At 35.6% G+C, this 55,421-nt stretch carries 55 protein-coding genes and 1 pseudogene (1 of these 56 only partly in view); 23 read left to right on the top strand and 33 right to left on the bottom strand.

Features of this window, described 5'->3' with window-relative positions; genetic code table 11:
• On the bottom strand, window positions 1–301 hold the 5' portion of the coding sequence (locus DNJ73_RS01180; RefSeq protein ID WP_158465894.1) for a response regulator transcription factor. Its footprint begins 428 nt before the window's first position; 301 of the gene's 729 nt are visible here — the first part of the coding sequence; the start codon lies at window positions 299–301; the stop codon falls past the left edge of the window.
• A 75-nt stretch (window positions 302–376) separates the two neighbouring features.
• Between DNJ73_RS01180 and DNJ73_RS01185 the strand changes: the two genes are divergently transcribed.
• Entirely contained in the window at window positions 377–1,525 is a 1,149-nt protein-coding gene (locus DNJ73_RS01185; RefSeq protein ID WP_158465895.1) for a cysteine desulfurase family protein, read from the top strand.
• A gap of 7 nt (window positions 1,526–1,532) precedes the next feature.
• Here the strand turns inward: DNJ73_RS01185 and rsmH are convergent, their stop codons facing one another.
• Complete coding sequence (rsmH, locus tag DNJ73_RS01190; protein ID WP_158465896.1) at window positions 1,533–2,447, bottom strand: 16S rRNA (cytosine(1402)-N(4))-methyltransferase RsmH; 915 nt, start codon at window positions 2,445–2,447, stop codon at window positions 1,533–1,535.
• A gap of 41 nt (window positions 2,448–2,488) precedes the next feature.
• Between rsmH and DNJ73_RS01195 the strand changes: the two genes are divergently transcribed.
• Window positions 2,489–3,673 carry an NAD(P)H-quinone oxidoreductase subunit H gene (locus tag DNJ73_RS01195; protein WP_011294173.1) on the top strand — a complete coding sequence of 395 codons (1,185 nt, stop codon included), beginning with the start codon at window positions 2,489–2,491 and terminating at the stop codon, window positions 3,671–3,673.
• Between the two features lie 4 nt (window positions 3,674–3,677).
• Window positions 3,678–4,130 (top strand): acyl-CoA thioesterase, encoded by a 453-nt coding sequence (locus DNJ73_RS01200; RefSeq protein WP_257473273.1) that lies wholly within the window; start codon window positions 3,678–3,680, stop codon window positions 4,128–4,130.
• Here the strand turns inward: DNJ73_RS01200 and DNJ73_RS01205 are convergent.
• The 3 genes from DNJ73_RS01205 to menA are packed head-to-tail and all read right to left on the bottom strand — an operon-like array spanning window position 4,127 to window position 7,339.
• Window positions 4,127–5,362 (bottom strand): AMP-binding protein, encoded by a 1,236-nt coding sequence (locus DNJ73_RS01205; RefSeq protein WP_158465898.1) that lies wholly within the window; start codon window positions 5,360–5,362, stop codon window positions 4,127–4,129. The genes DNJ73_RS01200 and DNJ73_RS01205 overlap by 4 nt on opposite strands.
• Complete coding sequence (gene menC / locus DNJ73_RS01210) at window positions 5,359–6,330, bottom strand: o-succinylbenzoate synthase (protein ID WP_158465899.1); 972 nt, start codon at window positions 6,328–6,330, stop codon at window positions 5,359–5,361. The genes DNJ73_RS01205 and menC overlap by 4 nt, the downstream gene beginning before the upstream one ends.
• 19 nt (window positions 6,331–6,349) lie before the next feature.
• Window positions 6,350–7,339, bottom strand: a complete 990-nt coding sequence (menA, locus tag DNJ73_RS01215; protein WP_158465900.1) for a 2-carboxy-1,4-naphthoquinone phytyltransferase — start codon at window positions 7,337–7,339, stop codon at window positions 6,350–6,352.
• A 33-nt stretch (window positions 7,340–7,372) separates the two neighbouring features.
• On the opposite strand from menA, the gene DNJ73_RS01220 reads away from it, so the two are divergent.
• On the top strand, window positions 7,373–8,773 hold the full coding sequence (locus tag DNJ73_RS01220; RefSeq protein ID WP_158465901.1) for an isochorismate synthase MenF: 1,401 nt from the start codon (window positions 7,373–7,375) through the stop codon (window positions 8,771–8,773).
• Here the strand turns inward: DNJ73_RS01220 and gshB are convergent.
• Together gshB and grxC are read right to left on the bottom strand one after the other, a co-directional pair.
• Window positions 8,751–9,680 carry a glutathione synthase gene (gene gshB / locus DNJ73_RS01225; protein ID WP_158465902.1) on the bottom strand — a complete coding sequence of 310 codons (930 nt, stop codon included), beginning with the start codon at window positions 9,678–9,680 and terminating at the stop codon, window positions 8,751–8,753. The genes DNJ73_RS01220 and gshB overlap by 23 nt on opposite strands.
• Before the next feature lie 3 nt (window positions 9,681–9,683).
• A complete protein-coding gene (grxC, locus tag DNJ73_RS01230; RefSeq protein ID WP_011294180.1) occupies window positions 9,684–9,974 on the bottom strand; it encodes a glutaredoxin 3 in 291 nt (96 codons plus the stop codon).
• Window positions 9,975–10,032: 58 nt separating this feature from the next.
• Here grxC and prfB point away from each other — a divergent pair.
• The 5 genes from prfB to DNJ73_RS01255 all read left to right on the top strand — a co-directional run bounded on the left by prfB (window position 10,033) and on the right by DNJ73_RS01255 (window position 12,999).
• Window positions 10,033–11,143 (top strand): peptide chain release factor 2 gene (gene prfB / locus DNJ73_RS01235; RefSeq protein ID WP_219045831.1). Its coding sequence is split into 2 segments (ribosomal slippage): window positions 10,033–10,107 and window positions 10,109–11,143, totalling 1,110 coding nucleotides; the frame shifts between segments, so codons are not numbered across the junction.
• A 13-nt stretch (window positions 11,144–11,156) separates the two neighbouring features.
• On the top strand, window positions 11,157–11,348 hold the full coding sequence (locus tag DNJ73_RS01240; RefSeq protein WP_158465903.1) for a DUF3285 domain-containing protein: 192 nt from the start codon (window positions 11,157–11,159) through the stop codon (window positions 11,346–11,348).
• A gap of 16 nt (window positions 11,349–11,364) precedes the next feature.
• Window positions 11,365–11,919, top strand: a complete 555-nt coding sequence (gene ybeY / locus DNJ73_RS01245) for an rRNA maturation RNase YbeY (protein ID WP_257473274.1) — start codon at window positions 11,365–11,367, stop codon at window positions 11,917–11,919.
• A gap of 12 nt (window positions 11,920–11,931) precedes the next feature.
• Window positions 11,932–12,390: a diacylglycerol kinase family protein gene (locus tag DNJ73_RS01250; protein ID WP_158465905.1), complete on the top strand. Its 459-nt coding sequence runs from the start codon at window positions 11,932–11,934 to the stop codon at window positions 12,388–12,390.
• A gap of 12 nt (window positions 12,391–12,402) precedes the next feature.
• Window positions 12,403–12,999 carry an anthranilate synthase component II gene (locus tag DNJ73_RS01255; RefSeq protein ID WP_158465906.1) on the top strand — a complete coding sequence of 199 codons (597 nt, stop codon included), beginning with the start codon at window positions 12,403–12,405 and terminating at the stop codon, window positions 12,997–12,999.
• A gap of 33 nt (window positions 13,000–13,032) precedes the next feature.
• On the opposite strand, the gene DNJ73_RS01260 is transcribed toward DNJ73_RS01255, so the two are convergent.
• The 4 genes from DNJ73_RS01260 to mnmE all read right to left on the bottom strand — a co-directional run bounded on the left by DNJ73_RS01260 (window position 13,033) and on the right by mnmE (window position 18,614).
• Entirely contained in the window at window positions 13,033–14,148 is a 1,116-nt protein-coding gene (locus DNJ73_RS01260; protein ID WP_158465907.1) for a pyridoxal phosphate-dependent aminotransferase, read from the bottom strand.
• Window positions 14,148–15,971: an arginine--tRNA ligase gene (argS, locus tag DNJ73_RS01265; protein WP_158465908.1), complete on the bottom strand. Its 1,824-nt coding sequence runs from the start codon at window positions 15,969–15,971 to the stop codon at window positions 14,148–14,150. The genes DNJ73_RS01260 and argS overlap by 1 nt, the downstream gene beginning before the upstream one ends.
• Window positions 15,972–16,048: 77 nt before the next feature.
• Window positions 16,049–16,912 carry a carboxylating nicotinate-nucleotide diphosphorylase gene (gene nadC, locus DNJ73_RS01270; RefSeq protein WP_158465909.1) on the bottom strand — a complete coding sequence of 288 codons (864 nt, stop codon included), beginning with the start codon at window positions 16,910–16,912 and terminating at the stop codon, window positions 16,049–16,051.
• A gap of 307 nt (window positions 16,913–17,219) precedes the next feature.
• Window positions 17,220–18,614 carry a tRNA uridine-5-carboxymethylaminomethyl(34) synthesis GTPase MnmE gene (gene mnmE / locus DNJ73_RS01275; protein ID WP_158465910.1) on the bottom strand — a complete coding sequence of 465 codons (1,395 nt, stop codon included), beginning with the start codon at window positions 18,612–18,614 and terminating at the stop codon, window positions 17,220–17,222.
• A 72-nt stretch (window positions 18,615–18,686) separates the two neighbouring features.
• Here mnmE and DNJ73_RS01280 point away from each other — a divergent pair, with 72 nt between their 5' ends.
• Window positions 18,687–19,142, top strand: coding sequence for a DUF2062 domain-containing protein (locus DNJ73_RS01280; protein ID WP_158465911.1), 456 nt, complete (start codon window positions 18,687–18,689; stop codon window positions 19,140–19,142).
• Window positions 19,143–19,235: 93 nt separating this feature from the next.
• Here DNJ73_RS01280 and DNJ73_RS01285 read toward each other — a convergent pair whose 3' ends face one another.
• Entirely contained in the window at window positions 19,236–21,572 is a 2,337-nt protein-coding gene (locus DNJ73_RS01285; protein WP_158465912.1) for a RelA/SpoT family protein, read from the bottom strand.
• A gap of 54 nt (window positions 21,573–21,626) precedes the next feature.
• On the opposite strand from DNJ73_RS01285, the gene DNJ73_RS01290 reads away from it, so the two are divergent.
• Window positions 21,627–23,231 carry an ABC transporter ATP-binding protein gene (locus DNJ73_RS01290; protein WP_158465913.1) on the top strand — a complete coding sequence of 535 codons (1,605 nt, stop codon included), beginning with the start codon at window positions 21,627–21,629 and terminating at the stop codon, window positions 23,229–23,231.
• 2 nt (window positions 23,232–23,233) lie between these two features.
• On the opposite strand, the gene DNJ73_RS01295 is transcribed toward DNJ73_RS01290, so the two are convergent.
• Together DNJ73_RS01295 and ylqF are read right to left on the bottom strand one after the other, a co-directional pair.
• A complete protein-coding gene (locus tag DNJ73_RS01295) occupies window positions 23,234–24,196 on the bottom strand; it encodes an RluA family pseudouridine synthase (protein ID WP_158465914.1) in 963 nt (320 codons plus the stop codon).
• Window positions 24,196–25,059, bottom strand: a complete 864-nt coding sequence (ylqF, locus tag DNJ73_RS01300) for a ribosome biogenesis GTPase YlqF (protein ID WP_158465915.1) — start codon at window positions 25,057–25,059, stop codon at window positions 24,196–24,198. Before ylqF ends, DNJ73_RS01295 begins: the two co-directional genes overlap by 1 nt.
• A 479-nt stretch (window positions 25,060–25,538) precedes the next feature.
• Between ylqF and DNJ73_RS01305 the strand changes: the two genes are divergently transcribed.
• On the top strand, window positions 25,539–26,744 hold the full coding sequence (locus DNJ73_RS01305; protein WP_158465916.1) for a phosphoglycerate kinase: 1,206 nt from the start codon (window positions 25,539–25,541) through the stop codon (window positions 26,742–26,744).
• A gap of 38 nt (window positions 26,745–26,782) precedes the next feature.
• On the opposite strand, the gene DNJ73_RS01310 is transcribed toward DNJ73_RS01305, so the two are convergent.
• Window positions 26,783–27,421, bottom strand: coding sequence for a hypothetical protein (locus DNJ73_RS01310; protein WP_257473275.1), 639 nt, complete (start codon window positions 27,419–27,421; stop codon window positions 26,783–26,785).
• A gap of 136 nt (window positions 27,422–27,557) precedes the next feature.
• Here DNJ73_RS01310 and murG point away from each other — a divergent pair, with 136 nt between their 5' ends.
• Window positions 27,558–28,616, top strand: a complete 1,059-nt coding sequence (murG, locus tag DNJ73_RS01315) for an undecaprenyldiphospho-muramoylpentapeptide beta-N-acetylglucosaminyltransferase (protein ID WP_158465918.1) — start codon at window positions 27,558–27,560, stop codon at window positions 28,614–28,616.
• On the opposite strand, the gene DNJ73_RS01320 is transcribed toward murG, so the two are convergent.
• The 10 genes from DNJ73_RS01320 to DNJ73_RS01365 form a co-directional block, all read right to left on the bottom strand.
• Window positions 28,609–29,691, bottom strand: a complete 1,083-nt coding sequence (locus DNJ73_RS01320) for a pyridoxal phosphate-dependent aminotransferase (RefSeq protein WP_158465919.1) — start codon at window positions 29,689–29,691, stop codon at window positions 28,609–28,611. The two genes, murG and DNJ73_RS01320, sit on opposite strands and share 8 nt — an antisense overlap.
• 61 nt (window positions 29,692–29,752) lie before the next feature.
• The gene (locus DNJ73_RS01325) at window positions 29,753–30,910 is read right to left on the bottom strand and encodes a quinone-dependent dihydroorotate dehydrogenase (RefSeq protein ID WP_158465920.1); all 1,158 of its coding nucleotides are present in this window, start codon (window positions 30,908–30,910) and stop codon (window positions 29,753–29,755) included.
• A complete protein-coding gene (locus DNJ73_RS01330; protein ID WP_158465921.1) occupies window positions 30,897–31,382 on the bottom strand; it encodes a ribonuclease H in 486 nt (161 codons plus the stop codon). The genes DNJ73_RS01325 and DNJ73_RS01330 overlap by 14 nt, the downstream gene beginning before the upstream one ends.
• A 72-nt stretch (window positions 31,383–31,454) precedes the next feature.
• Entirely contained in the window at window positions 31,455–31,850 is a 396-nt protein-coding gene (rplL, locus tag DNJ73_RS01335) for a 50S ribosomal protein L7/L12 (protein WP_110859799.1), read from the bottom strand.
• A 52-nt stretch (window positions 31,851–31,902) separates the two neighbouring features.
• The gene (rplJ, locus tag DNJ73_RS01340) at window positions 31,903–32,430 is read right to left on the bottom strand and encodes a 50S ribosomal protein L10 (RefSeq protein ID WP_158465960.1); all 528 of its coding nucleotides are present in this window, start codon (window positions 32,428–32,430) and stop codon (window positions 31,903–31,905) included.
• 218 nt (window positions 32,431–32,648) lie between these two features.
• Window positions 32,649–33,356, bottom strand: a complete 708-nt coding sequence (gene rplA, locus DNJ73_RS01345; protein ID WP_158465922.1) for a 50S ribosomal protein L1 — start codon at window positions 33,354–33,356, stop codon at window positions 32,649–32,651.
• Window positions 33,357–33,425: 69 nt separating this feature from the next.
• Window positions 33,426–33,851 (bottom strand): 50S ribosomal protein L11, encoded by a 426-nt coding sequence (gene rplK / locus DNJ73_RS01350; protein ID WP_158465923.1) that lies wholly within the window; start codon window positions 33,849–33,851, stop codon window positions 33,426–33,428.
• Window positions 33,852–33,955: 104 nt separating this feature from the next.
• Complete coding sequence (gene nusG, locus DNJ73_RS01355; protein WP_374027150.1) at window positions 33,956–34,582, bottom strand: transcription termination/antitermination protein NusG; 627 nt, start codon at window positions 34,580–34,582, stop codon at window positions 33,956–33,958.
• An 84-nt stretch (window positions 34,583–34,666) separates the two neighbouring features.
• The gene (gene secE, locus DNJ73_RS01360) at window positions 34,667–34,909 is read right to left on the bottom strand and encodes a preprotein translocase subunit SecE (RefSeq protein ID WP_158465925.1); all 243 of its coding nucleotides are present in this window, start codon (window positions 34,907–34,909) and stop codon (window positions 34,667–34,669) included.
• Window positions 34,910–34,981: 72 nt separating this feature from the next.
• The gene (locus tag DNJ73_RS01365; protein ID WP_158465926.1) at window positions 34,982–37,777 is read right to left on the bottom strand and encodes an ATP-dependent Clp protease ATP-binding subunit; all 2,796 of its coding nucleotides are present in this window, start codon (window positions 37,775–37,777) and stop codon (window positions 34,982–34,984) included.
• A 155-nt stretch (window positions 37,778–37,932) separates the two neighbouring features.
• Here DNJ73_RS01365 and eno point away from each other — a divergent pair, with 155 nt between their 5' ends.
• Window positions 37,933–39,228: a phosphopyruvate hydratase gene (gene eno, locus DNJ73_RS01370; RefSeq protein ID WP_158465927.1), complete on the top strand. Its 1,296-nt coding sequence runs from the start codon at window positions 37,933–37,935 to the stop codon at window positions 39,226–39,228.
• Between the two features lie 22 nt (window positions 39,229–39,250).
• Here the strand turns inward: eno and DNJ73_RS01375 are convergent, their stop codons facing one another.
• Together DNJ73_RS01375 and DNJ73_RS01380 are read right to left on the bottom strand one after the other, a co-directional pair.
• Entirely contained in the window at window positions 39,251–40,927 is a 1,677-nt protein-coding gene (locus tag DNJ73_RS01375) for an ABC1 kinase family protein (RefSeq protein WP_158465928.1), read from the bottom strand.
• Window positions 40,924–41,235 (bottom strand): hypothetical protein, encoded by a 312-nt coding sequence (locus DNJ73_RS01380; protein WP_158465929.1) that lies wholly within the window; start codon window positions 41,233–41,235, stop codon window positions 40,924–40,926. Before DNJ73_RS01380 ends, DNJ73_RS01375 begins: the two co-directional genes overlap by 4 nt.
• A gap of 330 nt (window positions 41,236–41,565) precedes the next feature.
• Between DNJ73_RS01380 and DNJ73_RS01385 the strand changes: the two genes are divergently transcribed.
• On the top strand, window positions 41,566–42,522 hold the full coding sequence (locus DNJ73_RS01385) for an NAD(P)/FAD-dependent oxidoreductase (protein ID WP_158465930.1): 957 nt from the start codon (window positions 41,566–41,568) through the stop codon (window positions 42,520–42,522).
• Between the two features lie 22 nt (window positions 42,523–42,544).
• Here DNJ73_RS01385 and DNJ73_RS01390 read toward each other — a convergent pair whose 3' ends face one another.
• The 3 genes from DNJ73_RS01390 to DNJ73_RS01400 are packed head-to-tail and all read right to left on the bottom strand — an operon-like array spanning window position 42,545 to window position 45,547.
• Window positions 42,545–42,826 carry a P-II family nitrogen regulator gene (locus tag DNJ73_RS01390; protein WP_158465931.1) on the bottom strand — a complete coding sequence of 94 codons (282 nt, stop codon included), beginning with the start codon at window positions 42,824–42,826 and terminating at the stop codon, window positions 42,545–42,547.
• 9 nt (window positions 42,827–42,835) lie between these two features.
• Window positions 42,836–43,831, bottom strand: coding sequence for a sodium-dependent bicarbonate transport family permease (locus DNJ73_RS01395; RefSeq protein ID WP_158465932.1), 996 nt, complete (start codon window positions 43,829–43,831; stop codon window positions 42,836–42,838).
• A 48-nt stretch (window positions 43,832–43,879) separates the two neighbouring features.
• Window positions 43,880–45,547: a SulP family inorganic anion transporter gene (locus DNJ73_RS01400; RefSeq protein ID WP_158465933.1), complete on the bottom strand. Its 1,668-nt coding sequence runs from the start codon at window positions 45,545–45,547 to the stop codon at window positions 43,880–43,882.
• 141 nt (window positions 45,548–45,688) lie between these two features.
• Between DNJ73_RS01400 and DNJ73_RS01405 the strand changes: the two genes are divergently transcribed.
• The 6 genes from DNJ73_RS01405 (at window position 45,689) to DNJ73_RS01430 (ending at window position 51,891) form a co-directional block, all read left to right on the top strand.
• Complete coding sequence (locus tag DNJ73_RS01405; protein WP_158465934.1) at window positions 45,689–46,624, top strand: DnaJ C-terminal domain-containing protein; 936 nt, start codon at window positions 45,689–45,691, stop codon at window positions 46,622–46,624.
• 34 nt (window positions 46,625–46,658) lie between these two features.
• Entirely contained in the window at window positions 46,659–47,657 is a 999-nt protein-coding gene (gene hemB / locus DNJ73_RS01410) for a porphobilinogen synthase (RefSeq protein ID WP_158465935.1), read from the top strand.
• 49 nt (window positions 47,658–47,706) lie between these two features.
• Entirely contained in the window at window positions 47,707–48,111 is a 405-nt protein-coding gene (locus tag DNJ73_RS01415) for a VOC family protein (RefSeq protein ID WP_158465936.1), read from the top strand.
• Window positions 48,112–48,126: 15 nt separating this feature from the next.
• Window positions 48,127–50,541, top strand: coding sequence for an endonuclease MutS2 (locus tag DNJ73_RS01420; protein ID WP_158465937.1), 2,415 nt, complete (start codon window positions 48,127–48,129; stop codon window positions 50,539–50,541).
• Window positions 50,542–50,641: 100 nt separating this feature from the next.
• Window positions 50,642–51,631, top strand: coding sequence for an Obg family GTPase CgtA (cgtA, locus tag DNJ73_RS01425; RefSeq protein WP_158465938.1), 990 nt, complete (start codon window positions 50,642–50,644; stop codon window positions 51,629–51,631).
• Between the two features lie 77 nt (window positions 51,632–51,708).
• Entirely contained in the window at window positions 51,709–51,891 is a 183-nt protein-coding gene (locus DNJ73_RS01430) for a hypothetical protein (RefSeq protein ID WP_158465939.1), read from the top strand.
• A gap of 68 nt (window positions 51,892–51,959) precedes the next feature.
• Here the strand turns inward: DNJ73_RS01430 and DNJ73_RS01435 are convergent, their stop codons facing one another.
• The 3 genes from DNJ73_RS01435 to DNJ73_RS01445 form a co-directional block, all read right to left on the bottom strand.
• Window positions 51,960–52,178, bottom strand: a complete 219-nt coding sequence (locus DNJ73_RS01435; RefSeq protein WP_158465940.1) for a CP12 domain-containing protein — start codon at window positions 52,176–52,178, stop codon at window positions 51,960–51,962.
• 161 nt (window positions 52,179–52,339) lie between these two features.
• Window positions 52,340–53,011, bottom strand: a complete 672-nt coding sequence (locus DNJ73_RS01440) for a DUF2301 domain-containing membrane protein (RefSeq protein ID WP_158465941.1) — start codon at window positions 53,009–53,011, stop codon at window positions 52,340–52,342.
• 9 nt (window positions 53,012–53,020) lie between these two features.
• Window positions 53,021–53,995: a glutathione S-transferase family protein gene (locus DNJ73_RS01445; RefSeq protein WP_158465942.1), complete on the bottom strand. Its 975-nt coding sequence runs from the start codon at window positions 53,993–53,995 to the stop codon at window positions 53,021–53,023.
• A gap of 43 nt (window positions 53,996–54,038) precedes the next feature.
• On the opposite strand from DNJ73_RS01445, the gene DNJ73_RS01450 reads away from it, so the two are divergent.
• Together DNJ73_RS01450 and DNJ73_RS01455 are read left to right on the top strand one after the other, a co-directional pair.
• A complete protein-coding gene (locus DNJ73_RS01450; RefSeq protein WP_158465943.1) occupies window positions 54,039–54,956 on the top strand; it encodes an aspartoacylase in 918 nt (305 codons plus the stop codon).
• A 323-nt stretch (window positions 54,957–55,279) separates the two neighbouring features.
• Window positions 55,280–55,421 (top strand): annotated as a pseudogene (locus tag DNJ73_RS01455) (photosystem II q(b) protein); the annotation flags it as partial.

Consider the following 55,421-nt stretch of genomic DNA (forward strand, 5'->3'; position numbering starts at 1 on the left):
CAGTCATACCTTTAGCAGTAAGGAAAATGACAGGTGTACCTCCAAGTCTTTCATCTTCTCTAATTTTTTTTAAAAGCCCATAACCATCACATCTAGGCATCATGACGTCACTGATAATTACATCAGGGATCATTTTTTGAGCTTTTTCCCATCCCTCTTCTCCATCGACAGCGGTTGTAACTTGAAATCCTTCATCTTCAAGATAGGCCTGAACAGCAGTTCTTAAACCGGGCTCGTCATCGACAAGTAATATCCTTGGAGTTTGAGAAACTTCTTGTGTTGATGGATTGGGGTCACTCATAAAATTGGACTTCTAGAGCTTTCAGGGATATTAACCTTTATTCCTCTCTTATTATTTAGATTAACGAATGAATCAATGGATAATAATCACCTAATTTTTGATTTTCAGTCTTCAACACCATGTTGTACGAAGGTTGTTGAGGAGATGGCTCCTTATTGGAATGAGTTGTGGGGTAATCCCTCTAATACTAATAATCGATCCGGTGTTTTTGCTTCAGCTGCAGTTGAAGTATCTCGTGAAAAAATAGCTTCATATTTGAATATCAATCCGAAAAGAATAATTTTCACGAGTGGGGCAACAGAAGCGAATAATTTGGGTTTAGTTGGACATGCAAGAGCTAAAGCACAACTGATTGGAAAACCTGGACATATAATTACCGTTTCAACTGAACATCATGCAGTCCTTGATCCGCTTAGGCAGCTTCAAAAAGAAGGGTTTCGCTTGACAGAATTGCAACCGAATAAAGAGGGTTTAATCAATATTGAACAACTTTCTGAAGCTTTTGAAAAAGATACTTTTCTGGTTAGCGTCATGGCTGCAAATAATGAGATAGGGGTTTTGCAACCTATTGGTGACATTGGGTCTTTTTGTAAGAGAAAGGGAATCGCTTTTCATTCTGATGCCGCTCAAGCCTTTGGATACTTAGATTTAGACCCCGATAAATTTCGCATTGATTTGATGAGTTTGAGTGCTCACAAAATCTATGGACCTAAAGGTATTGGGGCTTTGGTGATTAGGGAAGGATTTCCTCTTGAACCCTCTCAATATGGAGGAGGTCAGGAGCTTGGATTAAGATCTGGCACGCTCCCTGTCCCGTTAATTGTTGGCTTTGCAAAGGCAGTCGAAATAACAAAAAATGATCAGGATGAGAGGAACAAGAGACTTTTGTTTTTTAGAAACTTATTGTTGAGTGGATTAAAAAAGAATATTTCTGGATTGATAGTTAATGGATCTATTGATCAAAGATTGCCTCATAATCTCAATATCACTTTCCCTGGCGTGAAGGGAAGTCAATTGCATGGTCAATTAAGAAGGTTTATTTTTTGTACTAGTGGTTCAGCTTGTAGTAATGGTGAAGCTTCTCATGTTCTGCAGGAGATAGGGCTCAGCAAAAAAGATGCTGAGGCGTCAATAAGGATGAGTATTGGGAGAAATACTACGGAGAAAGATATCAATAAGGCTATTAATATTATTACGAATATAGTGATTAATCTTAGACAATAATTTAAGCCTAAGTTAAGAATTTCTTTGCAGAAATTCTTAACTTTGCACTTTTACTTCTTGGATTTAATTCTATCTCTTCTGGGCTTGCTCTGATAGGCTTTTTAGATAGTACTTTCAATCTATTGTCTGTCTTAAAGCTCGATTTTACTCTTCTATCTTCTAGTGAATGAAAACTCATTACCATAAATAATCCATTCTCTAACAACCAGTTTGGAGCTTTTAAAAGTAAACTTTCGAGAGAGCCTAATTCATTATTCACAGCTATTCTTAAAGCCTGAAAAGTTCTTGTTGAGGGATGAATTCGACCATATCTTTGCTTGGGGGGGAAGCAGCCTGCAATTGCATAAGAAAGGTCTTGAGTTCCAGAGTATGGTCCATTTTCAGCTAGATCATTTTTTATTTTTCTTGCAATACGCCTAGATCGTTTTTCTTCGCCTAATTCATATATTAAATCAGCTAGATTTTGCTCAGAGAGAGTTTCAATAAGTTCGGCTGCACTTGAACCCTCTTTGGGATTCATACGCATATCTATTGGACCATTTAAACGAAAGCTAAAACCTCGTGAAGGCTCATCAAGTTGATGACTACTAACGCCAAGATCCGCTAGGACACAAATGGCTTGTTCGTGATGTGAAAAGTCTGCGAAGTTTGTAGAGATTATTTCTATTCTTGTTCCGAATTTAATTAATTTTTTTGATGCTGCTTTTATAGCCATTGGGTCTTGATCCAGCCCAATAATTTTGATTCCAGGGAAATTTTCGAGTATTTGAGCGGAATGTCCCCCGCCTCCAATGGTTGCATCAATAATTAATCCTTTTTTTGTTAATTCACTTGGTAATTCCTTTAATGATCGAATTATTTCTTTCCCCATTACAGGGATATGATTAAAGTTAGAACTTGAACTAATTGGCACTTCTTTCATAAGTTTTTACTAGTATCTAGACATTGCTTTGGTTGGGCCCAATGACGCAGCTTGAAACGCGTACTGAGCCAATGGTGGTCAACTTTGGGCCACATCATCCATCAATGCATGGGGTATTGCGATTAGTAGTAACCCTTGATGGAGAGGATGTTGTTGATTGTGAACCAGTTATTGGTTACTTGCATCGAGGGATGGAGAAAATTGCTGAGAATAGAACAAACGTTATGTTTGTTCCTTACGTGAGTCGCATGGATTATGCGGCTGGTATGTTTTATGAAGCCATTGTTGTTAATGCCCCTGAGCGTTTAGCAAATATAAAGGTACCCAAGAGAGCAAGTTATATCAGAGCGATAATGCTTGAGTTGAATAGGATCGCTAACCATTTGCTTTGGTTAGGTCCATTTTTGGCTGATGTCGGAGCTCAAACTCCTTTCTTTTATATTTTTAGAGAAAGAGAGATGATTTACGATTTATGGGAGGCTGCAACTGGTCAGAGATTGATTAATAATAATTATTTCCGTATTGGTGGCGTTGCATGTGATTTGCCTTGGGGTTGGTTAGAAAAATGCAAAGATTTTTGTGACTGGTTTGGTCCAAAAATTGATGAGTATGAAAAATTGATTACTAATAATCCTATTTTTCGTAGACGTATAGAAGGTTTAGGAGTTATAGGAAAAGAGCAAGCGATTAACTGGAGTCTTTCTGGCCCAATGCTTAGGGCGGCAGGTGTCCCGTGGGATTTGAGAAAGGTAGATCATTATGAATGCTATGACGATTTTGAATGGGATATTGCATGGGAGAAAGAGGGTGATTGTTATGCAAGATATAGAGTTCGTATTGAAGAAATGAGACAGTCATTAAAAATATTACGACAAGCTTGTGAGATGATTCCTGGGGGGCCAACAGAAAATCTTGAGGCACAAAGAACAGTTGAGGGAAAAAAAGGTGATTTATCGGGCTTTGATTATCAATATGTAGCCAAGAAAGTTGCACCGACTTTTAAGATTCCTAATGGTGAATTATATACACGCCTTGAGTCTGGAAAAGGAGAGATAGGAGTATTTATTCAAGGTAATAATGATGTAACCCCTTGGCGGTTTAAAATTAGAGCAGCTGACTCAAATAATTTGCAGATACTTCCTCACATACTGAAGGGAGCCAAGGTCGCTGATATAATGGCAATCTTAGGTTCGATTGATGTGATTATGGGTTCTGTTGATAGATAGGTTTTTGGACAAGCGTAATCCTAGAGAATGGTTATGTTTGAAACGAACAGTTCGTTTTGGTGAAACAGATGCTGCAGGTGTGGTTCACTTTCTTGAATTATTTAGATGGTGTCATGAAACTTGGGAAGAAAGTTTAGAAAAATATGGAATAGCTTTGAAAGATATTTTTCCTACAAACGAAATCAATACAAGCCAACTAGATGTAGCTTTACCAGTTGTTCATTGTGAAGCAAATTATTTTCAACCACTTTATGTTGGAGATACTATAAATATTGAACTTGAAACAGAGAAGATAAATGAGTCTTCATTCGTACTTCGATTTAAATTTAAAAAGAATGGAGAGCAAATCGGTTCGACAAATATAAAACATGTATCGATAAATCCAATTACTAGAAAAAAATGTGCATTATCTAAACAAATAAATTTGTGGCTTCATGAATCTAGTTCGAATTTTTAGTTAATAGGTTTATTAAAGGCTATCCAATCTTGCCATTTTTTTATTTCCCATTTTTTATTGATATTTCTTGAAAGTTTTGGACAATCGTACCAGTTCAGTGGTTTTTTGGATGGTTGCCAGTCTTCAATGAGATCATTCAGAAGTGAAATGATTGGATATCTGTTTAGTTCTTTCTCTTTGAATTTTGTTAAGGCAACTAAACGTTGTCCCCATTTCTTGTCACTAACTCCTAGTACAAAAATATCTTTAATTGGGATTTGATTTTTTGAGATTATTTTCATTAATTCCATTTCGATATCTTCTGGAAAAATCGTTTCACCGCCCGAATTTATAGCTGAATCTCTTCTACCTAGGATTTGTATTGCTTTTCTATTGTCGAGAGTGATGTATTGCGCTAGATCGCCTGCTTCCCACCATCCATATGAGTCTTTAATTGATTCGAATTTATTATTCTTCCATTTTGAAGTTGCAATTCTACTGGTTTTAATCTTAAGTGAATTTCTTTTGTTGATTTCTATCTCAACATCTTCGAGAGGGAACCCAACACTATTACTTCCATTTAAAAAGTCTTTAGGACTAAGGCAAGTCACCATTGCTACTGTTTCGGTGGCCCCATAACAAGGAGCTAGATTAATAGACTTTCTGCGTGCTTTTTCAGCAAGGTCTATAGGAATGGAAGCTCCTCCAACCCATATCACAGCAAGGGATTGAAGCCATTTCAAACCATCAGTATTATCTATCAAAGATAATAATTGAGTTGGAACTAGGGATGTAATTAATGGACGTCTATGTTTATTAGTTAATGCTTCACTAAATTGCTTAAGTTGAAGTGGTTTATGCATTATAGAATTTGAAATCCAGTAATACCCAGATCCCCAAGTCTGATGTCTCCACCAAGGCATGAAACCACTTATATGATGCAAAGGTAGTGAATTGAGAATGATGCATTCATTTGGCTTAAGGCCATGATTCTTTAACCACTTTCCGGTTGATAAAGCCGAATTAGTGAGATTTTTAAGTGATTGGAAACAAAGATTTGGCCCTCCAAGGCTGCCCCCGCTTGAAATGATTATTCCTTCTCCTTCAGGTAAGGTTGACGATGTGGGGATTTTCGTTTGATCTTTTGGAGGCGCTAGATACACCCAGTTATGCTTTTCAAAATTCTTTAAAATTTCTTTTGAACAGTCCAGGTTTTTTTCAGGAATACATTCTACAACTGCAATTTTGGTCATACGGCTTCCCAGACTAATTTCGGATTGTTGTTGAAGAGTGGGCCTTTTGGGCACCATCCAGGTGCAAGTCCAGGTGCACAAGGATTTCCCCCTTTGACTTGTCTGGCAGCGAGGTGATTAACCCACCTTCTCCCAATACCAGTTTCAAAAGCTGTGCTTATGACTGTTTGACTATCTTCTTGTTCTATTTCTTTTAACAGTAATCTCGGATCACCATCTAATGCAGGGCGACGTATTTGCCAACTTTTCCATGTTTTTCGTAAATATGGAAATTCAACCAAAGATTCATCTAGTGCGATTGGAATTTGAGTGGCCAATGAAAATAAACCTTCAATATCTTTTGATGGGAGTGGCTGTTCAATCCATTCCAAACGAGGTTCGTTTTTGAGTTCGTTAATCCATTCTTGTGCTTTTTGGCGACTCCAACCTCCATTTGGATCAATTCTAAGTTTAAAATTATTTGGTAAAATGTCTAAGATTTTTTGTAATATTTTTTCTTCCTTAAAGTTATTTTCTAGGTGAGATACCTTCCATTTTATTGTACAAGAACTTTTCTTCTCATTTGATTCATCTACATATTTACGTATTGACTCTAATGGATCAATATCTGTAGGTAAAAGATAAGCTGATTTTGCGACGTCAAAACCTTCAAGATTTATTTTCCTTTGAGTGAGACTTTCTAAATCGGCTAAGCAGGACCCTAATCCGAAAGCAAGTGCGCCTGGCAATTCAAATAAATAATTTTCTATTGAATCTTTTGTAGTTTGTTTCCCAATAAAATCAAGACTTTCGATACTTTTTTCTAATTCCTTTTTCTCAATAGGTGAAACTTCCCCCCATCCGCAATTTCCATTTGAGTCTTTTATTTGCAACAATAAACCTACCTTGTTATGAATAATTCCTTGCGAGGTTATTAATTTTCTTGTTAGTTGAAATGAAAATGGCTTGATATTAATTATTAATTTCATGATTCAATAAAATCAAAAATTAATTATAAAAAAATGAGGATATAGCAAAACCTATACTCAAGCATAAACCATTAATTGTCTGAAAGCGTAAAGCTAAAAACTTACTGTTTTTAATACGCTCAGGTTGGTTGTGATGTCTTTTAATTAATTTAATAAGATCTAATCCTGAAGGAAGGCTAATTAAACATATAAGAGTCGTTATTGGCCATATTCCAAGTAGTACAGGTAGTAATTCTAATAAAAATATTAGACCAACGAACCACGGTAAAAATTCTGCCGCTCGATGAGTGCCTAAAATAACTAAGGGTGATTTTTTACCGACAGCAGCATCTTGATTGATTTGATGAAAATGCGAACAGAATAGAACTAAAGTGGTCGCCATGGCGGGACCTGCTCCAACAATTAGTGCAGTTCCCCAGGGGATGATATCAAAATTAGATTTTGGAGAAATAACAATTAGTGCTGCAGCTGTCGCAAGTGGTCCAAATGCAATCCAGCAAAGGGGTTCTCCCAGCCCCTTATACCCCAGTCTAAATGGTGGCCCTTGATATAAATATCCAAGGAAACAACAAATTATGACTAAAAAAAGTACTGTTATTTTACTTTTTAGAGCGAGGATAAATATTATAAATAAACCTAATAAAAGAGAAAAATATGCAACTCGACTTACAGTGCTTTTACTACCAGTTAAAGCTACTACCGAGTGGAATTTGTATTTGTCAACACCAGTTTCATCGTCAAAAAGATCATTGGTAAGGTTTTCCCAAAGCAAGATCAAGATTGAGGCAATTAGAAAACCGATGAATTGTCCCACCCGAATATTGCCGCTATTTCCTAGCTCCCATCCTGCAGATACAATTACGGGCATTATTGCGACTGAATACAGTGGCCACTTAATTGCAGCTTGCCAAAGATGTTTTCTTTCAGTTGTAGAAGACTTCACTGATAAACTAATCCTTCCTGTTTGTTTCTTGGTGTATCCCTTAAGACTAGGCAGCAGTTCAAGCATTGGTTTATTTATTTATAAAGGGTCTAATTGGTTATGAATTTAGAACCCGTCTTTAGTGAGCTTTTAGTTAGTTCTCTTCAGAAATGGAGTAAAAGAAAAGTTGATGAATGTATCTTGAGCATTTCTGTTCCTGTAAGTCAAACAGATCCTTTAACGACATTACCTTTAATTGCTGAAAAACATCAGTTTAGGTTTCTTTGGGATCTCTCTCCCAGATTGTGCCTTTCTGCCGGAGGTCATTGTCAATCTTTGGATTTATCTGGACCAAAGAGGTTTGAAAATGCACAAAGATTTAGTGATGAGATTTTTACTCGATTGATAGATATTTCTCCAAGTCCAGTATTTTCAGCATCAAGGATTTTATTTTCATTTTCTTTCTTTGATCAAATTAAAAGTAATGAAAAATCAATAGATGATAAATTTTCCCTTCAGGCTGTTTTGCCTAAGTGGCAATTAACCGCAAAAGATGGATTAACATGGCTACGTTTAAATTCAGTTGCCCAAAATCCTTCAGATGTTCGTGAAGCCATAGAAAGATTATGGTCAATTCGAGACAAGATAAATAAATCACCAGTCCGAATTGTTAATGATGAAAAAGAAAATTTCTTAGTCGATAATTTTTCTGATGATTGGCAATCTCAATATCGAGATGCGTTGACTAAAGGGATCGAATTAATAAATGCAGGTGATTTGGATAAACTTGTATTGGCAACGAGACAACGTCTCCTCCTAAGAAAACCATTAGATCCACTGCACTTACTTGCTCGTTTAAGAGTTCAGCAAACTAATAGTTGTCGATTCCTATGGCAAAAAAATCATGATGAGTCATTTTTTGGTGCATCGCCTGAGAGATTAATAAGTCTCAATCAAAATCAGTTGTTAATCGATGCTTTAGCTGGGACTGCAAAAAAAGGTGATGATGGGAGAGAATTGCTTGCTTCCTCTAAAGATTTAAGAGAACACCATTTTGTAGTTAATTCTATTGTCGAACAACTTTTTAGAAGAGGTATTAAAGCAAGTTATTCATCTCAACCAAAATTAATCACCCAAGACCATTTAATTCATTTGCATACTCTTATTCAAGCTTCTGTTAAAGAGAAATCTCCTCTTGATTTAGTTGAAGCACTTCATCCAACCCCTGCTGTTGCGGGATTACCTCTGAGTAAATCTTTGAGTTGGTTGAGAGCTTTAGAACCATTTGACCGTAAAACATATGCTTCTCCAATTGGGTGGATAGATAAAAATCAAAATTCAGAATTTAGAGTTGCCATACGTTATGGACAGGTTAGAGCTAATGAACTTAAATTATTTGCTGGCGCTGGTTTAGTAAAAGGTTCAACTGTTGAGGGGGAAATGCAAGAAGTAGCTTTGAAATTTGAAGTTTTAAGAAATCAATTAAACTTAGATAGAGTTAATTGTTCAAATGATCTATAAGGTAATCAATTACTTGATCTGCTAATGGAACATTCATTAGATTTTCTACTTCTCTAATACCAGTTGGACTCGTCACATTAATCTCACTTAGCATTCCTCCGATCACATCTATTCCAACAAAAAATAGGCCTTCCTCTTGTAAAGCAGGCTTTATTTGATTACATATCTCTATTTCTTTAGGAGTTAATTTAGTTGTCTCAGCTTTTCCACCTAAAGCCAAGTTGCTTCTGAAGTCTCCTTCCTTTGGACGTCTATTAATTGCACCTAATGGCTCTCCATTAACCAAAAGGATTCTTTTATCGCCATTGATTACTTCTGGTAGGAATTGTTGCATCATCACTGGCAAATGTTCTTGTGAAGTAACCAGTTCGAGTAATGCTTCTAAGCCTGGAGCATCCTTTGCAATTCGTATGACTCCTTGCCCACCTTTTCCTCCAAGTGGCTTTAACACAACTTCTCCATACTCTTTTGCAAATGTAATTAATTGTTCCACCCTACTTGCGACAAGAGTAGGCGCCATTAAATCACTAAATCTTAAAGCTCCTAACTTTTCATTCCAAGCTCTTAGTGATGCAGGCTTGTTAATTACATTTACACCATCTCTTTCTGCAACTTCTAATAAATGAGTGGCGTATAAAAAAGCCTCGTCAACAGGTGGATCTTTGCGCATCCAAATGCATGAGAAATCTCTTAAAGGAAGGCTTCGAGATGACTGGACATTGATCCATGGTTCACAATTGACCTTGTTAGAAACGACCCATGCATCGTCTCCTCGGGCTTGCAGGTCCGAGGGAGTACAGATCCAAACATCTATGTCGGCTCTTGATGCGGCTTGCATAAGTGCTGCTGATGAATCCTTCTTAGGATTGATATTTTCAATTGGATCTAAAACAAATAGTTGCTTCATGAATCAATTTCTAATTCCAATCAGTTCATTTAATTCGTTATTTCTCTCAAGTTCGTAGAGCTCGTCGCAACCTCCAATACTTTTTCCATTGATAAAAATTTGTGGAACAGTTCTGCGGCCTCCGGCTCTTTCAGACATTTTTGTTCTTGCACCATCGTCTCCATCAATAGAATATTCTGTGAATTGGACTCCTTTTTCATTAAGTAGTGCTTTGGCACGTAAGCAAAACGGGCAAAATCTCCAGGTGTATATTTCCACTGTAGTAATGCCTGAATCGGGAATTGATCTGTTCATTTATAGTATTTGGGTGGATATGCTGATAGCTTTTAATGTATTGATTCTATTACCTCGCTTGCAAGACCTGACTGATTTTAAAAGAGACCTTTCTTTATTGACTTCTCGCCTGGGTACAGCCCAGGATTGTCTTTGACGAACCTGCATTACTTGCTAGGCAAAGGGATTTAGAGCAAGTTGCATCGCAACCTGAGTTTTGGAATGATCCTCAAAATGCGCAAAAACAGATGCGTCAACTTGATGAGGTTAAAGCAGAGTTAGAAAAATTAATTACATGGAGGGGGGCTATTGAGGACGCAAGTCTTTCGTTAGAGCTTTATGAGTTGGATCCGGATGAAGACATCCTGTCTCAGGCTCACAATGGGCTCGAGAAATTAAAACAAGAACTTGATCGTTGGGAGACGGAGCGCCTCTTAAGTGGCATCTATGATAAGGAGGGTGCAGTTCTATCCATTAATGCTGGTGCTGGCGGAACTGATGCCCAAGATTGGGCTCAAATGCTACTAAGGATGTATACCCGTTGGGCTGAAAATAATGGTATGAAAGTGATCATTAATGAACTTTCTGAGGGAGAGGAAGCGGGAATAAAAAGTGTCACTATCGAAATTGAAGGTGTTTACGCATATGGTTTTTTACAAAATGAAAAAGGAACGCATCGTTTAGTCAGGATTTCCCCTTTCAATGCAAATGGAAAGCGACAAACTAGTTTTGCTGGAGTTGAAGTTATGCCTAAACTTGAAGAAGAGGTTGAACTTGAGATCCCTGAAAAGGATTTAGAAATTACAACAAGTCGCTCAGGTGGAGCAGGTGGACAAAATGTAAATAAAGTTGAGACTGCGGTTCGAATTCTTCATGTGCCTACGGGTATTGCCGTTAGATGCACACAAGAAAGATCTCAGCTTCAAAATAAAGATAAAGCAATGGCTCTATTAAAATCAAAATTGATGGTGATAGCTGTAGAACAAAGAGCTGCAGAGATTGCTGATATTCGTGGTGATATTGTTGAAGCTGCTTGGGGAAATCAAATTAGAAATTATGTTTTTCATCCATATCAAATGGTAAAAGACTTACGTACTGAGCAAGAAACAACAGATGTAGATTCGGTCATGAATGGGGAAATAGATATTTTTATTCAGTCTCTTTTAAGGCAAAATATTGAAGAATCTTAAATTTTAAATGGATATGAATAATAAAATTGTTTCTGATGAGATTGGTAAGAAAGCAACACCACCTCCAAGTTTTGTAAAACTTGCAATGAAAAATATGGTTCGTAAAGGTAGTCAAAGTCTTTATCATTTTGGTTTAACAGCTTTAGGTTTTCTTGGATTTATTCTTTTAGTTGCTGTGCTGGGAAAACCTCATATTCCTCAGTAATTTTATGGAGAATTATTTGTCAAATTCTTATGAATTGGATATAGATCTTTCTTTTACTCCCTTTCCAGTTCAAGACTTAGACGTCGTTGTTAATGGTGAGACTTTAGAGCTGATGAAAAATTCAAGTCAATGGAATAAGGAGATAACTCGCTGGATTAGATTTATAAAAGTAAATAAAGAATTTAAATGTCCGAAAATAGTACGAAATGCTTCTCAACTTAGCTTGGGGTTGGAATTAACAAATGATAAGAAAATCCTTGATTTGAATCAAAGCTGGCTTGGAAAAGCAAAGAGTACAGATGTGCTTTCATTTCCCATAATTGATGAGACATCCTTTGGTGTAAGTGATGAATGTATTGAATTGGGTGACATTGTTATCTCAGTTCCGACTGCGATCAGACAAGCAAAAGAAAATAATGTTGATTTATATAGAGAACTTAGATGGCTTGCAGTTCATGGCCTTTTACATCTTTTGGGTTGGGATCATAGTAACGAAGAAAGTCTTAATACAATGCTTTTAAATCAAGAGCAACTTCTTGATTTAGGAGCTATTCTTGAAAATGAAGAATGAAGATTAACAAATATGGCTCCGGAGATATCTAATGACTCTGAAAGAGCAGTTTGGGACATGTCTAATACTCTGAAAAGATCAAATAAAAGGTCATCATGGAAGATAGCTAAAGATCTTCCAACAAGCTTTTTATATGCAGCTAAAGGCTTAAGATATGCTTTTTCTACTCAAAGAAATTTTAGAATTCATGTTGCTTTTGCATTGGGTGCATTGGTATTAGGCTTTTTATTAGGTCTTGATAATAATAATTTAGCAATAATGGCACTTACAGCTACTAGTGTACTAGTAGTTGAATTGCTAAATACAGCAATTGAATCAGTTGTAGATTTAGCAATTGGGAAACGATTTCATCCTCTCGCACAAATCGCTAAAGATTGTTCAGCTGGGGCTGTTTTAGTAGCTTCAATCAGTTCAGTACTTATTGCTGTCTTATTATTATTTCCTCTATTACTTCAAAAGTTAGAATTTTAATCTCTTAAAATTATGTTATTGGTTATCGACAATTATGACAGCTTCACTTTTAACCTCGTTCAATATTTGGGCGAATTAGCATCGCAGCATCCTATTGCCTCAGAAGTAAGAGTTGAACGTAATGATGCTCTTACAATCAATGAGATTAAAGATTTAAACCCTGATGTGATTTTGCTATCTCCAGGTCCTGGGGATCCTGATCAATCTGGAGTTTGTCTAGATATTTTATCTAAGTTGTCCGTTAAAATACCTACCCTTGGTGTTTGCCTTGGTCATCAAGCTATTACTCAGGCTTTTGGAGGGAAAATAATCAGAGCTAAAGAACTAATGCATGGCAAAACATCTAATGTTTTGCATCGAGGTACTGGAATATTTAAAGATTTGCCTAATCCCTTAGTCGCTACTAGGTACCATAGCTTAATTGCGCAGAGAGAAAGTTTACCAGAATGCTTAGATGTTATAGCCTGGCTAGAGGATGAAACAATTATGGGAATTACGCATAAAGATTATCCCCACATATACGGTGTACAATTTCATCCTGAGAGTGTATTAACCGAAGCTGGGCATAAATTACTTTCTAATTTTTTGCGATTAGCAGAATCATGTTAAATTATCTCTATAATAGAGACGTTTCAAATTAATTTATACTTTATCGATAACCTTAAAAACTGACCAGAACCTTTTCATTTGATCAATAGTTCCAATACTTACTCTGATAGAACCTTTTAGATCTTTCTTTTTATCCATATTCCTAATTAGAATCCCAGATAACTTTAATTTTTGCTCAACATATTCTGGTTCTGATTTTGGCCAAAGTAGAAAATAGTTTCCTCCATCTATATGATATTTGACGCGAAATTTCTCAAATGTTTTTTTCAACCAATTACGTGCATTAAGTACTTTATTCACATAAGAATCAATATACGATGGGTCGTTAAGTGCTGCAAAAGCAGCTATTACAGCAAAGCTATTGACGTCATAAGGACCAGTGACACTTTTAACTATATTAATTACTGTAGAATTACCTATAGCAAAACCAATTCTTAATCCTGCTAAACCAGCAGTTTTAGATAGAGATCTAAGTACCAAAAGATTAGGTATTTCTTGAAAATTTACAAATGGTAAAACACTATCACCTGTAAAAGCTTCGTATAGCTCATCGACAACAATAAGTGTTTGAGATGACAGTTTTGTGATCTCTATAATTTTTTCTGGACTTAATCTTGTACCAGTTGGATTATTTGGATTACATATTAATAAAATTTTAGGACTCTTCTGAATGATTAATTTGCAAATCTGATTAAAGGGGTACTGAAAATCTTGATCCTCATAGGGTACTGAGATGATTTTCATTCCTCGCATTTGTGCACAAGGCGTGTAATATCCAAAAGTTGGCGATGTTGTTAACATTAAATCATTAATGTTGCCATATGCATGAAACACAGCATTTATTGCTGCATCAACTCCATTAAAAATACCTACCTCAGATGAGTTTAAATTTACGCTTGGGTTTTGTTTGATTAGATTGTCTATTAATTTTTCTTTTAAACCCGAATACTCTGGATAAATAGAGATTTCATCTCTTGTTATTTTTCTAAGGGATTCAATTACAAGTGGGCTAGGTCCAATTGTGTTTTCATTAAAGTCTAATCTTAGTAGATTTCGTCGTCCTTCTAGTGGTGCTGAATAAGGGTTTAAAGCCTTTATCTCTTCCCTAGGATTAGGCATATCCAAAAAAGAACTGTTTGTATTGTTCATTACATTCTCTCTAGGGTGGGGATACCTAACAAACTCATCCCGAGTTTAATTGTGTCTGCAGTGATTGAACATAAAGCAAGTCTACTAGTCCTTGATGGTTCACTTGCTTTTAAAATTGGAATTTGATCATAGAATCTATTAAATGTTTGACTTAATTCAAATAAATATCCACATAAACGATTAGGAAGCAGTTCTTTTTCGACTTCTGCAATTACACAATCAAGTTCCAATAGCTTACGAACTAAGACCCATTCTTGGGGTTCATTAAATTGAATATTCTTACTTGATACGTTTAAATCCCCTCCTTTGCGTGAAATCCCAGCTATTCGAACTAATGCATAAAGTAAATATGGAGCTGTATTACCTTGTAAAGAAAGCATTTTGTCAAAACTAAATTGGTAATTAGAAACTCTATTTTGGCTTAGGTCTGCATACTTTATAGCTGCAATACCAACAGTAGTAGAAACTTGATTTATAAAACTTTCATTCTCGGATCTATTTTCAGTTTTGAGACGATCTGTAAGATCCTCTTTTGCTCGTTGAATTGCTTCATCGAGAAGGTCTACTAATCTAATTGTTTCTCCTGAACGAGTTTTTAATTTTTTACCATCTTCTCCTTGAACAAGACCAAAAGGTACGTGCTCTACTTGACAATCTTTAGGAATCCAATTTGCAAGGTTTGCAATTTGAAAGACTCCAAAGAAATGTGATGCTTGGCCGGCATCTGTGACATAAATCAATCGGAATGCTCCATCTCCATCTGGGGATTTAGTTAATCTATATTTAATTGCGGCAAGATCAGTTGTTGCATAATTAAAACCTCCGTCACTTTTCTGAATAATTATTGGTTGTGGCTTGCCGTCTTTTCCAACTAAGCCATCAAGAAAAATACATTTAGCTCCTTGATCATTTATGAGTAAATTCTTGCTTTTCAACTCATTTATAACATCTACTAAAAATTTGTTATAAAAAGATTCGCCTCTTTCAGTCAACTTGATATCAAGTCGATCATAGATCTTTTGAAATTCTTTTCTGGATTGATTACATAGTAACTGCCATGCAGTTAAACTTTCTTGATCACCTGCTTGTAAGTTAACAACTTCATTTCTAGATTGATTTTGAAAGATTTGATCCTCATCAAATCTTTTTTTTGCTTGACGATAAAAATTTACGAGATCGCTAATTTCTACTACATCTTTTGTATGGAGCGCTTCTGGGACAACCTCTTTCAGGTGAGTAATAAGCATGCCAAATTGTGTACCCCAATCTCCTACATGATTGATTCGTAAGACTTCGTAACCGCAGAATTCAAGAACTCGTGCGAGAGAATCTCCAATAATTGTTGATCGTAAATGCCCAACATGCATCTCTTTAGCAATATTTGGACTAGAAAAATCAACAATCACGCGATTGTTTTTTTGTTCTTCTTTTTCTTTTGCAGTTTGGAAGTCTTTTAGAGGTACGCCCAATCTTTTATCATTTAAACGAATATAAATTTCCGATATAAGTGTTTTTGTATTTATAGACAAGTTTATAAAACCTGGTCCAGCAATCATTGGTGTATTACATATTTTCAAGAAATCATTATCCTTTTGTAGTTGACTAACTATTTGTTGTGCAATCTGACGAGGGGGTTGTTTAATTTCTTTCGCTAGTGCTAAAGCACAATTTATTTGAAAATCTCCAAACTCTGGCTTGGATGCAGGAACTAGTAAGGCACTTGTAAGTATTGAAGTAGCTTTGGGACTTCGATCTTCTTTTGGAAAAACTTGAACTAAAGCCCTATTTAGTGCTTCTTCTAATTTGGTGGATATTTCAAGCATAACGTTTATGATTAGGAAGGTTCATTTAAAGTTTTTTGATCTTTTTGAAGTGGAATTAAAACTATTTATTCATTGTTTTAATTAAAGCGCATACTGAAATCTATCCATTTACTTTTAGTGATTGGTGCACTTGTTGAGATTAGATCAATACCTGTAGAAATATAGTCTGATAAATTGTTTGGATTAATCCCAGAAACTTCAATCACAATATTTTGTGAGACGTATTTGGAGTTATTATTTTTTGAAAGTTGACGTAATTCTGGAACTAGTTTTGCAATAGTTTGAATAGACATCTCATCAAGTAAAACCCCATCAGCTCCTGCTTCTACAGCTTCTCTAGCTTGGCTAGGGGTTTCTGCCTCAACTATGATTTTTTTTGTCCATGGAATAGTTTTTTTTAAGACTTTGATACTCTCAGCAATCCCCTTAGACCATTCAATATGATTTTCTTTCAACATGGCTGCATCATATAATCCAAGTCTATGATTAATTCCACCACCACAAAGAAAAGCATATTTTTCGAATATCCTGATTCCTGGAGTCGTTTTGCGGGTATCTGCTAATTTTATATTAGAGCCAGAGAGTTTATTTACTAGTAAGGCAGTAGATGTAGCAATACCAGAAAGATGCATCGCTAAGTTAAGTGTTACTCGCTCACCAGCTACTAAGGATGATGAAGGCCCTTTTAATTCTAAGAGTCTTTGATTCTTTTCAAATTTTTGACCATCCTCTATTAATAGTTGAATATCAACTTTGGGATCAATTTTTTGGAATATAAGTTTGATAATATCTCCTCCACAAAATGTTCCACATTCTTTCGCAATCCAATGGGCTGATGAACTTCTAGTGTTAAGGATAAATCTAGTTAGATCTCCATCACCAAGATCTTCCTCAATCCAGGCATCTAATATTCTTAGTAGATTTGGTGAGCGAAGGTCCACAATTCATCTATTACATTTATTACTATACCAACGTCAAAACCATTTTATATAAAACATCTTCCAATACATTTGTATTTTCTCTATTTATCTTTTCTTGAATCACTATTTAAGCTAATAGAAGTTTTTAATCTTTTTTCTTTGTTATGTATTAATTATATGCTTTAATTGAGTATATTCTCGATTATTCGGATCTAGTGGACGTTGTTCATAGTGTGAATATTATGGTTGCGATATTAATAGTAGGCGTTTGCTATTATTTATACTATATTTTTACAATTGACAATAACCAGTAAGTAAAAAATATTTTTTACTTACCAATACAGAATTTTGAAAAGATATTATCAAGTAAGCTTTCTGTTAAATCGTCCCCTGTTAGTTCTCCTAGATGATTGATAGCTTGTCGTAAATCGATTGTCCAAAAATCCCAAGGTAGTTTTTCATCAAAAACTTTATCAATATTTTCTAGGGATTTTATTGTTGACTTTGCAAGATCTAGCTGTCTTTCATTTAGTGCTATATCCAATCCATGAGTTTGAGAAGAACCACATAATTTTAGTAGACAATTAATTAGATCCTCCTCTCCGTCACCTGTTTTTGCACTTATTATTACTAGATTTTCTTTTTTTATAGTATTTATTGTATCCTTTTTGGAGGAAGAAAGATTATTTAAATCTGATTTATTTCCAACAATTAATAGTGGAATACTTGTTGGGATTTGTTTTAGTATTGACTCATCCTCGTTAGTCCATCCGGTTGAACAATCAAAGATTAATACAATGAGATCAGTTTGTTTTAAAGCTTCTTGAGTCCTAGAAATACCTATATTTTCGATGATATCTTTTGTTTCTCTTATACCCGCAGTATCAATAAAAGTTACTGGTATACCCTCTAATACAATCTCACTTTCCAAAAGATCTCTGGTGGTTCCAGGTAAGTCTGTAACAATAGCTTTTTCTTTTTTTGTAAGCCTATTCATTAAGGAGCTTTTCCCTACATTAGGCTTTCCTATTAGAGCAACTTTGAGGCCAGAGCGAATCAATGTTCCTCTCTTAGCATTATCTATGAGTTTGTTTAGATCTTTTTTAATTGCGAAAATTTCATTTTTTATATTTTCTTCTTCTAACTTTGGAAGATCTTCCTCAAAATCAATCCTTGCTTCAATTTCAGTTAGTTGATCCAGCAGACGATGCCTTATCGATTGAACCGTAGTTTGAATATTTCCTTCAATTCCATTCATGGCAAGTTCTGCTGCTTTTTTACTCCTCGCGGAAACTAGTTCACTAATTGATTCTGCTTGAGTAAGGCTTAAACGACCATTGATCACGGCTCTTTGACTAAACTCACCTGGCTCAGCTCTTCGAACATTTGGATTATCTAATATTCTTTCAAGGATCTTTTGGACTGCAATGATTCCACCATGGCAATGAATTTCCACTATATCTTCGCCCGTAAAGCTTCTCGGTCCTTTCATAATTAGGATTAAAACTTCATCTATATATTTTTTTTGATTTGCTTCCGTTACATGTCCGTAAAGTACTTTGTGACTACTCCAATGGTGCATTCCGGGTACATGAACAACACTTTTACTAATCTCGATTGCGGAGGAGCCAGAGATCCGAATAGCAGCAATACTTCCTTGGCCGGGAGAGACGGCGGTTGCAATTGCCGCAATGGTATCTTCTGTAGGGGAAAACGAATTCATTAATCAATAGTTACGCAATCTTCACTAAGATCTAATGTAGTTTTCCTTTTTATAAACAAGATTTTTGAAAATATGAGAAAAATCTTCCTCAATTTAATAAAAAGAATCCGTAAATTTATCTCTTGGCTTTGGAATCAGGAAGGTTCTCCCTCTCAGCGAGCATTAGGTTTTGGTGTGGGAATTTTTAGCGGTTGCTTTCCATTCTTTGGTTTGCAAACTTTGATGGGTGTATTTTTAGCAAAAATTCTTAAGGGCAATACTATCTTGGCTGCTGTGGGAACTTGGATTAGCAACCCATTTACCTATTTACCTCTTTACTATTTTAATTTTAGAATAGGTTCATTACTATTTAATAGTGATAAAGAAGTAGTTGATTATAGCCTTATAACTAATAATAACTTATGGTCTCAAAGTTGGTATTTAAGTTCGCGACTCATAATTGGTTCGATTTGTGTGGGTCTTGTGACTGGAATTATTGGTGGGCTTTGCTTGTATCTTCCACTTAAGAAACTTTCAAATACAATTTAAAATTATTAATTTTTTAGAAAGAGTTTAATGAGTAATTTGTGTCTTCGATTCATTATTTGTTTTTTGTTTATGATAGTAGGATTAGCTAGAAAATTAACTTATACCTGTTCTTGCAATATCTAAAACATCAACCATTGAACGTATTTGATTCATAGTAATTTCTAGTTGGTTAACGCTTTCTAACTCAATTCTTAGATCTATACATGCTGGTTTGCCATATGAAGTTTTAACTCTTGCATCGATTACATTGATACCTCTATCAGAGAGCCTCATTAGTATGTCTTTAAGAACTCCTACTCTATCAATAACCTCAATTCTTAATTGAATAGGAAATTTTTCTTCTTTCATGCGTACATTATTATTCCAATGCACTGATAATTTTCTATTACTTGGTATTGACTCTACATTGACACAATTAGTTCGATGTATAGTTATACCATGATTACCAAGTGCAACAGTTCCAATAATTGGTTCTCCTGGTAAAGGGCTGCAACACCCTCCAAGTCGATAGTCAAGCCCTTCTAAGCCAATAATTGGTGAATATTTGGTTTGTGATGTTTTGGATTTATTTGAGGCAAGATTTGATTGTATTCCAATTTGGTTTGCTAGCTCAAGATTACTTACTTCTGGCTCAGGTAGCTGACTTTGTATTTTAATTTCTTCTCTAAATCTATTAATGACTTGATTTAAGGTTAAGGCTCCAAATCCTAGTGCAGCCAATAAATCTTCAGTAGTCTTAAGATTACATCTTTCAGCAACTTTAGATATTGCTTCACCTTTAAGTAAATTATCAATTCCTTTACGACCAAATTCCTGTTCTAGGAGTTCTTTCCCTCTCAATATTGTTTCCTGACGATGACTTTTTTTATACCATTGTCTAATGCGATTTCTAGCCGTGGGTGTGGCCACATAGTTTAACCAATCTAGGCTGGGATGAGAGCTTTTATGAGTAAGGATTTCAACAAAATCTCCATTTTCAAGCGGTGTTGATAGTACACATAGTCGATCATTAATCCTAGCACCATTGCAATGATTCCCTACTTCAGAGTGAATACGATAAGCAAAATCGATCGCTGTTGATCCATTCCTTAATCCTAAAACATCTCCTTTTGGAGTAAAAACAAATACCTCCTCATCAAATAAATCCTCTTTGATTGATGCAAGATAGTCATTATGATCATTGACTCCATCTTCTTGTTGCCATTCAACTAATTGGCGTAACCAATTAAATTTTTCTGAATCAGGATTAGCAGGAGAACCTCCTTCTTTATACTTCCAATGAGCTGCTATTCCAAATTCTGACACTCGATGCATTTCAGGAGTTCTAATTTGTACCTCAATAGGCCTGTGCCTACCGATTACAGCTGTGTGTAGTGATTGGTAGCCATTTGGCTTTGGGAGGCCTATATAATCTTTGAAACGCCCAGGTATTGGCCTGAATGTGTCATGGACAACAGCAAGTGCTCGGTAACATGTTTCGACATCTGAGACATGTATTCTAAGAGCAGCAACATCAAAAATCTCATGAAATTCTTTTTGTTGCCTTTGCATTTTGCTCCAAATTCCATATAGATGTTTTGGTCGACCACTAACTTCACATTGATTCAGCCCTGCCGAGTTCAAACGATCTTTTAGCAATTGAACTGTTGTATTTAATCTTTCTTCTCTTTCACTGCGTTTACTAGCTATTTGTTGTTGAATTTCTCTATAGGGTTCTGGCTCTAAAAGCTTAAATGCTAAGTCCTCTAGTTCCCATTTAAAACGTCCTATTCCTAATCGGTTTGCAAGTGGAGCATAAATTTCTCTTGTTTCTTTAGCTATTCGATGTTGCTTTTCTTTCGGTAGGAAACTAATAGTACGCATATTGTGAAGCCTATCTGCGAGCTTTACTAATACAACTCGAATATCGCTAGCCATAGCTAAAAACATTTTACGTAAGTTTTCTGCTTGAGCTTCTGTTCGATTATTAAAATGGATTCCGCCTAATTTAGTAACACCTTCAACTAAATATCTAACTTCACTGCCAAAATATCCTTCGAGTTGTTCTGGTGTTATGTCTGTATCTTCGACGACGTCATGTAAAAAACCTGCTGCGATCACACTAGCGCTTGCACCTATCTCTCTTAGTAAGTCTGCTACTGCAACAGGATGAGTTATGTAGGGCTCACCACTTTTTCTGTATTGTCCTCTATGTAATTGGAATGCAAGATCAAAAGCAGCAACTAATAATGCTTCAGAATCTCTTGGACAACTTACTCCTATTCCTGGTGGAATATTTGCAATGCAATCTTTTAACCATTCTGGCAAAATAATCTCATAATCATCAATATGCTGAATCAGATGAGTTCTGAGTTGTGGCTGGCCATCAAAATATTCATCACAGACAATATTTGCCTGGCTTGAATTGCGTGCAGAGGTGACTTTAGGCATCAGCACCGGCTATTAATTTATTTTATTCAAACTGAACATTTCTAGCTACCTTTTATGAAAAATTCACTAAAAGAGGTTTTAAAGATAAATAAACTAAATGCTATTTATCCAAATAACTCTAACTATGTATTGAACGGATTAGATTTGAGTATAAATTGTGGAGATAGGCTTGCATTAGTTGGTAGTTCAGGATGCGGTAAAAGTACTGTTGCGAAGGCAGTAATGCAGCTTCTTCCGAAAGGAAGTACTTGTCATGGTGAGATTTTATTGAATGGAAAAAATGTTTTAAAGTTAGAAAATTTATCTTTGCAAGCTATCCGAGGGAAAGAGGTTGGTTTGATATTTCAGGATCCAATGTCTCGTTTAAATCCATTAATGACTGTTGGTGATCATTTAGTAGATACTTTTAGAGCTCATGATAAGTTTGCATCAAAAAATGGTTTAGTAAAAAGAGCTAAAAGCTTATTAGAAAAAGTTGGAATTGATCCTTTACGATTTAATTCTTTTCCACATGAATTTAGTGGAGGTATGCAACAACGTGTAGCAATTTGCTTGGCAATAGCTTTAAGACCATCATTGATAATCGCGGATGAACCAACAACTAGTTTGGATAAGATAATTGCTAATCAAATCATGAGTGAATTGATTTCATTGTGTGATGAGATTGGGACAGCTTTACTATTAATTAGTCACGATTTATCTATGGCATATAAGTGGTGCAATAAAATTGCCATACTTGATCGTGGCCAAATAATAGAATCTGGGAATATTAAAGAAATAGTCTGTAATCCAAAAACTAATATCGCTAAAAGATTAGTTTATTCAGGTAGGATTCTAGAGGGTTCAGAGAGAGAAATAATCTACAAAAAAACTGAATTGTTGAAAGTAAATAGATTACGTTGTTGGCATAATGTTGGCTTTTGGCCTTTTAATTCCTTTTGGCTCAAAGCTGTTAATGAAGTTTCCTTCTCTCTTTATCGAGGTGAAACTCTAGGTATTGTAGGTCCATCAGGATGTGGCAAAAGTACTCTATGTAGAGCTTTAGTTGGTTTATTACCTACAAGAGGAGGAAGTATCACATTTCTTGGGAAGGATATTTCCACTATCCATAGAAAAGGTTTAAAGGAATTGCGTAAATATATTCAAATTATTTTTCAAGATCCTTGTGCATGCCTGAATCCAAAGATGTCAATAATTGATGCAATTGTTGATCCAATTCTTATCCATAATTTATTAAATAAATCTCAAGCAAGAGAAAAAGCTCGTAATCTTTTAATGCTTGTTGGCTTAACCCCCACAGAATCATATGAAAGACGCTTACCTTTTCAACTTTCAGGCGGTCAACAGCAAAGAGTTGTTATTGCAAGAGCACTTGCACTTAATCCCAAAATACTGATATGTGATGAAAGTGTAAGTATGTTAGATTTAGAAATACAAGCAGAAGTTTTAGAGTTACTCCGCTCATTACAAGAAAAATTAAAATTATCTTTGTTATTCATAACTCATGATTTATCATTAGCAGCAGGCTTTTGTCACAGAGTATTAGTTTTTGATAAGGGAAAAATTATTGAAGAAAATTCGGGTAGAAACATGTTAGATCATCCTCAAAAACATCTAACAAAAAAGATGGTTGAGGCTTCTCCTAGGTTGCCGAAATAGTATTATTTTTTTGCTTGCAATACTTTTAAAAGACGTTCAAAATCTTTAGGTATTGGCGCTATGAATTTCATTTTCTTTAATGTTATTGGATGTACTAAGCCTAATTCAATTGCATGTAATGCTTGACCACTTAGATTAATAGGTAATCTTTTACATCTACTATAAGTTTGATCTCCAATAATAGGATGACCTATATGAGCACTATGCACGCGAATTTGATGTGTTCGACCTGTATCTAGTTTAAATTTAAGTAAAGAAAAATTTCCTAAATTTTCAATTAATTTCCAATGAGTGCAGGCAAATCTACCATTTTTATCATCTACAACAGCATACTTTTTTCTATCTTTTGGATGTCGACCAATACATCCGACAATCATACCTTCATTGTCTTTAATAGCTCCATGTACAACAGCTATATAATTTCTGGAAGCAACCCTTTTTTGTATCTGAATCTGTAGTTTAACCAGGGCCTCTTGAGTTTTTGCTACTACGATGCATCCAGTGGTGTCTTTATCTAATCTATGAACTATCCCAGGTCTTAATTTACCTCCAATGCCAGGTAAATTTGGACAATGATTGATTAATCCATTGACTAAAGTTCCTGATTTATTTCCTGGAGCAGGATGAACTGCTATTCCTGCTTCTTTATTAATGACTATCAAATGATCATCTTCATATAAAACATCTAAATCAATTGCCTCTGGCTTTAAGTAAGGAAGAGGCTCAGGAGGTGGGACCCATAGTTGAATTATGTCACCTGGCCTAACAGGCGTTTTTGCTTTTCCAGTTTTACCATTGACTTTTGCAAACCCTGCTTCGATGAATTTTTGAATATGTGCTCTACTTTGTTCGGATCTTTGAGAAACTAACCATCTGTCAAGTCGCATAGGTAAGGGCTTCTTGTATTCACATTCAAATAATTCACCTTGGCCTTGACCAAATTCTTGTTTTAGTTCTTTATCCATTAGGGAAGTTCAAGAGAGATATTACCCAATAGATTTTTACGAAAATCATCAAGTAATCTTTGAGACATTCTGAGAGTATCTCCAGAAGTGTGGCGTTCTGCTGCTGAAAGTAGCCATGAAGATTTATCTTTAATGCTTTTATTTAAATATATGCCATATCTATTTTGTATACACGTTGATTGGATTCCAGCTCCTTTGTTTTCTTCTAATTTCTCGAGAAGACTAAGAAACTTAATGGCTACCTGTTCAGTATCGTATGCCGCTTGACCAATATCATCACAGATGGCCAGTTTTAAAGCGGCATTTTGATCTTCCAATCTAGGTGGTAAAACACCAGGAGCATCCAAGAGATCTAGGTCTTGACCTAATCTCACCCATCTCAAACTTCTTGTGACCCCAGCTTTTCTTGAACTAGAAACAACTTTTTTTTTAACTAGCCTGTTAATCAGAGCAGATTTACCAACATTTGGGAAACCAAGAGTTAGTACTCTGATAGCCCGATTTTTCATCCCTCGGTTGAGACGTCTTTGATTTAACTCTTGCCCAGCACGAATAGCTGCCTGCTTAAGTTGATGAATTCCTGTCCCAGCTTTTGCATCACACCACCATGGGACTTTCCCATCTGCTCTTAATTTTTTATCCCATGCTTGATGAGCATAGATATTAATCATGTCCTTTCTATTAATTACTAATATTTGTTTTTTACCTCTTAACCATTTTTGGAGATAAGGATGAGATGTGGCAAGGGGTATGCGTGCATCCCTTACTTCAAAAACAAGATCAACTTTATTAAGATGCTCTTTTAATTGTTTTTCTGCTTTAGCAATATGTCCTGGATACCATTGTATTAGTTGCTTGTTCACGAAATTTAAAAAGAATTAGGTTGAAATTGATGAATTTTAGAATTAAAAAATTAAGTTACTGTTTTATCGTTGTTGTCTGGTTTTATAAAGTCTAAGTTAAAAATATCATCTCAAAAGATTTAGTAAATTGATAATATTACTTTAATTACTTAAAACATTCTGATCTAAGTAGTAACTTAGTGATTAATTTTGATTAGTTAGATTACAATAGTTGATAAACTGCTTTTTGCAAACTATTTTTCGATTTATATTTTGGCATCATTTTCGTTTTCTAAAGCTGCTTTCCAAGTTTTTTTTAGCTTGTGACTGCAGTCGTTTTAGAGGAATATAATTATTCTAAATTTTGAGAAATAATTTCCAAAATGCCTTTTTTAAGTTATGTAAGGGTTAGGTAGATTTTTTCTGTGTCTTAGTAATTACCCAATTAGTGCCTGCCAAGAGCTATGGTCACTCAGTTTCCATTCTGAACCCCATCCATTATGTCTAAGCGTTCCCTGTCAAGTCTCGGCGCTGAAGACTTATGCGGCAAACGTGTTTTGGTGAGAGTTGATTTTAATGTCCCATTAGGAGATGACGGTCAAATAACTGATGACACAAGAATTCGTGCTGCTTTACCCACCATTAATGACCTTCTTGAGAAGAGTTCAAGAGTTATCCTTTCAGCACATTTTGGGAGACCAAAAGGAGAGGTCAATGAAAAAATGCGTTTAACTGCTGTTGCGCAAAGACTTAGTGAATTGCTTGGTAAAACAGTTGTAAAAACAGAAAGTTGTATTGGAGAGGATGCAAAGTCAAAAGTAGAGGCTATGTCCAATGGTGATGTTGTTCTTTTAGAAAATGTTCGATTTATTTCTGGCGAAGAAAAAAACGATCCAGAGTTTGCAAAGGGATTAGCTTCTTTGGCTGAAGTTTATGTAAATGATGCTTTTGGTGCTGCCCATCGTGCTCATGCCTCAACTGAGGGAGTTACAAAGTTCTTGAGTCCTTGTGTAGCTGGCTATTTGATGGAAAAAGAATTGAAGTACCTTCAAGGAGCTATAGATCAACCTAAAAGGCCCTTGGCTGCAATAGTTGGAGGTTCAAAGGTTAGTAGTAAAATAGGTGTTTTGGAATCTTTAATTGATAAATGCGATAAAATAATTGTTGGGGGAGGTATGATTTTTACTTTTTATAAAGCCAGAGGATTATCTGTAGGTAATAGTCTTGTTGAGGAAGATAAGCTTGAACTTGCTAGTTCTTTGGAAGCAAAAGCGAAAGCTAAAGGGGTTGAGTTCCTCTTGCCAAGCGATGTTGTTTTGGCTGACAAATTTTCTCCTGATGCAAATAGTAAAGTTTCGAAAGTAGATGCTATTAGCGAAGGTTGGATGGGATTAGATATTGGTTCAGAATCTGTTGAGCTTTTTCAAAGTGCTTTAAAAAGTTGCAAAACTGTTATTTGGAATGGACCGATGGGTGTCTTTGAATTTGAGAAATTTGCTACGGGTACAAATGCTATAGCAAATACTTTGGCTGAATTAAGTGCAGAAGGATGTTGCACAATTATTGGAGGTGGAGACTCAGTAGCAGCAGTGGAAAAAGCAGGTTTAGCTAAAAATATGTCTCATATTTCCACTGGTGGTGGAGCTAGCCTAGAGCTTTTGGAAGGGAAAGCTCTTCCTGGAGTATTAGCTTTAGATGATGCTTGATAATCTCAAACTTAGCTTTTTAACAATTAAAGTAGATTTTATAAACCTACTTTAATTGTCTTTGTAAGTGAATATATACCTTTTGGATGAGTAATGATTGCTGAAATAGTTTGAAAACCAGGTATTAAAGGTGCTTGTACATACTTAAATAAACCACCTGAAAGATTTGGTTTAATACCAAATTTCTCTTTTGAAATTTTTAGATCCTCTCTATTTTTTAGGACTACCATTCCACTTGCAATTAAAGAATTATCTAAAGGTTTTTCAACAATTAAATTAACTTCATATCTTTCGCCAGTTTGAACTTCATTTGGAGCAATTATTTTTACAATTAATGGGGAACCTTCAGTATTAAGAATTGATTCTTCATTGATAACTTTATAACTTTTTATTTTATTTTTAAAAGTTTCTATTTTAACAGTCTGTTTTGAATGAAGGTTATAAATTTGGTTGCCGATATCTCTTTTAGATTTAATTTGTATATTTAAATATATTTTGTTTGGATGATTACTTATTGTTGTAATTTTCCATTTAGAATCTTTATAGTCTTTTCTATATTCTAGATAATGGTTTTCAAAATCTAAGAATGAATTTTTTAGAAAAAAGGTTTTTAGTAAATTATATTTTTTTTGGTTGAGAATTTCCTCTAATTTATTACCTAACTTCTGATTATTCATATTAGCGCTTAAAGCAGAATTGATTGATAGAGGACATAGCAATAAAAAACTTATTAATTTGACTATCAGAGAATGTCGCACGTCTACCTTTTTTACTCAATATAACTTAGCCTCCACGCATAAGTTTGTTTCATTTATGCCTCGCCTCTTAATTGCTGCAAGTGGAACTGGTGGGCATATTTACCCTGCATTGTCTTTGGCTGAATCAATTTCAAACTCTTGGGAAATTGTTTGGCTAGGTGTTCCTAACAGACTAGAGATTGAACTAGTTCCGAAAAAATATCAATTAATAACACTACAAGTTGGAGGATTGCAAGGAAGTATTTTTAGAAAACTTGTTGAATTTTTCAAATTGCTTTTTGCTTCGATTCAGGTTGCTATCTTATTACGTCAAAAAAAAATTAATGTTATTTTTACCACTGGTGGATATATATCAGCTCCTAGTATTCTTGGTGCAAAATTAACTGGAACCCCGATTTTATTGCATGAATCTAATGCGATTCCTGGTAAGGTAACTAGGTTATTAGGTAGATTTTGTGATCATTTAGCGCTAGGGATACCAACAACAGCTGATTATTTGGCTGGGTGTAAAACTAGTTTTACTGGAACACCTGTAAGGTCAGAATTTTTTTTAGACCAGCCTCTTCCTAGTTGGGTCCCCAAAGGTGAAGGAGTCTTGATTGTGGTTATGGGTGGTAGTCAAGGCGCAAAAAAATTGAATGGCATGGTTAGGAGTCTATTACCATGGTTACTTGAAAAAGGTTGTCGGATCGTTCATCTAACTGGTAAAAACGATTGTTTTTATAGAAATTTAGGGAACATCAAAGCTCACACTAATTTTGTTTTCAGAAACTTCAGCGATGAAATGCCGGCCTTATTGAGTAATGCTGATCTTGCAATAAGTAGAGCAGGGGCTGGTGCCATTTGTGAGCTAATTATTACTAAGACACCTTCGGTTTTAATACCTTTCCCTCAATCTGCTGATCAACACCAAGAGCTAAATGCTGCTTATATGGCTCAATTGGGAGGCGCTGTAATAGTTCACCAGCATAATCCAGAAGAACATATATTGAGGAATACAATATCTAACTTATTAGATTCAAATTCTCTCGCAGAAATGAAATTCAATATGAATAAAAATAATTTTTTAAAACCAGAAGAGAAGATAATAGAAATAATTAAATCAATTAGTTAATATAGTCTTTTAATGTGTTAATTATTTGAATATTTTGCTTTCTTTTCTGAAGACTTATTCTGAACCAATTTTCTCCTAAGTTATTAAAAGACCTGCAGTCTCTTAATAATATACCTCTCTTTTTCAAATTCTTAAGAAGACTTAGAACGGAATTTTTACTTTTTATTAATTGAAAATTTGTAGTTGATGGGAGAGGGCTCAGAGAAGAAAACTTCAGCAGACTTTGATTTAACCAATTTCCTTCTTCTTCAACCCATCTATGTATTTTATTTAATCTTTTTTTATGTATTTTTGAATCTTTCATTATCATATTAGTTGCATTAATTGCTAGAATATTGACTGGCCATGGATCTCTTACCTTACACCATTCTAATAATCTATCTGCGTTAGTTATTGCATATCCAATTCTTAATCCAGCAATGCCAAAAAGCTTAGTTAAACTCCTTATCACAATTAGGTTCTTATGGCTTTTAGTTAAATCAATAATAGATTGATTTTCACCTCCGGGTACAATAGAAATAAATGCTTCATCGCAAATTACAAGTTGATAATTAGCTAATAAATTTTCTATTGAAGAACGACTCCATAATTGTCCTGTCGGATTGTGAGGATTGGTTATCCATAAGACATTTGTTTTGGGTTTGATTGGAAATGATTGAGGCTTTTTATCACTCCAATATAACGGTAATGGACTTTCGATATAAGGAGCATTCCAACATTTTAAAGCTCTTTTATAGTCACCAAAACCAGGAGAGGGTAGAGAACTTATTCCTTTTAAACTTGCCTCTCTGGCTGCCCAAGTGAATAATTCAGAGGCTCCATTACCAGGTAAAATCATTTCTGGGTCAATATTATGCCATGTTGAAATAGCATTTTTGACTTCAAAATAACTTCTATCGGGATAAAATTTTAAAAAACCATTTTTTATACTTTGATTTAAATAGTTAGTTAATTTTTTAGGTAATTTAAATGGAGCAATTGATGCACTTGCATCAATTATAGTTTTTGAATTTAGGCCTAATTCTCTTGCTACTTTATCTACATTACCTCCATGAATATCAAAATCTATTTTCATTAGATTTAAGACAATATTATAAAGCTTAAAATATGATCATTGATTGATGCTCTCTTATATTTTATTTCCATGGTTCTTTTGAACCGATTACCTCTTTAATGTTTCTGAATCCGTGTTTCTTCATTTGTGAGGTTAATCCATCTAAAATATCGGGTACTAAAGTTGGGCCCTCAAATATCCAACCAGTATAAATTTGAATCAGAGAAGCTCCAGCCGCAATTCTTTCCCATGCTGATCTTGCTGAATTTATCCCACCTACCCCTATTAAAGGTAAATCATTATTAGTACTTCTTCGTAGTCTACTAATCACTTCCATTCCTCTTTTTTGTAGGGGTAGTCCACTTAATCCCCCACTCTCTTGCTCCAAAGTATTTCCAGTTTTAATTTTCAGGTTTTTTAAATCAAATCGATCTAAACTGGTATTTATTGCAATGATGCCATCTATTCCGTTGTCTTTAGAAACTTTTGCGATTTCATCAATCGCTTCATTTGAAAGATCTGGGGCAATTTTGATAAGTAAAGGAGGGCAATTGGATATGTCTTTAAGTGTTCTTGCTAACTTTGTTATTTGTTTTGTTCCTTGTAATGAACGCAGGCCAGGGGTATTGGGCGAACTAACATTGATTACTGCATAGTCTGATAGAGGAGCTAATAATTCAAGTGACAAAGCATAGTCTTTAGGAGCTTCATCGAGAGGCGTGATTTTTGATTTTCCTAAATTTATTCCTAAGACACAAGGTCTATTCCCTGGGGTATCAATTTTTTGTTTTTCTATAGTTTTTAAAAATTTCTCTGCTCCTTCATTATTAAAGCCCATTCGATTTAAGGCTGCTTTCTCTTTGGCAATTCTAAAAAGTCTGGGTTTTGGATTGCCTTGCTGTGCATGCCAAGTGATAGTTCCTAATTCAGCGAAGCCAAATCCAAAATAACTCCAAAGTCCAGCCCCTACTCCATTTTTGTCAAATCCAGCAGCCAGTCCTAAAGGATTTTTAAAGTTAGAACCAAAAATAGTTTGATTTAAGGTTGTGTTATTTCTTTGAAAATCACTTGATGCTCTTGAAAGGATATTAGAAATAATTGGCATATTTCTATTTAATGATGCATATTTGATTGCATTCAGGGCCGAATTAGAAAGTATTTCGGCATCAATCCCATCATCTTGAGAAAGAAGCTGACCAAGGAGAATATTGTATAAGTCGGTTTTTTTATTTTTTAACAAAATCTTTTAATTGTATTTTTCGACCTTTAGAAAAAGCTACTGCAATAGCATCAACTCTATCATTATCCTTTTCACCACTATGCCCTTTGACATATTCAAATTTGATTTTTGGCAGTTCAGGTTGGTCAAGAGCTTTCCATAAATCTTGATTGAGAACTGTTTTTCCAGATGAAGTTTTCCAGCCTTTCTTTTTCCAATTTGGCATCCATTTTTCCATTCCATCAATTAGGTATTTGCTATCAGTTTTAATAGTTAAAGAAGGATGAAATTGTATCTTTTTTAATTTTTCTAGAACAAATAATGCGGCTTTTAATTCCATACGATTATTTGTTGTCTCGGGATCGTAACCTCCAAATTCAATTTCACTCCCATCTTCGAATCTAATTAATGCTCCCCAGCCACCTGGACCAGGATTACCGCTACATGCTCCATCAGTTGCTGCTGCGATAGCAAATTTTTCTTTTTTAGACATAAAAAAATCGGTCTATTTAGACCGATTTCATATAAGCAGATAAAAGGTGTTTTTCCAGTAATTTAAAATTATTTATTTTAAAGTTACTTTTCCACCAACAGCCTCAATTGCTTTCTTTAAAGCTTCAGCATCTTCTTTGGTAGCTCCTTCTTTTATTGTTTTTGGAGCAGCCTCAACTAGGGCTTTTGCCTCGCCAAGGCCTAAACCTGTGGCATTGCGAACCTCTTTAAGGACTTTAATTTTAGATGAAGCGTCAAAGCTTTCTAAAACAACTTCAAATTCAGTTTTTTCTTCGGCAGCATCAGCACCATCGCCACCACCAGCAGCTCCTGGAGCTGCCATGACAACGCCAGCAGATGCGGCAGCAGAGACACCAAAAGCTTCTTCTATTTGCTTTACAAGCTCTGAAGCTTCAAGCAATGAGAGGCTTTTTAATGAATCTAAAATTTCATCGGTTTTTGCAGACATGGTTTAAATCAGCAACTAAATAAGTAGAAAACAAATAGTTAAATAAGACAGATCAGCTCTCGCCACTCTCAGAGTGTTGTTTAAGAGATCTTGCAAGTCCAGAGGGAACCTCATTAATACCAATAGCAATTTTGCTTGTTATGGAATTCATTGCACCAGCAATTTGTGCCATAAGTGCTTCCTTGCTAGGAAGTTTTGCAATCGCTTTGATTTCTTCTTGGGATAAAAGTTTGCCTTCGAAAAGACCTCCCTTTGTCTCAGATTTTTGAGTTTCCTTTTGAAATGCTTGAACAGCTTTAACAGCACTACCAACATCTCCCTTGATTAAAACAAAGGCGTTAGTTCCAGTTAGCAATGAATCCAAACCACTCCAGGAATCTTTTCCTTTTATGGCGTGACGCATCAAGGTATTTTTAGTGACCTTGCAAACGCCTTGGCTTTCTTGCAATCTTGAGCGCAAGTCAGACATCTCTTTTGTGGATAAGCCCTTGTAATCAAGAACTAGAGCCATTTCGGAGTTATCTAGTAGATCCTCTAATTTTTCGACGATCTGTTTTTTGCTTTCCAGCGTGCGGCCCATAATAATTGGATCGAATCGGGGGAAGAACTGGACATGCGGCCATGTTCCATTAGGAATCGAGGCCGCTAACGATTCAATCCAAAAAGAAAAAAATCTTGCGTATACCTCGGCGGGTTTTATAGATGCTATTAAACAAATGCTGAATAGCTCATACCTGCTGTCTTTGGCTGGGCGCATGCCCTGTGGCTATGCCACCTAACTAATTTACAACAAGGGGGTCACTTTTCTTTCTGTAAGTCTTGTAATTCGTTGATATCTAGTTCTACTGATGGACCCATAGTTGATGTAATGAAGAAGCTTCTCCAGAATTTACCCTTTGCTCCACTAGGTTTATTTTTCTCTATGGTTCCCTGCAAAACTTTAAGATTTTCAAGTAGTGCATCTTCAGAAAAACTTGCTTTACCAAATCGAACATGAACAATTCCTGCTTTATCTGCTCTGAATTCAAGTTTTCCTGCTTTAAATTCTTTTATAGCTCCTGCCAGATCGGTAGTAACTGTTCCTGCTTTTGGATTAGGCATTAGTCCTCTGGGACCAAGAACTCTTCCTAGTTTTGCCACCTTAGGCATCATATCTGGAGTTGAAATTAGAAGGTCAAAGTTCATTTCTCCTTTATTGATTGAATCAACTAAATCTTCTTCTCCAGCTAGATCAGCGCCTGCTTTAGTTGCCTCAGATACTTTTTCACCACGGGTGACTACTGCTATGCGAACTTTTTGTCCAGTACCATTTGGCAAAGCAACTGTTGTCCGCAGTTGTTGATCAGTATATTTTGGGTCAATACCTAGTCTTATATGAGCTTCAATAGTCTCATCGAATTTTGCATTAGCATTTTCTTTTACTAGCTTTATCGCTTCAATTGGAGAATATGACCGCTCTTCCACTTTGGAAAGTAACGTCGTCATCCTTTTAGAAAAATTTTTCATAATAAATTGGGGTGCATTCGACTTTTGGTCTCCCCCAGATAAGAGAACTTAAATAATTTTACGATCTGATTAGTCCTTTATGGAAACTCCCATGTTTTTGGCAGTCCCCTCAATAACTTTCATCGCTGATTCGATGCTAGTGCAATTGAGATCTGGAAGTTTTGTTTTAGCAATTTCTTCCAGTTGACTTTTACTTATGGAACCAGCATCTCCTTTCGCTGACTCTCCAGAACCTTTTGCAATGCCTGCTGCTTTAGTTATCAAAACAGAAGCAGGAGGGGTTTTTGTTATGAAAGTAAAACTTCTGTCTTCAAAAACTGAAATTTCTACAGGTATTACAAAACCAGCTTTGTCCTGTGTACGCGAATTGTATTCCTTACAAAACGCCATTATGTTAACCCCGTGTTGACCAAGGGCAGGGCCTACAGGAGGAGCTGGATTAGCTTTACCAGCCTGTAAGGCTAACTTGATCAGGGCTACTACTTTCTTTGCCATCGGCTAAAAATTGAACTAATGCGGAAAATCCGAAACAAGTCAGATTAAATTATCTAATAAACTTAACTCCTAGACTGACCAGACAGCAAAAGGAATTTAAAAAATCAATTTTGTTTGGTTATTTGAGAAAATTCAAGTTCGACAGGAGTTTCTCTACCAAAAATTGATAAAAGAGCTTTAAGTTTGTTTCTTTCTCCTGAAACTTCAATTACTTCTCCTTGGAAATCTTTAAAAGGACCTGAAGTCACAACAATCTGATCTCCTTCTTCTACATCTAATTTCACAACAGTTTTCTTTTCAGCTGCACGTTTGAAAATTCTATTTACCTCTTGTCTGCTTAAGGGACGAGGTTTTATGTGACCTCGGGCTTTACCAGTCGCTCTTCGATCTTCTGCGCCAACAAAATTAATAACATTTGGAGTACTTCTTACAGCCATCATTGTGTCTTCATCTAACACCATGCGAACTAGAACGTATCCAGGAAAAACTTTTTCTTCCGTGGTCTGCCTGCTGCCATCTTTTTTTAGCTTTACTGCTGGTGTTTGAGGGATTTCTATTTCTATAATTCTGTCATTAACACCAAGAGTGATGGCTCTTTGTTCAAGTGTTGCTTTTACTTTTTTTTCGCAACTTGATGCAACTTGAATAGCATACCAACGTGCAATATTTGTCTTTATTGTTTGATTTGAAAAAAATGATTGATCATCCTGATTTGTTTCTGATCTATCAATTATTTTAGAATCTTTATTTGGGGTGGTTTCAGTCTCAGACACTGGAAAAAAATGTGAGTGGTTTAAAAATTTTGATTATTCAACTCAGCGGAATATCTGAGTAGAAGCCCATCCATAAAAACGGGACACAGCCGCAATTGATACTGCCGATAAAGTGACCATTAAAATCACAGCAACAGATTCACTAAAAAGCTGTTGGCGTGATGGCCATACAACAAGTTTCATTTCATCAATTGTAGAGGATAAAAAACTTTTTTTTAAGGCTGGTTTTTCCTTTTTTGCAGGAATTACCTTATCTTGATCCTCTTTAGAAGTTGGACTTGTCACTTTGGGAAGACTAGAAGGGAAAGTACTTTTAAAAGAATGGCTATAAACCTACACTAACTTATGTTTGATCGATTAGTTATCTATTAAAAAAAGAAGTTTATTAGATTCATCACGCTTGGTCGCAACCCTTATTGATTTTGCACCCTCAAATGCTTCTTCTAATATTTGTGTCGCCAACGGGTTTTCTAACCTTCTTCTGATAACTCTTCTAAGAGGCCTGGCTCCATATTCAGGTTCATAACCTTCTTCAGCAAGAGTTTTAATAGTGGCATCATCAACATAAAGAGCTAACCCTTGTTGTTTTAAAAGCTTCTTCAATTCATCAAGTTGAAGTCGAACTATTTGTTCTAAATTCTCGGGTTTGAGTGGCTTAAATCTTATTACTTCATCAATGCGGTTCAAAAATTCTGGTCGAAAATATTTTGATAGAGCTTCGTTGATTTGTTGATCTAATTCTTGTGCAAGCATATTTTTATTTGAATTCTCGTTTTGCACTTGAAGTGAATTATTTAAAATTGCTTTACTGGCAAGATTACTTGTCATAACAATTACTGTATTTCTAAAATCTACTGTTCGACCTTGAGAATCAGTGAGTCGTCCATCATCTAATACCTGTAAAAGAATATTGAATACTTCTGGATGAGCTTTTTCAATTTCATCAAGTAGCAACACTGCATAAGGCCTTTTTCGTATTGCTTCAGTTAATTGACCACCCTCTTCGTATCCCACATACCCAGGAGGCGCACCTAAAAGTCTTGAAACAGCATTTCTCTCCATGTATTCACTCATATCAAGTCTTAACAAAGCGTCCTCTTCATCAAATAAAGAATTTGCTAATGATTTAGCAAGTTCCGTTTTTCCAACACCTGTAGGGCCAAGGAAAAGAAAGGACCCTATAGGTCTTCTTATGTCTTGCATTCCAGCTCTTGCTCGACGAATTGAGGCTGCAACTGCTTGAACAGCATTTAATTGACCAATAACTTTTTTCTCTAAGTCTTGTTCCAAATTTAAGAGCTTTTGTCTTTCACCTGATAAAACTTTGCTAACAGGTATACCTGTCCATCTTGAGACAACATCTGCAATGTCATCTGGATCAACTTGGTCTTTTATTAAGGAATTACCATCTACATTGTCCTCTTTAATAGAAACTTCAATTTCTTTGATCCTTTCTTTTATTTGATAAAATTGGTTATATTTAAGTCTTTCTTTTTCTTCAAGATTTCCAGATATTTCAGCTTCCGTTATTAAATTTGCTAACTCTTCATATCTTAGTTTTAATTCTTGTAATTCATCTGATTTATCAAGTTGATCTTGCCATTTTTGCTTGATGTTATCGATTTCAACTACTAGAAAGTTTTTCTCTTCTTCTAATTTATTTATATTCTCAAATGATCTTTCTTGATTTGCATTTAAGATTAACGAATCTAAATGATTAATCTGAGATTCTTTATCTTCGATGATTTTCGGCTTTGATGTGGATTCAAGTTTTACTTGAGCTGATGCCTCGTCGATTAAGTCAATTGCTTTATCTGGGAGACATCTATCACTTATATATCTATGTGCCAGACGAATAGCTGTAATTAGTGCTTGGTCAGTAATAGTTACTCGGTGATGGAACTCATAGTTTTCCTTCAGCCCTTTTAAAATTTCAAGACTTAGGTCTAAACTAGGCTCTTTAATTAATACTTGCTGAAATCGTCTATCTAGTGCTAGATCTTTCTCGATTGTACGTCTATAATTTTCAGGAGTCGTTGCTCCAATACAACGTAAATCTCCATTAGCTAATAATGGTTTTAATAGACTACCAGCATCAGTATTGGATCTTTCTTTGCTTACAATTGTATGTAATTCGTCTATAAACAAGATGACTCCTTTTTCATTATTACTGATTTCACTTAGTAATGATCTAAATCGTTCTTCAAATTGACCTCGAAATTTTGTTCCTGCTATTAATGCTCCGATATCAAGTGAAATTAGTTTGAAACCTTGAAGAGACTCTGGAAGTTCGTTATCTATAATTTTTTGTGCCAATAATTCTGCAACTGCTGTTTTTCCAACACCTGGAGCTCCAATTAGGACTGGATTGTTTTTTCCTCGTCGAGATAAAACTTTTATAATTGCTTTTATTTCAGACTCCCTCCCAATCACAGGGTCTAATTTCCCTGCTTCAGCTTCAGCAGTAAGGTCTTTACAGTATAAATCTAATGCACTTGGCATTTCACTCAGGCTTAGAGGTTCTTGTTTTGACTTGATATCTTCTTTGCTAAGTGGTCTTTGAGGTTCGGAGGCTAAATCATTTGAAGTGGTTTCAGTTGATCTATAAGGTTTTGAATCTTTTTTTGGTTTTTCCTCTATTTGCTTAAACAAATTTCTTTTTGGTTGTTGAAATGACTTAGGCGCTGGTAGTCGTCGCAATTCCGCTTCAAGAATTTCGCTAGGTAGACCAGCTTGATAAAAAAGATCTTCTCCTAAGCGATTATCTCTACCAATTGCGATAAGAATATGAGATATTTCGATTTGATTTGATCCCCATCGAGATCGGAAATCATCAGCAGTTTCAAGTAGATTTTCTAAATCTTCACCAACAAATAAATCTGTTTGATTATTAATTGGCAGTTCAGCGAGAAAGTTTTCTAGAATTTCACTTATTTCATCATGGTTGATTGGTAAGGGATTTGTATATTTTTGGAATTTTTTATTTCTAAAAAGAACTTCAATAAGATGTTCAACATCTAAATTTTGATGTCGCCATCTCCGGGCTGATTGTTCAGCTATTAATAGGAGATTCCAAGCTTCATCGCTAAAAGAATCTGGTTCTGTAGTGAGACTTCCATTCATTTTCGTTGAATTTTGATTCAAAGAGGTCATGTGCCGACTGCATTTAGGTTGAGATGTTTTAAGCAATATGTGTATTTTATTAAGACAAATTCGATTGATTAGGTCTTGGAAAGCAAGCTAGATTAACAATTAAGGAACATATAGGAATAATGTAGTTCATAAGATCTAAAAATCATCTTAAATTCGTGGCTGACTCTCTAGAACTAGTAATTGATACCATTATGGCCCGAGAAGTGTTGGACTCCCGTGGTAATCCAACAGTAGAGGCTGAGGTGCTTTTAGAGGGTGGAGCTATTGGCCGTTCAATTGTCCCAAGTGGTGCTAGTACGGGAGCACATGAGGCCCATGAATTAAGAGACGGCGGAAAACGTTATAAGGGTAAAGGAGTTATCAAGGCTGTTGGTCACATAGAAGAAAATATTGCTCCAGCCCTATGTGGCTTGTCTGCATTAGATCAGGCCACAGTTGACTCGGTAATGAAACAACTTGACGATACAGACAACAAATCAAATCTTGGTGCTAATTCAATTCTTGCTGTCAGCATGGCTACAGCAAGAGCAGCCGCTAATGGATTGGGGTTGCCTCTATATAGGTATTTAGGTGGACCCATGTCATCTCTATTACCCGTTCCCCTAATGAACGTAATCAATGGAGGTGCTCATGCAGCAAACAACTTAGATTTTCAAGAATTCATGTTGGTTCCACATGGCGCTGAAAGTTTCAGAGAAGCTTTAAGAATGGGAGCTGAGGTATTTCATACGCTTAAAGATTTATTGAGTAAGAAAGGTTTATCAACTGCTGTTGGTGATGAAGGAGGATTTGCTCCAAATCTTGAGAGTAACAAAGCAGCTGGTGACCTTTTAATGCAAGCAATTGAGCAGGCTGGGTTTAAACCAGGTGAGCAAATCTCTCTAGCTTTAGATGTTGCTAGCACGGAGTTTTATGAGGGGGGACAATATTCTTATGGTGGCCATTCCTATTCAAGTGAGCAAATGGTCGGGGAATTAGCTGGTTTAGTTAATGCATATCCAATAGTTTCTATTGAAGATGGATTAGCTGAAGATGATTGGGATGGTTGGAGCTTGTTAACTAAAAAGCTTGGTAAAAGTGTTCAATTAGTAGGGGATGATTTATTTGTTACCAATACTCGTCGTTTGCAGAGAGGGATTGATGAAAATATTGCAAATTCAATACTAATTAAAGTTAATCAAATTGGCTCTCTCACAGAAACACTTGAAGCTATTGAGCTTGCATCAAGATCAAGTTATACATCTGTTATCAGTCATAGAAGTGGAGAAACTGAAGATACAACAATTGCTGATTTATCAGTAGCTACAAAATCTGGCCAAATAAAAACAGGTTCATTAAGTCGTAGTGAGAGGGTTGCGAAATACAATCAATTGCTTCGTATTGAAGATGAGTTAGGAAGCCAAGCGACTTATGCTGGACTTATAGGCTTGGGACCAAGAGGAAGCCTTTAAGGATTGATTGTAAATAATTCAGTTATAATTTTTTTCTCCCTTGGAAATTGTCCAAACGACTTTCACTTCTCATTTTAAATTGTAATTTGATCCAACTTAAAGCTATTGGGAATCCTAAAATTATTGGTATAAAAAATAAAGAAGGTTTATTAGTTGAAGCTAATAAAGCTGAAGATATTGCAAGTGAGCCCAGTAGAACAGAATTACCTAATGTTTGTTGGGCATTAATCATTCTTCTTAATTGTCTATCTGATTCACCCATGCGTACTTGAAGTTGCAAGTCGCCTTGTTCCAATCTCTCTAGATTTTCGTCAAGCCTTTTTGGTAAACCAACTGCTTTGCTTCCCATTTCAGTAACTTGTCTGCCTAATTCGTTTAGCAAGTCATTTTGTTCAGAATCTTTTGATGTCATGAGTGGGAGGAGGAAGGGTTTTGCTATTGCTATTAAATTAAATTCAGGATCTAGATATCTTCCAACTCCTTCAAAAGTTGATAGTGCTCTAAAAACAAAAATCAACTCGATTGGTATTCTAAAGGGTTTCCCATAAGCAAGTTCTGAAATGTCACCCGATAGCTTTTCTATGATTTTTGAGTTAAATGGAGGAGTTAGAGCCTCGGTTAACATTACTCTAATTAATCTTCTTACTGGACCTATTTCTATATCTGCCTCTAACAATCCCGCAATTTGAAGTTCTTTTACTAGTCCACTAACATCTCTAAGAGCCGCTGCTTTGATCATTGAATTAAGTCTGCCTCTGATTCGCTCAGATACAAAACCCATCATTCCAAAGTCATAGTAAATAAGCGAACCACTACTAGAAACAGCTAAGTTGCCGGGATGTGGGTCCGCATGAAAAAAGCCATAATTAACTAATTGCTTCAAGTAACTCGTTGCTCCAATCTTTGCTATTGATGAGGTATCAATACCGTTAATCTTAAGAGTTTTTATATCATTAATCTTAATACCTGGCATATATTCAAGGCATAAAACTTTACTAGAACTTAAATCCCAAAACACACTTGGAACTAATATTTCTGAGTCTTCAATAAATTGTTGTTTAAATCGTGCAGCATATTGAGCTTCAATTTTAAAATCTAATTCTCTAATTAATACTCTCTTGCATTCTTTAGCAATACCTGTCCAGTCTTTTCCCTGACTAATACTTTTATTTTTTTCAACTACTGCAGCTACTTGATTCATAACATCTAGATCAAGTCTGAAAAAATTTTCTATTCCTGGCCTTTGTACTTTAAAAATTACATTTTCACCATTAATTAATTTAGCTTTATGAACTTGAGCAAGTGAGGCAGAACCTATAGGAATTGAATCAATATTTATAATTTTTTTATATGAATCACCAAGCTCAAATAATAAAATTTCTTCAACTTTTTTAAAGTCAAAAGGTGGAACTCTATCTTGTAAAGAGGTTAGCTCATTTACCCATGCCGATGGTATAACATCAGCTCTGGCAGATAAAAGTTGACCTAATTTTATAAAAGCTGATCCTAAGTAAACTAATTCTTTTGTGAGCCATTTAGCTCTAATAATCTGTCGTCTTTCTCTTCGTTTATCGTTGTAACCTTTCAAATAAGTCCATTTTCTAGAATCAAACCATAAAAAGAAAAAAAGAATTAATAATGTTTTCCAAATTCTAAAGGCTCTTCTTAACTTTTGGAAATGACAAATTAAAAATATCAACTTTTTTCCTCAATATTTTTGTTGGTTTGAATTACCTTGGACCTAAGATTGTCAATTTGAGTTTGAATGAGATCTTCTTTCGATGATTGTTTATTGGAGTTGTTCTCCATTGTTGAATCTTTCATTTTTTCTAAACGCTTGGACTCTTCGATAACCTCTTTTTTGAAACTAGACCATTCTTCTTGAAATTTCTGAGGCATTTCTTCGGCAATCTCGCTAAATTCCTGAGCAGAATTTATCAGCTTCTCTGATATTCGAGCTTTTATTCGGTTTATAGCTGCTTTAAGCAGTATTTCTGAATCGCTCAAGAATCTAATTACTCAACTTCTACTCTAGAAGATTTAGTATTTTTTGTGTTCTTTAGAATTTTTATTAAAGGGCGTTACTTTCCTTTTGCAAATTCTTACGTTTTTATTTCTTTAGATTGAGACTAGCTAAGGGCAGATTTGCTCTTGATTAAGTAAATCTATTTAGAAGCTTGTTTGTTATGACTAAACTTAGATAATTTTCATTAGAGTTGAACTAAACAAACATTTGATTTGATTTGGGTTTAAAGTTTAATCTATTAATCCAAGTGAATTCAACACATCCCTTTCTCTTCTCGAAAGAGATCAAAACCTATCTAAGAGAATTTTCCATTGGAAACCATTGAAACTGATGTAGTAATAGTTGGTGGTGGGCCTGCTGGTTGCAGTTGTGCGCTTTACACCTCTCGAGCAGATTTAAAGACAGTAATTCTAGATAAGAATCCTGATGTAGGTGCTCTTGCAATAACTCATCAAATTGCTAATTACCCAGGCGTCTCTAGTGAAATGAGTGGAGAGGCTTTATTAAAACTGATGCGAGATCAAGCTACTCAATATGGGGCTGACTATCGAAGAGCGCAGGTCTTTGGTATTGATTCAACTGGTGACTGGAAAACTATTTATACACCTGAGGGAACCTTTAAAGCAAAAGCACTTGTAGTTGCAAGTGGTGCAATGGGAAGACCTGCATCGTTTAAAGGTGAGGCAGAATACCTCGGTCGAGGCGTTAGCTATTGCGCAACTTGTGATGGAGCTTTTTATAGAGATCGTGAAGTTGCGGTTGTTGGGATCAATAAAGAGGCAATCGAAGAAGCAAATGTTCTTACAAAATTTGCTTCCAAAGTTCATTGGATTACATCCAATGATCCCAAATCAGATGATCATCATGCACAAGAACTTTTATTAAAGCCAAATGTGAACCATTGGAGCAAAACTAGGTTGATGCAAATCGAAGGAAATGATTCTGGTGTCACAGGTATCAAAGTAAAGAATAGATCAATTGATAATCATCAAGATATTGCTCTTGAGGGGGTTTTTGTTTACATGAGTGGATCAAAGCCTATTACAGATTTTCTAGGAGATCAGGTCGCTTTTAAGGAGGATGGAGGTGTACTAGTTGATGACTTTATGTCCACAACAGTTGAAGGTGTTTGGGCTATTGGAGACATCAGAAATACACCTTTTAAACAAGCTGTTGTTGCCGCATCAGATGGATGTATAGCTGCTATGGCAATTGATAGATATTTAAATAGCAGGAAATCAATTCGTGTTGATTGGGTTCATGCTTAATTTAAACAATTGAGCAATTTTTCTAAAGTGGAGTTGCTTCTGAAACATAGGCCACACCTCCGTAGTAACTCAACACGGATTTTATATCTTCTCTAATTTTATCTATTGTAACTTGCTCGCAAAAAATAATTACATGAGCATTTGACCCGAATCCAGTAAATTCCATATCTTCAGTAACAACTCTTTCGGGACCTCTTCCAGTTGCATGCTTCATAACTGTATAGCCTGGTACTTCTGCTTTTTCTAAAGTTGAGAGAACATCGTCGAGTTCTCTTTCACTAAAAATCAAATCAAGTCTTTTCATGTTTGAGATCTATCCAATTTGTGGAATCATTGTGTTTACTAAGCCCATATATACTGGTATTCCAATAATTATGTTAAAAGGAAAGGTTAATCCAAGAGTGGTTGAAATGTAATAACCAGGCCTGGCTTCAGGAACAGTCATTCTCATTGCAGTTGGCACTGCTAAATAAGATGCACTGGCACATAAAACTACAAATAAAAGAGCATTGCCAGGGTCTAAATTCAGGAATTTAGCTACTACTGATCCTAGGACTGCATTTAATATTGGCATAAATATCGAAAACATAATTAGAAATGCACCAGTTTTATTGAGTCGAGCAAGGCGTTGAGCTGCCACAATTCCCATATCAAGAAGGAAAAAACATTCTGCTCCATAGAACAAATCGCCTGTAAATGGTTCCATCTTTTTAATGTCAGAAGGATCAATTGCTGATGTTAAAAAACCTATTAATAAGCTTCCAAGTAATAAATAGACTGAACCATTTAGCATCGATTCATGAAGAATTGATCCCCATTTCATTTTCTTTTTAATAGGCCTATCTTTGGGTGCTCCAAATTTGACTAACAGAAGACCAATAATTATTGCTGGTGACTCCATAAGTGCTAACGCACCAACCATAAAACCATCAAAGGGTATGTTCTGACTTTCGAGAAAGCTTTCAGCAGTTATAAATGTCACTGCGCTGATTGATCCATAAGCTGCAGATATGGCTGCTGCATTAAAAACATCAAATTTAAATCTCAGTATTACAAAGCAAATAAGTGGGATTAACAAAGACATCAATATTGCAGCGATCACAGTAGGAATTACTGGATAATTAAAGCCGCTTTTTTGAAGTTCAATTCCTCCTTTGAAGCCTATTGCAAGAAGAAGGTATAGAGAAAATAATTTTGGCAGCGGAGAAGGGATCTCAAAATCTGATTTTAGGGCGTATGCAATTGCACCTAAAAAGAAAAAAAGTATTGGAGGACTTAAGGCATTTTGGATGAAAAGATTATGTCCCATTTCTTGTTAGTTTTTAAGGTTATGCAATTTAGATAAAAATATTTTTCATCAATCATTGATGTTGTCAATTGCGGCTGTAAGAGCTTCTTTTCTTGTCCCAATCACATCGACTCCAAATTTGGCTAATCTATCTTTTACTCTTCCAGTAGCACCGGCAACATATGCTTTTCTTGAATTGTTTAAGGCTTCTTGCACCATATCCTCTATAGCAAGTGTTGCAGTGACTCCAAGTCTTGGAACATCGGTGATATCAAGAATTAACACTTTATAATTTCTCACTAGCATCATTCTCTCAGTTATTCCTTTTGCTGCTCCAAAGCTAAGTGGTCCTTTTAGCCTGAATAGCATTACTTCTCCTGCGCAGCGATCTAAAAGTGCTTTTTCATCTGAGGGAAGTTGAGCATTTGCAGCATTGTTATTTGCTTCTGAATCAATTGGATTATCTGCTTCCATCCCTTCTAATTGTGTTTCAGTAATTGAATCGATAGTTAGCATATTTGCAATGAAGACTCCAACAAGTACGGCCCATATTAAGTCCCAGAAGACTGTCATAAGAAGGACTCCATACATCACACTTGCTGTCTTAAGAGAAAGTCGATGCGCTCTCAATAGGAATCCCCAGTCAATAATGTCTAAACCAACTTTGATTAAAATTCCAGCGAGAAGTGCTGTAGGTATTTGAGCAGCAAGTGGACCTGCCCCAACAAGTACTAGTAGCAAAACAATGGAATGAACCATTCCTGAGATTGGTGTGGATCCACCAGATTTGACATTTATTACTGTCCTCATAGTTGCACCTGCACCAGGCAAACCTGTGAAAATACCAGCAACAGCATTTCCTATACCTTGTCCAATTAGTTCTCGATCAGAGTTATGTCTTGTTTGAGAAATATTATCTGCTACTAGAGATGTAAGAAGTGAATCAATAGCACCAAGAACAGCAAGAACTAGTCCGGCTTTAAGAATTATAGGGAAGAAATTATCAAAGCTTGGATCAGGCAGACTTAGAGAGAGGCCACCCTCTGGGATTGCACCTATTCGATCGATAGAACTATCGCCAAAGAGAAGAATGGATAACGGAGTTACTATTAACAATGCTAAAAGCGGGGAAGGTACCCATTGACTTATCTTGCGAGGAGTTAAGAAAACTATTGCAAGAGTCATAACTGCAACCGATATTGCAGCCCCATTAGGTTCGAAATTTTTAACTAAAGTCGAAAGAGACTCTAAGACTCCCCCACGAGTTGATATTCCCAATAAAGGACCAATTTGAAGGGTAATTATGATCACCCCAATTCCAGACATAAAACCTGAAACGACAGAATATGGAACAAGTGTTATGTATTTACCAAGTCTTAATAGTCCAAATAAAATCTGAAATAACCCTCCAATGACTACTGCAGCCATTACTAAAGGGAGAATTTCGCCAGCAGATAAATCTCTCGGTACCCCTACAGCTGCCAAGCTGGCCACTACTCCTGCGACTGTCACGCTCATAGGTCCCGTGGGACCACTTACTTGAGCAGGAGTCCCTCCAAATAAAGCTGCGAGGAAACCAACGACTACTGCTCCATATAGTCCATAAATAGCGCCTCCTGGTCCTAACGCCGCGTTACCAAACGCTAGAGCTAGTGGCAAGGCCACAACTGCTGCGGTTAAACCACCTAATACATCACCTCTAATATTCTTCAGGTGAAAGCCATTAATTAACGCCAATCGACTCTCCTAACTTAATTTGACTTAAATAAGCCTATATCTTCAAGGTTCCATTACGTTCGGCGCTCTCTAATTTTAAATACTTATATTGAATGAAATCAGCAAAAAGACTGGTCTTACTATGGAAAAAGCTTTAATTATATGGAATTAAACGGTTTTAAGGATTATTTCAAAATTCTTGGTGTTAGTAGAAATGCTACCGATCAGGAAATCAAAAGTGCTTTTAGAAAACTTGCTAGAAAATTTCATCCTGACTTACATCCCTATGATGAGAAAGCTGAGTTGAAATTTAAAGAAATCAATGAAGCTTATGAGACACTTTCTGATCAAGAGAAAAAAAAGTCTTATGAACAATATCTAAGTTATTGGTTTAAAAATAGAAATGGAAAGACTCAAGATAGTTATGACCAAAATAATGGCATTGGATTTGATGAATCTTTAAAATTTGATGACTTTTTGAGTGATTTAATTGGTAGATTTAGTGAGGTTGGCCAAGAAATTTATTCAACTATATCATCAGATAAAAAGAATCAATCATTAAATTTGGATGCTGAGTTTAAATTGAATATTACTTTTTTTGAGGCTTTTAATGGAACAAAAAAGAATCTACTAGTCAATAATGAACGTCTTAAGGTTGATATTCCAAAAGGTATTCAATCAGGATCAGAAATATGTATTAAAAATAAGGGAAATATTCAACTTGGGAAAGGGAAAAGAGGTGATTTATTAATTAAAGTAAATGTTCAATCTCATTCGATTTGGAAAATTAAAGGTTTGGATATTTATGCAGATTTACCTATTTCTTTAGACGAATTAACTTTGGGAGCAAATATTTTGGTTGCTACACCTCAAGGAAATGCATATTTATTAATCCCTTCAGGAAGCGTCCCTGAACAAAAGTTGAGATTAGAAGGTCAAGGATTGCATGATTTAGATGCTCAAGGAGATTTATTTTTTACTCTTAAATTAAAGTTGCCTGAAAAATGGTCTGATGAGGAGTTGGAACTGCTGAAAAAGCTTAGATCTGTTCGATTAGATGAACCTCGTGCAAGTTGGTTCGATCAGGCCAGTACTTAGAGGAAGTAAAATGTAATTATCTCTATTGGTCCATATGGATCTTACTTATCGGCCTCGTCGTCTTCGTAAAACTAACTCTTTAAGAGAGATGGTTAGAGAGCATAGCGTCTCTGCCTCTGACTTCATCTATCCTCTTTTCGTCCATGAAGGTTTAGATATTCAAGAAATAGCAGCTATGCCAGGTTCATTTCGCTGGTCATTGGATGGATTAGTTGATGAGGTTAAGCGTGCTTGGAATCTTGGGATCAGATGTGTCGTTCTTTTCCCAAAGGTTCCAGACGAGCAAAAAACAGAAGATGGAGCTGAATGTTTTAACGAAAAAGGTTTAATACCTAGGGCTATTGAAAGATTAAAAAAGGAAATACCTGAAATGTGCATTATGACTGATGTCGCTTTAGATCCATATTCTTGTGATGGTCATGATGGGATAGTTAGTGATGAAGGAATAATTTTGAATGATGAAACAGTTGATTATTTGTGTAAACAAGCAATTGTTCAAGCAAAATCTGGAGCAGATTTAATTGGCCCGAGTGACATGATGGATGGAAGGGTTGGAGCCATAAGAGAAGCTCTAGATGATGAAGGTTTTGAACATGTAGGAATAATTAGTTACACAGCAAAATATTCATCTGCATATTATGGCCCTTTTAGAGAAGCTTTAGATTCTGCTCCTAGGTCATTATCAAGTAAGCCTATTCCAAAAAATAAAAACACCTATCAGATGGACCCAGCCAATGCTAGAGAAGCCATAACAGAAGCTCAACTTGACGAACAAGAAGGATCGGACATCTTAATGGTCAAACCAGGTTTGGCTTACTTGGATATTATTTATCGTTTAAGAAAAGAATCAGAATTGCCGATAGCTGCTTATAACGTTAGCGGTGAATATTCAATGGTCAAAGCTGCTGCTCAAAGAGGCTGGATAGATGAAAAGGCAATCGTTTTGGAAACCTTACTTAGTTTTAAAAGAGCGGGAGCTAGTCTTATCCTTACTTACCATGCATGTGATGCCGCAGGATGGTTAAAAGATTAATAGAGTTGATTAAAACAACCATTCAAAATTTGAACTTCAAATCAAAAGTATGATAAAAAAAGCATCTAATTTAAATCTTGAAAGTGTTCATCGTCTCGGTCATGTAGCGATAAGAGTCAATGATGTTGATAGGGCTAAAAGCTTTTATATGAGCTTGGGAATGAAGCTTGTCTGGGATGATACTGATTGGTGTTATTTAGAAGCAGGGGAGAGTAGGGATGGATTGGCATTGCTTGGTCCAGGCTATAAAGCTGCAGGCCCACATTTTGCATTTCATTTCACAAATAAGGATGAAATAGAGAGAATACATGACTCTCTAAAAAATCAAGGAATGAAAGTTGGTGCTTTACACGATCATCGTGATGGGACCTCTTCTTTTTACCTAAAAGATACAGAAGGGAATTGGTTGGAAATGCTCTATCATCCATTAACAGGGATACCAACAAATCAATAGACTTTAAGTAGACGAATGGGATTAATCATAAATCATGACGATTCTAGCAAGACACAAATTATTTTAGAGTCGCTGGATCTACTTGAATGGCCAACTGTTTGTCGCCATTTATCGACATTCGCCGTTACTCATCAAGGTCGTAAAAGATGTGAAAGCTTTACTTTGCCACTTGATATATCTTCAAGTCAGGAGTTATTGTGTCAAACATTAGAAATAGGATCATTAGATATTGCTATTGATGGAGGAATATCTTTTGAAGGTGTTCATGATTTAGAAAATATTCTTTTAATATGTTCAAAAGGCGGTATCGCTACAGGTGAAGACTTATTGAAAGTAGCTGAGACTTTAAGGGCTGCCAGGAAATTACGAAAACTATTATTTGATCAATTAACCCGCCCACGACTTTCTGAATTACTCATAGACATTGCTACTTTGCCAGATTTACAAAAACTCCTCGAATATGGATTAGATGAAGGTGGAAGAATTGCTGATCGCGCAAGTGCAAAGCTTTCTGAATTACGTCGACATATGAATTCAGTACGCCTACAAAGGAAAGATATTCTTCAAGATATTATTAGGAAACATAGTGGATTGCTGCAAGATAATTTTGTTTCAGAGAGATATGGCCGACCTGTTCTGGCATTCAAGGCTGGAACTTCCGATCAGATTAAAGGAATGGTGCATGATAGTTCAGCCTCTGGAAGTACAATCTATGTTGAACCACAAGCTGTTATATCTATAGGCAATCGTTTAGCTAAGATTGATTCTGAAATCTCAGATGAGGAGAGGAGACTTCTAGCTAATTGGAGCAAAGAAGTTGGCATTAACGCAAATGTAATAGCTCATTTAGGTGAGATACTATTAAAAATTGAGTTTTCATTAGCTAGAGCACGTTACTCTAAGTGGTTGAAGGGGGTACCAGCAATTCTTGATGATGAGGAAAATACATCATTTGAGATTAAAGATTTTCGTCATCCTTTATTAGTTTGGAATGATTTCCATACGAAAAAAAAGACAGTTATTCCAACTAGTTTTGATGTTTCCCCTGATTTAAAAGTTGTAGCGATTACAGGCCCTAATACTGGCGGTAAAACGGTTGCTTTAAAAAGCCTAGGTCTAGCAGTTTTAATGGCTAAAGCAGGTTTGCTTTTGCCATGCACAGGCTCACCAAGATTACCATGGTGTAAAAACATTTTAGCTGATATTGGTGATGAGCAATCATTACAGCAAAATCTATCAACATTTAGTGGACATATCCTTCGTATAAGTCGAATACTCGATGCTATAGCTCTATTCCCTGGTACGACTCTTGTTCTTTTAGATGAAGTTGGAGCCGGAACTGATCCAACTGAAGGTACAGCTTTAGCTATGGCTCTTTTAAAAATAATGGCGGATAGGGCAAGATTAACTATTGCTACTACTCATTTTGGAGAATTAAAAGCACTCAAATATAGCGATCCAAGATTTGAGAATGCCTCTGTTTCTTTTGATAGTGATACAATAAAGCCAACTTTTCATTTGCAATGGGGAATTCCTGGTCGAAGTAATGCAATAGAGATTTCCAAAAGACTTGGTCTTGATGAAGAGGTAATTAAAAGTGCTCAGAAATTTATCGATCCTGTAAGCGTTGATAACGTTAACCAAGTGATTAGGGGTTTAGAGAAACAAAGAGAACGTCAACAATCAGCAGCTGAGGATGCTGCTGCATTATTGGCTAAAACAGAATTATTACATGAAGAATTACTTGATAGATGGCAGAAACAACGTCAACAATCTGATGAGTTTAATGAAAAAGGAAGATTTAAGTTGGAGTCATCAATTAAAGAAGGTCAAAAAGAAGTTAGACATTTGATTAAACGTTTGCGAGATCAAAATGCTAGTGGTGAGACGGCAAGAGTTGCTGGTCAACGATTACGTCAAATGGAAAAGGGCTATCGAAGCGATAAGCAAATGAAGCATATACAGAGTTGGGCTCCTAAGATTGGAGACAAAGTTAGATTGTCTTCTATTGGTAAAGCAGGTGAAATAATTTCTTTTTCAGATGATGGCATGCAATTAATAGTGCTATGCGGTGTATTTCGGAGCAAAGTAAGTTTGACTGAAGTAGAAAGTCTTGATGGTCAAAAGGTAGAAATAAATCCATTTGTGCAAGTACAAACTTCGCAACTAAGAAAGAATTTATCCTTAGTGCGTACTAAAAAAAATACATTAGATGTAAGAGGTTTACGAGTACATGAAGCGGAGGGGGTAATTGAAGAAAAGTTGAGAAATTGTTCTGGAGCTTTATGGGTTATTCATGGGATTGGTTCTGGAAAATTGAAAAAAGGTTTGAGGAAATGGTTGGATTCACTTTCATATATTGAAAAAGTAGTCGATGCTGAACCTCATGATGGAGGTCCGGGATGTAGTGTTGTATGGATGGTTGATTAAAGTTGGAATAAAAGTTATGAACAGTGTTGTCAAATTATTGAATTTAGCAAGGATGAATTTAAGAATTACTATTTAGTTTATTGATCATAAATATTTCTAAATGCAATTTATTGATCAGGCCATTATTGATGTTAAAGCAGGTTCAGGTGGTGACGGGATCTCTGCTTTTAGGAGAGAAAAGTATGTTCCTGCAGGTGGGCCTGCAGGAGGAGATGGAGGGCAAGGAGGAAATGTTGTTTTAGAAGCTGATGATAATTTGCAAACTCTTTTGGACTTCAAATTTCAAAAATTAATTTCTGCTGAGAATGGTCAGAGAGGTGGTCCCAATAAATGCACTGGGGCATCAGGAAAAGATACTGTTCTTAAAGTTCCATGCGGAACAGAGGTACGACATCTTTCTACAAATATTATTCTTGGTGACTTAACTCACAAAGGTCAGCAACTTATTGTCGCGTTTGGTGGTAAAGGAGGCTACGGTAACGCTCGGTATTTATCTAATAGTAATAGAGCTCCAGAAAAATTTACTGAAGGAAAGGATGGGGAAGAATGGTCATTACAATTGGAGTTAAAACTTTTAGCAGAAGTAGGTATTATTGGTTTACCAAATGCAGGGAAAAGTACATTAATTTCCGTACTCTCCTCTGCAAGACCAAAAATTGCTGATTATCCATTTACAACTTTAATTCCTAATCTTGGAGTAGTCAGAAGGCCCTCAGGAGATGGAACAGTTTTTGCAGATATTCCTGGTTTAATATCTGGAGCCTCAAAAGGCATTGGACTTGGGCATGATTTTCTCCGACATATCGAAAGAACAAAGGTTTTGCTCCATTTAATTGATTCAGCATCAAATGATCCAATAAATGATTTCAAAACTATTAATGAGGAATTAACGTCTTATGGTCATGGCTTAATTTCTAGACCTAGAATTTTTGTTCTTAATAAAAAAGAACTATTAAATGAGGATGCTATTAAAAAACTTCTCAATAAAATTGAGAAATTAACTAAAAAAAAGGTTCATATAATTTCAGCAGTAACGAAATTTGGTCTGGATGATTTGTTGAGTTCTATATGGAACGAACTTGGATATTAATTAATTGTTATGAGTGAATCATAGCTACTTGTCTTAGAGTTAATTCTTGGTCATAACTAAATAGAGTCTTTAAATTTATGGATTTTTACAGTTGTTTTGATGGACAAGGAGAAATTATTGCTCGTTGCCAGACTAATCAAGATATTAATGTTTTAAAGAAAATGGGTAGACCAATAGCTGAGGTACGTCAAATGAAAAATGAGGAGGCAGTTGTATGCTCTTTAACTGGCAGCCCTTCAGATTTTAATATGGATTATTAATTAATTCTTAGCAAGAAGAAGGGGGCAATTTTATTGCCCCCTTCTTCTTGCAAGTTTTTCTCTAAGAATTAATCGTCATAAACTAAGCACTCTGGCTCATCAGGATTAGCGTCGCAGAAAAGTTCAAGAGCATTTGGATCATGCTTATCTTCTGGATGATGCTCTTTATATTCCTCGAGAGAATGAAGCTCATCTGTTAAATGCCTAACTTTAGGATCATTGCCTGAAGCTCTAGCTGTTTGGATCTCCGACTGATCCTTTTGAATATGCTCGTCGATGGATTTCATAGCGTCTTAAGGCAGCAAAATCTTTAACTAATACAAGATAATTATGTCGGGGAAATATTGCACGTGCTTTGTAAATTTGGTTGGATTTCCTCACCATTCGCTGACATGGCACACTTATCGTTTGATCTCGGGAAATTGTTCATAGGTGAATTCCTTGGTGGCTAATTTGTCTTAATATCTGGCGTATTTAGCTTTCTTTGCCGTTCTAAAAAATCAAACACACTTTTATCTCCTATGTCAGCTTCTGCTGGCAGGTTAAATTTTCTAATCCCTAATACCAATAAAAGTAGCGATGAAAGAACTAACAGTGAAAAAGTAAATTTTTCACTAATAAGTTCAGTCAAATGTCCAATAAAAGCAATTGGAATGAATATTGTGATTCCTATTGCCTCTGTTCTTCTAAAACAAAAAAACTCTTTGAAACCGATTCCTGTTAAAGATACAAAAAGTGGTCCAACTAGAAATACCAATTTTGGATTTTCTTTAAGGGAAGAAATAAGGTTTGTTAATCCAAAGTGATATGTAACTATTACTAAACCAATGCAACCAGTTGCCCAAAACAATACAAGTGTTTGATGTAAAGGTCTTAAATATATGTGTATCCATTTAAGACTTAACCCTAAACTGATTCCCAAGCCAGCAAAACTAATCCATACTTGACTAGATCCATTAGTAAACCATTGGAATAGACCTAACGAAAAAAACAAACCACAAAAGAGAATAGACAATCGATAGAAGAGGACTTCTCTCTTGTCTTTGGGGGTTACTATGTAATCTCCATATACTCCTTTAATTGGATTAGAGGATTTAAAATAAGAATTTTCTTCGTTCATAGTTGATAATTAATGATTTATAATTGTTGTTATATCTTCTCCATTAGGAATAATACTACTTGGATTCAAAGGAAATAAAGTTCCAAAATAATCTTGTCTCCAAGAATCAACATCACATGTGTTTTTTATATTGTACATATTAAAAATCTTTTTTCTCCACTTAATTATATTTGGAAATGATGTAATTGGTTTATTGCTACATTTGAATAGTGGGCAATAAATTGTTTCCCATCTGATAATGGTAGGAAAAAGTCTTATATCAGCAATTGTAAGATCTTCTCCACAGAGCCAAGGCCCATTTGATTGAAGATTTTCTTCTATGGTTTTTAGAGCTGAAAACATATCGCTAGAGGCTTTTTCATAAGCTTTTTGATTTCTAGCAAATCCACATTTATAGACTCCATTATTAATACTCTCTTGAATTAAATTCTGCCAGTTATTTATTTGTTGTTTAGATTTGATTGGATTAAGGTCTATTTCTTGTCCATATACAGGCCAGTTATTCAATATTTCTACAAGCTCAGCACTTTCATTGTTTATAAGTCTTGATTTTGATTCGGGTTCATTACCTGGATCGAAAAGCATTGGTACTGTTGCTCTTTTTGATTGATGATTTCCGCATTCTCGATAAAGCTCTTGGAGGGTTTTACATCCTTTTATTGGAGGATCTAATATCCATCTTCCTCCTGCCTTGTCTACTTGTGCGATATGAAGATTGATTGATTTCTGTAATCCTTTGATTTCGTAAATCAACCATGCTCTGTGGGCCCAAGGACAACTTTTGGCAACTATTAAGCCTGGCATTTGATTTGAGGATCTATTTGTTAAATCTTTCTTTGTCGGGATTTGAATTGGTTTTTGAAGATTTAATGGCCTCTTGTAATTTCCATTTGAATCTGATGGAGCAAGACCATTCATTAAAATTTTCCACTCACAATTCCAAATGTTTCTCGCAGCTTTTACAAAAATTGGTGGTATGGTCATAAATTTCTTTTAAGCTTATTTTTATCTATAGGTTTATTGATTAATCATGCCGCTACAGATACTTCTCGTGGCTGGTACACATGGTAATGAAATAAATGGTATCTGGCTTTTTGATGAATGGAATAAATCATCCTTTTTAATAAATACCTACGGAATTAAAACTTGTAAGGTGATTGGAAATCCTCAGGCGACAAAGGCTGGTAAAAGATATATTCACAATGATTTGAATCGAAGTTTCCTTGAGGAATCATTTTTATCTACAAACTCTTCAAATTTTGAGAGAAGTAGAGCAAATGAATTACTTAGTCTTTATGGAGTAGCAGGAGCAAATCCGTGTCAAATAGCTTTAGATTTTCATACAACTACAGCGTCCATGGGTAGTTGTTTGGTTGTTTATGGCAGAAGAGATGCAGATTTGGCGTTGGCTTCTTTAATTCAAAATAAATTAGGCTTACCAATTTATCTTCATGAATCTGATCAGAAACAAACAGGTTTTTTAGTTGAATCTTGGCCTTGTGGACTTGTAGTAGAAATTGGTCCCATAGGTCAGGGACTCTTGAATTCAAGAATTATTTCACAGACAAAATTGATTCTTGAGAGTTTGATGGAACAAATTCATCAAGTTAAGAACTTAAATCTCTTTTTCCCTGAAAAATTGATAGTTCACAGGCATATAAAAAGTATCGATTTACCAAGAGATGAAGAAGGCAATATTAATGGATATGTACATTCTCTGAGGCAATCAAAGGATTGGCATGAATTAAAAAAAAATGATGAATTGTTTTATAAGTTAAATGGGGAAATAATTAGATTTGAAGAAGATGAACCTTTCATTCCTGTTTTCATAAATGAAGCAGCGTATGTGGAAAAAAATATCGCTATGAGCTTTACCAAAAGAGAATTATGGAATTTTAAAAAAGAATGGAAACAATCATTGATTGATCTTATACATCAGAAGTAAGTTCTCTCGCTCCAATAAACAATCGCCCCTTGAGCTTCTAATTCATATTTTCTGTGACGTGCATCACTCAGAGGAACTCTCTCTTCAAGCCTACGCCCATTGATCAGCCATTTGATTAGAACCAATTTGCGACCTCAAAGGGTAAATCTTAAAAGAACCTTAAGACTTCTCGAGTGCTGTTTGAGCGCTACTTGCAGATTCTCTTCATAAATTGTCCTACATATTGTCCACAGAAGGGGGCATTCTCCTTTAATATCACTGCTGGCAGTCTAATTAGCTGCTCTTATTTACTCGTCCCTTTAGGGACATACACATTCGTCCTCATGACCACCATTCAGCAGCAGCGTTCTTCGTTGCTCAAAGGTTGGCCACAATTCTGCGAGTGGGTTACTTCCACCAACAATCGTATTTATGTCGGTTGGTTCGGTGTATTGATGATCCCTTGTCTTCTTGCGGCAACAACTT

The organism is Prochlorococcus marinus XMU1408, assembly GCF_003208055.1.
Lineage (GTDB): Bacteria > Cyanobacteriota > Cyanobacteriia > PCC-6307 > Cyanobiaceae > Prochlorococcus_B > Prochlorococcus_B marinus_A.

What these genes read in the sequence shown, in the direction of transcription:
- hemB (WP_158465935.1), top strand. Translation starts at nt 46,659, where the DNA reads ATGGATCTTACTTATCGGCCTCGTCGTCTTCGTAAAACTAACTCTTTA.
- rsmH (WP_158465896.1), bottom strand. Translation starts at nt 2,447, where the DNA reads ATGAAAGAAGTGCCAATTAGTTCAAGTTCTAACTTTAATCATATCCCT.
- DNJ73_RS01290 (WP_158465913.1), top strand. Translation starts at nt 21,627, where the DNA reads ATGAAAAATTCACTAAAAGAGGTTTTAAAGATAAATAAACTAAATGCT.
- DNJ73_RS01420 (WP_158465937.1), top strand. Translation starts at nt 48,127, where the DNA reads ATGGGATTAATCATAAATCATGACGATTCTAGCAAGACACAAATTATT.
- rplJ (WP_158465960.1), bottom strand. Translation starts at nt 32,430, where the DNA reads ATGGGCCGCACGCTGGAAAGCAAAAAACAGATCGTCGAAAAATTAGAG.
- DNJ73_RS01305 (WP_158465916.1), top strand. Translation starts at nt 25,539, where the DNA reads ATGTCTAAGCGTTCCCTGTCAAGTCTCGGCGCTGAAGACTTATGCGGC.
- DNJ73_RS01330 (WP_158465921.1), bottom strand. Translation starts at nt 31,382, where the DNA reads ATGTCTAAAAAAGAAAAATTTGCTATCGCAGCAGCAACTGATGGAGCA.
- DNJ73_RS01390 (WP_158465931.1), bottom strand. Translation starts at nt 42,826, where the DNA reads ATGAAAAGACTTGATTTGATTTTTAGTGAAAGAGAACTCGACGATGTT.
- DNJ73_RS01280 (WP_158465911.1), top strand. Translation starts at nt 18,687, where the DNA reads ATGAGAAAAATCTTCCTCAATTTAATAAAAAGAATCCGTAAATTTATC.
- DNJ73_RS01185 (WP_158465895.1), top strand. Translation starts at nt 377, where the DNA reads ATGGATAATAATCACCTAATTTTTGATTTTCAGTCTTCAACACCATGT.
- argS (WP_158465908.1), bottom strand. Translation starts at nt 15,971, where the DNA reads ATGCTTGAAATATCCACCAAATTAGAAGAAGCACTAAATAGGGCTTTA.
- DNJ73_RS01430 (WP_158465939.1), top strand. Translation starts at nt 51,709, where the DNA reads ATGGATTTTTACAGTTGTTTTGATGGACAAGGAGAAATTATTGCTCGT.
- DNJ73_RS01285 (WP_158465912.1), bottom strand. Translation starts at nt 21,572, where the DNA reads ATGCCTAAAGTCACCTCTGCACGCAATTCAAGCCAGGCAAATATTGTC.
- rplK (WP_158465923.1), bottom strand. Translation starts at nt 33,851, where the DNA reads ATGGCAAAGAAAGTAGTAGCCCTGATCAAGTTAGCCTTACAGGCTGGT.
- DNJ73_RS01440 (WP_158465941.1), bottom strand. Translation starts at nt 53,011, where the DNA reads ATGAACGAAGAAAATTCTTATTTTAAATCCTCTAATCCAATTAAAGGA.
- cgtA (WP_158465938.1), top strand. Translation starts at nt 50,642, where the DNA reads ATGCAATTTATTGATCAGGCCATTATTGATGTTAAAGCAGGTTCAGGT.
- DNJ73_RS01320 (WP_158465919.1), bottom strand. Translation starts at nt 29,691, where the DNA reads ATGAAAATAGATTTTGATATTCATGGAGGTAATGTAGATAAAGTAGCA.
- menC (WP_158465899.1), bottom strand. Translation starts at nt 6,330, where the DNA reads ATGAAATTAATAATTAATATCAAGCCATTTTCATTTCAACTAACAAGA.
- DNJ73_RS01250 (WP_158465905.1), top strand. Translation starts at nt 11,932, where the DNA reads ATGGCTCCGGAGATATCTAATGACTCTGAAAGAGCAGTTTGGGACATG.
- grxC (WP_011294180.1), bottom strand. Translation starts at nt 9,974, where the DNA reads ATGAACAGATCAATTCCCGATTCAGGCATTACTACAGTGGAAATATAC.
- DNJ73_RS01220 (WP_158465901.1), top strand. Translation starts at nt 7,373, where the DNA reads ATGAATTTAGAACCCGTCTTTAGTGAGCTTTTAGTTAGTTCTCTTCAG.
- DNJ73_RS01445 (WP_158465942.1), bottom strand. Translation starts at nt 53,995, where the DNA reads ATGACCATACCACCAATTTTTGTAAAAGCTGCGAGAAACATTTGGAAT.
- DNJ73_RS01240 (WP_158465903.1), top strand. Translation starts at nt 11,157, where the DNA reads ATGAATAATAAAATTGTTTCTGATGAGATTGGTAAGAAAGCAACACCA.
- DNJ73_RS01365 (WP_158465926.1), bottom strand. Translation starts at nt 37,777, where the DNA reads ATGACCTCTTTGAATCAAAATTCAACGAAAATGAATGGAAGTCTCACT.
- DNJ73_RS01295 (WP_158465914.1), bottom strand. Translation starts at nt 24,196, where the DNA reads ATGGATAAAGAACTAAAACAAGAATTTGGTCAAGGCCAAGGTGAATTA.
- DNJ73_RS01395 (WP_158465932.1), bottom strand. Translation starts at nt 43,831, where the DNA reads ATGGGACATAATCTTTTCATCCAAAATGCCTTAAGTCCTCCAATACTT.
- DNJ73_RS01260 (WP_158465907.1), bottom strand. Translation starts at nt 14,148, where the DNA reads ATGAACAATACAAACAGTTCTTTTTTGGATATGCCTAATCCTAGGGAA.
- DNJ73_RS01205 (WP_158465898.1), bottom strand. Translation starts at nt 5,362, where the DNA reads ATGACCAAAATTGCAGTTGTAGAATGTATTCCTGAAAAAAACCTGGAC.
- menA (WP_158465900.1), bottom strand. Translation starts at nt 7,339, where the DNA reads ATGCTTGAACTGCTGCCTAGTCTTAAGGGATACACCAAGAAACAAACA.
- DNJ73_RS01310 (WP_257473275.1), bottom strand. Translation starts at nt 27,421, where the DNA reads ATGAATAATCAGAAGTTAGGTAATAAATTAGAGGAAATTCTCAACCAA.
- mnmE (WP_158465910.1), bottom strand. Translation starts at nt 18,614, where the DNA reads ATGAATTCGTTTTCCCCTACAGAAGATACCATTGCGGCAATTGCAACC.
- rplA (WP_158465922.1), bottom strand. Translation starts at nt 33,356, where the DNA reads ATGAAAAATTTTTCTAAAAGGATGACGACGTTACTTTCCAAAGTGGAA.
- DNJ73_RS01435 (WP_158465940.1), bottom strand. Translation starts at nt 52,178, where the DNA reads ATGAAATCCATCGACGAGCATATTCAAAAGGATCAGTCGGAGATCCAA.
- DNJ73_RS01405 (WP_158465934.1), top strand. Translation starts at nt 45,689, where the DNA reads ATGGAATTAAACGGTTTTAAGGATTATTTCAAAATTCTTGGTGTTAGT.
- DNJ73_RS01195 (WP_011294173.1), top strand. Translation starts at nt 2,489, where the DNA reads ATGACGCAGCTTGAAACGCGTACTGAGCCAATGGTGGTCAACTTTGGG.
- gshB (WP_158465902.1), bottom strand. Translation starts at nt 9,680, where the DNA reads ATGAAGCAACTATTTGTTTTAGATCCAATTGAAAATATCAATCCTAAG.
- DNJ73_RS01415 (WP_158465936.1), top strand. Translation starts at nt 47,707, where the DNA reads ATGATAAAAAAAGCATCTAATTTAAATCTTGAAAGTGTTCATCGTCTC.
- DNJ73_RS01255 (WP_158465906.1), top strand. Translation starts at nt 12,403, where the DNA reads ATGTTATTGGTTATCGACAATTATGACAGCTTCACTTTTAACCTCGTT.
- murG (WP_158465918.1), top strand. Translation starts at nt 27,558, where the DNA reads ATGCCTCGCCTCTTAATTGCTGCAAGTGGAACTGGTGGGCATATTTAC.
- rplL (WP_110859799.1), bottom strand. Translation starts at nt 31,850, where the DNA reads ATGTCTGCAAAAACCGATGAAATTTTAGATTCATTAAAAAGCCTCTCA.